Annotated in this window: 49 protein-coding genes and 1 tRNA gene (1 of these 50 cut by a window edge); 18 read left to right on the top strand and 32 right to left on the bottom strand. The window is 75.8% G+C overall.

The window, feature by feature from the left end; genetic code table 11:
* The first annotated feature begins 606 nt into the window (after positions 1-606).
* Positions 607-1,572 carry an MCE family protein gene (locus GQ466_RS28490; RefSeq protein WP_161106149.1) on the top strand — a complete coding sequence of 322 codons (966 nt, stop codon included), beginning with the start codon at positions 607-609 and terminating at the stop codon, positions 1,570-1,572.
* Positions 1,573-3,247: 1,675 nt separating this feature from the next.
* Here the strand turns inward: GQ466_RS28490 and GQ466_RS28485 are convergent.
* Complete coding sequence (locus tag GQ466_RS28485) at positions 3,248-3,901, bottom strand: hypothetical protein (RefSeq protein WP_161106148.1); 654 nt, start codon at positions 3,899-3,901, stop codon at positions 3,248-3,250.
* 435 nt (positions 3,902-4,336) lie between these two features.
* On the opposite strand from GQ466_RS28485, the gene GQ466_RS28480 reads away from it, so the two are divergent.
* A complete protein-coding gene (locus tag GQ466_RS28480; protein ID WP_161106147.1) occupies positions 4,337-5,833 on the top strand; it encodes a GAF domain-containing protein in 1,497 nt (498 codons plus the stop codon).
* Here the strand turns inward: GQ466_RS28480 and GQ466_RS28475 are convergent.
* Positions 5,830-6,528 carry a histidine phosphatase family protein gene (locus GQ466_RS28475; RefSeq protein WP_161106146.1) on the bottom strand — a complete coding sequence of 233 codons (699 nt, stop codon included), beginning with the start codon at positions 6,526-6,528 and terminating at the stop codon, positions 5,830-5,832. The two genes, GQ466_RS28480 and GQ466_RS28475, sit on opposite strands and share 4 nt — an antisense overlap.
* 57 nt (positions 6,529-6,585) lie before the next feature.
* Here GQ466_RS28475 and GQ466_RS28470 point away from each other — a divergent pair, with 57 nt between their 5' ends.
* Positions 6,586-6,951 (top strand): hypothetical protein, encoded by a 366-nt coding sequence (locus tag GQ466_RS28470; RefSeq protein WP_161106145.1) that lies wholly within the window; start codon positions 6,586-6,588, stop codon positions 6,949-6,951.
* Positions 6,944-7,375, top strand: coding sequence for a hypothetical protein (locus GQ466_RS28465; RefSeq protein ID WP_161106144.1), 432 nt, complete (start codon positions 6,944-6,946; stop codon positions 7,373-7,375). The genes GQ466_RS28470 and GQ466_RS28465 overlap by 8 nt, the downstream gene beginning before the upstream one ends.
* A 73-nt stretch (positions 7,376-7,448) precedes the next feature.
* Here GQ466_RS28465 and GQ466_RS28460 read toward each other — a convergent pair whose 3' ends face one another.
* A complete protein-coding gene (locus GQ466_RS28460) occupies positions 7,449-8,210 on the bottom strand; it encodes a nuclease-related domain-containing protein (protein ID WP_237418450.1) in 762 nt (253 codons plus the stop codon).
* Positions 8,211-8,504: 294 nt separating this feature from the next.
* Between GQ466_RS28460 and hrpB the strand changes: the two genes are divergently transcribed.
* Positions 8,505-10,988 (top strand): ATP-dependent helicase HrpB, encoded by a 2,484-nt coding sequence (gene hrpB, locus GQ466_RS28455; protein ID WP_161106143.1) that lies wholly within the window; start codon positions 8,505-8,507, stop codon positions 10,986-10,988.
* Position 10,989: 1 nt separating this feature from the next.
* On the opposite strand, the gene GQ466_RS28450 is transcribed toward hrpB, so the two are convergent.
* Positions 10,990-11,733: a TetR/AcrR family transcriptional regulator C-terminal domain-containing protein gene (locus GQ466_RS28450; protein ID WP_161106142.1), complete on the bottom strand. Its 744-nt coding sequence runs from the start codon at positions 11,731-11,733 to the stop codon at positions 10,990-10,992.
* Positions 11,734-11,740: 7 nt separating this feature from the next.
* The gene (locus GQ466_RS28445; protein WP_161106141.1) at positions 11,741-12,439 is read right to left on the bottom strand and encodes a hypothetical protein; all 699 of its coding nucleotides are present in this window, start codon (positions 12,437-12,439) and stop codon (positions 11,741-11,743) included.
* 294 nt (positions 12,440-12,733) lie between these two features.
* On the opposite strand from GQ466_RS28445, the gene GQ466_RS28440 reads away from it, so the two are divergent.
* Positions 12,734-13,411, top strand: coding sequence for a nucleotidyl cyclase domain-containing protein (locus GQ466_RS28440; protein ID WP_161106140.1), 678 nt, complete (start codon positions 12,734-12,736; stop codon positions 13,409-13,411).
* A gap of 131 nt (positions 13,412-13,542) precedes the next feature.
* Here the strand turns inward: GQ466_RS28440 and GQ466_RS28435 are convergent, their stop codons facing one another.
* The 7 genes from GQ466_RS28435 to GQ466_RS28405 form a co-directional block, all read right to left on the bottom strand.
* Positions 13,543-15,963 (bottom strand): GMC oxidoreductase, encoded by a 2,421-nt coding sequence (locus GQ466_RS28435; RefSeq protein WP_161106139.1) that lies wholly within the window; start codon positions 15,961-15,963, stop codon positions 13,543-13,545.
* On the bottom strand, positions 15,963-17,075 hold the full coding sequence (locus GQ466_RS28430) for an alpha/beta fold hydrolase (RefSeq protein ID WP_161106138.1): 1,113 nt from the start codon (positions 17,073-17,075) through the stop codon (positions 15,963-15,965). The genes GQ466_RS28435 and GQ466_RS28430 overlap by 1 nt, the downstream gene beginning before the upstream one ends.
* Positions 17,076-17,251: 176 nt before the next feature.
* Complete coding sequence (locus GQ466_RS28425; RefSeq protein ID WP_202421263.1) at positions 17,252-20,161, bottom strand: helix-turn-helix transcriptional regulator; 2,910 nt, start codon at positions 20,159-20,161, stop codon at positions 17,252-17,254.
* A gap of 168 nt (positions 20,162-20,329) precedes the next feature.
* A complete protein-coding gene (locus GQ466_RS28420) occupies positions 20,330-20,929 on the bottom strand; it encodes a histidine phosphatase family protein (protein WP_161106136.1) in 600 nt (199 codons plus the stop codon).
* Between the two features lie 99 nt (positions 20,930-21,028).
* Positions 21,029-21,442, bottom strand: coding sequence for a hypothetical protein (locus GQ466_RS28415; RefSeq protein ID WP_161106135.1), 414 nt, complete (start codon positions 21,440-21,442; stop codon positions 21,029-21,031).
* Between the two features lie 42 nt (positions 21,443-21,484).
* The gene (locus GQ466_RS28410) at positions 21,485-22,252 is read right to left on the bottom strand and encodes an SDR family NAD(P)-dependent oxidoreductase (protein WP_161106134.1); all 768 of its coding nucleotides are present in this window, start codon (positions 22,250-22,252) and stop codon (positions 21,485-21,487) included.
* 150 nt (positions 22,253-22,402) lie between these two features.
* The gene (locus GQ466_RS28405; protein ID WP_161106133.1) at positions 22,403-23,206 is read right to left on the bottom strand and encodes an oxygenase MpaB family protein; all 804 of its coding nucleotides are present in this window, start codon (positions 23,204-23,206) and stop codon (positions 22,403-22,405) included.
* 75 nt (positions 23,207-23,281) lie between these two features.
* On the opposite strand from GQ466_RS28405, the gene GQ466_RS28400 reads away from it, so the two are divergent.
* Genes GQ466_RS28400 through GQ466_RS28390 form a run of 3 tightly spaced genes read left to right on the top strand, consistent with a single transcriptional unit; the run spans position 23,282 to position 25,033 of the window.
* On the top strand, positions 23,282-23,884 hold the full coding sequence (locus GQ466_RS28400; protein ID WP_161106132.1) for a TetR family transcriptional regulator: 603 nt from the start codon (positions 23,282-23,284) through the stop codon (positions 23,882-23,884).
* A gap of 35 nt (positions 23,885-23,919) precedes the next feature.
* Positions 23,920-24,156, top strand: a complete 237-nt coding sequence (locus GQ466_RS28395) for a hypothetical protein (RefSeq protein WP_161106131.1) — start codon at positions 23,920-23,922, stop codon at positions 24,154-24,156.
* Positions 24,149-25,033, top strand: coding sequence for a PfkB family carbohydrate kinase (locus GQ466_RS28390; protein ID WP_161106130.1), 885 nt, complete (start codon positions 24,149-24,151; stop codon positions 25,031-25,033). Before GQ466_RS28395 ends, GQ466_RS28390 begins: the two co-directional genes overlap by 8 nt.
* On the opposite strand, the gene GQ466_RS28385 is transcribed toward GQ466_RS28390, so the two are convergent.
* Positions 25,000-25,449 carry a PH domain-containing protein gene (locus tag GQ466_RS28385; RefSeq protein ID WP_337193660.1) on the bottom strand — a complete coding sequence of 150 codons (450 nt, stop codon included), beginning with the start codon at positions 25,447-25,449 and terminating at the stop codon, positions 25,000-25,002. The genes GQ466_RS28390 and GQ466_RS28385 overlap by 34 nt on opposite strands.
* A 117-nt stretch (positions 25,450-25,566) precedes the next feature.
* On the opposite strand from GQ466_RS28385, the gene GQ466_RS28380 reads away from it, so the two are divergent.
* Both GQ466_RS28380 and GQ466_RS28375 read left to right on the top strand, forming a co-directional pair.
* On the top strand, positions 25,567-26,730 hold the full coding sequence (locus GQ466_RS28380) for a thiolase family protein (protein ID WP_161106129.1): 1,164 nt from the start codon (positions 25,567-25,569) through the stop codon (positions 26,728-26,730).
* Positions 26,731-26,788: 58 nt separating this feature from the next.
* On the top strand, positions 26,789-27,232 hold the full coding sequence (locus tag GQ466_RS28375; protein ID WP_161106128.1) for a winged helix-turn-helix transcriptional regulator: 444 nt from the start codon (positions 26,789-26,791) through the stop codon (positions 27,230-27,232).
* On the opposite strand, the gene GQ466_RS28370 is transcribed toward GQ466_RS28375, so the two are convergent.
* Genes GQ466_RS28370 through GQ466_RS28355 form a run of 4 tightly spaced genes read right to left on the bottom strand, consistent with a single transcriptional unit; the run spans position 27,229 to position 30,656 of the window.
* Entirely contained in the window at positions 27,229-28,020 is a 792-nt protein-coding gene (locus GQ466_RS28370; RefSeq protein WP_337193659.1) for an ABC transporter permease, read from the bottom strand. The two genes, GQ466_RS28375 and GQ466_RS28370, sit on opposite strands and share 4 nt — an antisense overlap.
* Positions 28,017-28,802, bottom strand: a complete 786-nt coding sequence (locus GQ466_RS28365) for an ABC transporter permease subunit (RefSeq protein WP_161106126.1) — start codon at positions 28,800-28,802, stop codon at positions 28,017-28,019. Before GQ466_RS28365 ends, GQ466_RS28370 begins: the two co-directional genes overlap by 4 nt.
* Positions 28,799-29,617, bottom strand: coding sequence for an ABC transporter ATP-binding protein (locus GQ466_RS28360; protein WP_161106125.1), 819 nt, complete (start codon positions 29,615-29,617; stop codon positions 28,799-28,801). Before GQ466_RS28360 ends, GQ466_RS28365 begins: the two co-directional genes overlap by 4 nt.
* On the bottom strand, positions 29,610-30,656 hold the full coding sequence (locus tag GQ466_RS28355; RefSeq protein ID WP_161106124.1) for an ABC transporter substrate-binding protein: 1,047 nt from the start codon (positions 30,654-30,656) through the stop codon (positions 29,610-29,612). The genes GQ466_RS28360 and GQ466_RS28355 overlap by 8 nt, the downstream gene beginning before the upstream one ends.
* 339 nt (positions 30,657-30,995) lie before the next feature.
* Between GQ466_RS28355 and GQ466_RS28350 the strand changes: the two genes are divergently transcribed.
* On the top strand, positions 30,996-31,934 hold the full coding sequence (locus GQ466_RS28350; RefSeq protein ID WP_161106123.1) for a Ppx/GppA family phosphatase: 939 nt from the start codon (positions 30,996-30,998) through the stop codon (positions 31,932-31,934).
* Between the two features lie 3 nt (positions 31,935-31,937).
* Here GQ466_RS28350 and GQ466_RS28345 read toward each other — a convergent pair whose 3' ends face one another.
* From GQ466_RS28345 to GQ466_RS28335, 3 genes are all read right to left on the bottom strand, one after another.
* Positions 31,938-34,046, bottom strand: a complete 2,109-nt coding sequence (locus tag GQ466_RS28345) for a protein kinase domain-containing protein (RefSeq protein WP_161106122.1) — start codon at positions 34,044-34,046, stop codon at positions 31,938-31,940.
* Positions 34,047-34,127: 81 nt separating this feature from the next.
* On the bottom strand, positions 34,128-37,391 hold the full coding sequence (locus GQ466_RS28340) for an error-prone DNA polymerase (protein ID WP_161106121.1): 3,264 nt from the start codon (positions 37,389-37,391) through the stop codon (positions 34,128-34,130).
* Positions 37,392-37,422: 31 nt separating this feature from the next.
* Positions 37,423-38,409, bottom strand: coding sequence for a GlxA family transcriptional regulator (locus GQ466_RS28335; protein WP_161106120.1), 987 nt, complete (start codon positions 38,407-38,409; stop codon positions 37,423-37,425).
* Between the two features lie 71 nt (positions 38,410-38,480).
* Between GQ466_RS28335 and GQ466_RS28330 the strand changes: the two genes are divergently transcribed.
* Positions 38,481-39,848, top strand: coding sequence for an MFS transporter (locus GQ466_RS28330; RefSeq protein ID WP_161106119.1), 1,368 nt, complete (start codon positions 38,481-38,483; stop codon positions 39,846-39,848).
* Here the strand turns inward: GQ466_RS28330 and GQ466_RS28325 are convergent.
* The 3 genes from GQ466_RS28325 to GQ466_RS28315 all read right to left on the bottom strand — a co-directional run bounded on the left by GQ466_RS28325 (position 39,839) and on the right by GQ466_RS28315 (position 42,865).
* Positions 39,839-41,365, bottom strand: coding sequence for a Y-family DNA polymerase (locus tag GQ466_RS28325; protein ID WP_161106118.1), 1,527 nt, complete (start codon positions 41,363-41,365; stop codon positions 39,839-39,841). The two genes, GQ466_RS28330 and GQ466_RS28325, sit on opposite strands and share 10 nt — an antisense overlap.
* 115 nt (positions 41,366-41,480) lie before the next feature.
* A complete protein-coding gene (locus GQ466_RS28320) occupies positions 41,481-42,134 on the bottom strand; it encodes a hypothetical protein (RefSeq protein WP_161106117.1) in 654 nt (217 codons plus the stop codon).
* A gap of 95 nt (positions 42,135-42,229) precedes the next feature.
* A complete protein-coding gene (locus tag GQ466_RS28315; protein WP_161106116.1) occupies positions 42,230-42,865 on the bottom strand; it encodes a hypothetical protein in 636 nt (211 codons plus the stop codon).
* A gap of 243 nt (positions 42,866-43,108) precedes the next feature.
* Between GQ466_RS28315 and GQ466_RS28310 the strand changes: the two genes are divergently transcribed.
* Both GQ466_RS28310 and GQ466_RS28305 read left to right on the top strand, forming a co-directional pair.
* Entirely contained in the window at positions 43,109-43,963 is an 855-nt protein-coding gene (locus tag GQ466_RS28310) for a helix-turn-helix domain-containing protein (protein ID WP_161106115.1), read from the top strand.
* A 20-nt stretch (positions 43,964-43,983) separates the two neighbouring features.
* A complete protein-coding gene (locus GQ466_RS28305) occupies positions 43,984-44,166 on the top strand; it encodes a DUF397 domain-containing protein (RefSeq protein WP_161106114.1) in 183 nt (60 codons plus the stop codon).
* A 51-nt stretch (positions 44,167-44,217) separates the two neighbouring features.
* On the opposite strand, the gene GQ466_RS28300 is transcribed toward GQ466_RS28305, so the two are convergent.
* The 9 genes from GQ466_RS28300 to GQ466_RS28260 form a co-directional block, all read right to left on the bottom strand.
* Positions 44,218-45,543 (bottom strand): FUSC family protein, encoded by a 1,326-nt coding sequence (locus GQ466_RS28300; RefSeq protein WP_161106113.1) that lies wholly within the window; start codon positions 45,541-45,543, stop codon positions 44,218-44,220.
* Positions 45,544-45,652: 109 nt separating this feature from the next.
* Positions 45,653-46,222 carry a CGNR zinc finger domain-containing protein gene (locus tag GQ466_RS28295; protein WP_337193658.1) on the bottom strand — a complete coding sequence of 190 codons (570 nt, stop codon included), beginning with the start codon at positions 46,220-46,222 and terminating at the stop codon, positions 45,653-45,655.
* Between the two features lie 41 nt (positions 46,223-46,263).
* A complete protein-coding gene (locus GQ466_RS28290) occupies positions 46,264-46,689 on the bottom strand; it encodes a pyridoxamine 5'-phosphate oxidase family protein (RefSeq protein WP_161106112.1) in 426 nt (141 codons plus the stop codon).
* A 10-nt stretch (positions 46,690-46,699) separates the two neighbouring features.
* Positions 46,700-47,872 carry a vWA domain-containing protein gene (locus GQ466_RS28285; protein WP_161106111.1) on the bottom strand — a complete coding sequence of 391 codons (1,173 nt, stop codon included), beginning with the start codon at positions 47,870-47,872 and terminating at the stop codon, positions 46,700-46,702.
* Entirely contained in the window at positions 47,872-49,041 is a 1,170-nt protein-coding gene (locus GQ466_RS28280; protein ID WP_161106110.1) for an AAA family ATPase, read from the bottom strand. Before GQ466_RS28280 ends, GQ466_RS28285 begins: the two co-directional genes overlap by 1 nt.
* On the bottom strand, positions 49,034-50,656 hold the full coding sequence (locus GQ466_RS28275) for an ankyrin repeat domain-containing protein (protein WP_161106109.1): 1,623 nt from the start codon (positions 50,654-50,656) through the stop codon (positions 49,034-49,036). Before GQ466_RS28275 ends, GQ466_RS28280 begins: the two co-directional genes overlap by 8 nt.
* Positions 50,653-51,774: a leucine-rich repeat domain-containing protein gene (locus GQ466_RS28270; protein ID WP_161106108.1), complete on the bottom strand. Its 1,122-nt coding sequence runs from the start codon at positions 51,772-51,774 to the stop codon at positions 50,653-50,655. Before GQ466_RS28270 ends, GQ466_RS28275 begins: the two co-directional genes overlap by 4 nt.
* A gap of 13 nt (positions 51,775-51,787) precedes the next feature.
* Complete coding sequence (locus GQ466_RS28265) at positions 51,788-53,128, bottom strand: SDR family NAD(P)-dependent oxidoreductase (protein WP_337193657.1); 1,341 nt, start codon at positions 53,126-53,128, stop codon at positions 51,788-51,790.
* Between the two features lie 26 nt (positions 53,129-53,154).
* A tRNA-Arg gene (locus GQ466_RS28260) sits at positions 53,155-53,230 on the bottom strand.
* Between the two features lie 197 nt (positions 53,231-53,427).
* Here GQ466_RS28260 and hpnC point away from each other — a divergent pair.
* From hpnC to hpnE, 3 genes are all read left to right on the top strand, one after another.
* A complete protein-coding gene (hpnC, locus tag GQ466_RS28255) occupies positions 53,428-54,282 on the top strand; it encodes a squalene synthase HpnC (RefSeq protein ID WP_161106107.1) in 855 nt (284 codons plus the stop codon).
* 4 nt (positions 54,283-54,286) lie between these two features.
* A complete protein-coding gene (gene hpnD, locus GQ466_RS28250; RefSeq protein ID WP_161106106.1) occupies positions 54,287-55,174 on the top strand; it encodes a presqualene diphosphate synthase HpnD in 888 nt (295 codons plus the stop codon).
* Positions 55,175-55,340: 166 nt separating this feature from the next.
* Positions 55,341-56,279, top strand: partial view of a hydroxysqualene dehydroxylase HpnE gene (gene hpnE, locus GQ466_RS28245; protein ID WP_337193656.1) — the 5' portion only. The gene runs 378 nt beyond the window's last position; the window shows 939 of its 1,317 coding nt (coding positions 1-939); the start codon lies at positions 55,341-55,343; the stop codon falls past the right edge of the window.

Raw genomic sequence — 56,279 nt, 5'->3', positions numbered from 1 at the left:
GCCAGCGGCTCCACCCAGCACGCCCCAGCCTGGTGCTCCAGCCCAGCGGGCCAGTCCTGCATTGGCCGGTCCGGCGCGGGGCGGTTCAGCGCAGGCCGGTTCAGCGCAGGCCGGTCTAGCGCAGGCCGGTCTAGCGCAGGGCGGTCTAGCGCAGGGCGGTCTAGCGCGGGGCGGTCGGGCGCGGGCTGGTCGAGCGCGGCCCGGGCTGACGCTCCAGTCCGGCGCTCCACAGTCGGGCGTACCTAGGTCCGGGGCTAGCTCCGCGTCTAGGCATCGTCGGGTGCCGTGGGTGCCGTGGGTGCCGTGGGTGCCGTGGGTGTTGTGGCGTGGGTGGCGTCGTGGCGCGGCCGGGGTGGCGCGCCAGCCTGCGTCGCGGGGCCGCCTCGCGGAGTCGGGCCGGAGGTGGAGGGCCGGAACGCGGAGGATGCTTGATGATCTACAATGTAAAGGCGGCAGGCTGGGCAGTCGCTGAGGCCGAGAGCTGGGTCACATCATGACTTGTCACTCACGCAAAGGTGACCGGCATCACATTCCGTTGGTGGCTTTGTAGCCCGTCGGGTGGGGCCTCGGGTGCAATGGCGACACGCCCCACCCCGCGGAGAGCCCATGCACGCGTCGCGCACCCCCGGAGTCATCGGAGTCGTGGTCCTGGCACTGACGGCGACACTGCTCGTCTGGTTAGCGTGGCCGTCGGCGGGAGGGCGCCGGTACACGGCCGTATTCGATCGAGCGGGGGCCGGACTGGACGCGGGACGGTCCGAGGTCAAGGTGCGCGGCATCACGGTCGGGAAGGTTGAGCGGGTCGCCCTGCGGCCAGACGGCTCGGTGCTGGTCCGGTTGCGCTCCACCGTCCCGATCCCCGCGTCCACGCACGCGACGATCGAGCCGGTCTCGTTCTTCGGCCCGAAAGACGTCGCCCTCGACCTCGGCACAGGCCCGGCGCTGCCGGAGGGCGGCAGGATCACCGCGACCGCACCGGTCACGGACGCCACCGACCTAGCCGGCCCGGCCTACGCGCTCACCCGGGCGATCGACCCCGACGAGGTCGCGTCACTCCTGCACACGTTCGGCGCTGGCCTGCGCGGTGAAGAGAACGCCCTGCGCCGAACGCTGATCAACGGCGCGACCGTCGTGGACGCCACCCACCGCCGGAGCACCGACCTCAAAGCCATCGTGGACGACCTGGCCGGAATCGGCGCCGTGCTCGCCGATCGCGGCAACGCCATCACCGGCGCGGTGGACGACCTCAACGGCCTGGCGCCCGTCATTTACGACCGCCCCGACCGAGTGGCGAAGCTTCTGGACGAAGCCTCACACTTCGCCGCGACAACAGGCGGCGTCCTGGACCGCCAGGGCGCCCACCTCGGAAAGATCATCGACGGCACGGCCCCGGCCGTCGGCGTCCTGGCCGCGCAGTCACCCCGCATCGGCCAGCTCATCGACGTCCTCGACGGCTTCTTCCACGGCCTGGCCAGCCTGATGAACACACCCGGCCCCCAGGGCACCCTGCTCGGCCAGGGCCTGAACACCCTGTCCCTCGACTTCTGCAAGATCTTCATAGACGTCTGCTGACCACCCCGCCCCGGACCACCGTCCCAATGACCGGATCCCCGGTCCAACCCGCCCGCCACCGCCCACCCCGCCCCGCCTGCGCTCAACGCGCAGCACACTGCGGCGTCCACCGCAGCTCCGAACACCAACACGCCCGCGTCGTCGCACCGCAGAGGACCGTAGGCCGTGACACTGACGCTACCCAAGCCTGCCCGGCGTAGCTCGCGTCAGCGCCCCACGCGCTCGGCCCCCGCGGGCGACGATCGCCAACACCACGGCTGCCCGCGCCGTCCCGCCGACGTCGCTCGAGTCGGCTCCCCTACGCGCACGGCTGCCTGGGCCACGGCCGCCAACGCCGCCCACCGTTCAAAGCGCCTACGGGGAGCTGCGCCGTCCCGCCTGCCCGGCGGTGCTCGCGTTGGTGCCCCTACGCGCACGGCCACCAGCGTCACGGCTGCTCGTGCCGCCCAACGCGCTGAGCGCGTACGGGCATCTATGCCGATCCGCGCGCTGGCGCTCGCACGCGAAGGGCCCACTCGCGCTACGGCCCGCTGACGCCGCTCGGTGCGCGGAGCGCGTACGGCTGCCCGCCCCGTCCCGCCGGCCTTGCGCCGCTCGTACCGGCCCCACGCGCACGGCCGCTCGCTCCGCCCAACGCGCGCGACCGCGTGCGCCGATCCACCTGCCGACACTCGCACGCGCACGGCCGCTAGGCCAGAGCCGTCGGCGCCGTCCAGTGCGGGGAGCGCGTACGCCTGCCCGTCCTGTCCCGCCTGTCTGCCCCAATCGCCCGCCGCAGTTCGCGTCGACTCCTCGGCGCCTACAGCCCCCACGCCATGGCTGCTCTCGTCGCCCAGCGCGTACGGCTGCCTGCGCCGATCCGCGCGCTGGCACTCGCACGCACGGTCCGCTCGCGCGGCGGCCTGCCGACGCCGCGCTGTGCGCGGAGAGCATTCGTCCGCCCGTGTCGTCCCGCCTGCCGGGGATGGCTCGCGTCGGCGCACCTACGCGCATAGCCGTCTTGACGACGGCCGCAGAGATTACGGCTGCTCGCGCCCCGCAGCGCGTAACGGGTATCTGTGCTGTCCTGCCCGGCGCGGCTGGCCGGTTCCCCCACGCGTACGGCCACCAGCGTCGCGGCTTCTCGTGCCGGGCGCGTACGGGCAGTTACGCCGATCCGCGCACGGCCCGCTTGCGCCACGGGCCGCTGACGCCGCTCGGTGCGCGGATGCCTGCGGCTGCCCGCGTTGTCCCGCCTGCCTGGCGGTGTTCGCCCCGGCGTCCCCACTCGCATGGCCATTTGGGCGACGTCCGGTTGGCGCCGCCCGGCGCTCCGAGCGCCTGCGGCTGGCCCGCCTGCCCGGCGCGGCTGGCCGGTGCCCCATGCGCATGGCCACCAGCGTCGCGGCTGCTCGTGCCGGGCGCGTGCGGGCAGTTACGCCGATCCGCGCGCTGGGGATCGGGCGCGCGGCCCGCTTGCGCTGCGGGTCGCTGACGCTGCTCGGTGCGCGGAGTGCTTGCGGCTGCCCGCGTCGTCCCGCCTGCCTGGCGGTTTTCGCCCCGGCGTCCCCACTCGCATGGCCGCTTGGGCTACGTCCCTCGGCGCTGCTCGGCGCTGCTCGGCGCTCCGAGCGCCTACTGCTGGCCCGCCCTGCGCTGGTCGTCCCGGTGGGGTGGGGTTCCGCGGGTGGGTGGGTTAGTTGCCTGCGGGTTCTCGTTCGCTTCGGCGTTGGGCGGGCGGGGCGGCGGTGGTGGTGTGGTGGGGGTCGGACGGGGGGCGTTGGGGGGTTGTGGTGGGGGAGGCGGCGGACGTGGGTGGGGCTGTTGCCGCGCCTGCGCTTCCTGGGTCGGTGGGGGCGTCGAGACGGCCGCGCAGGCGGTCTACGTCGTCGCCCAGGCGGGCCAGGGTTGCTTGGAGTTCGCGCCAGAGGCCTGCGCGTTGTTCTAGCTGGACGACCTTGGTTCGGACGTCGGTTAGGCGGCGGTCCAGGTTCTCCAGGCGGGAGCGCTGGCCGGCGTCGTCCTTGCCCGCGCGGATCAGGCCGGTGGCGAGGGCGGCGAGGTCGCGTTCGGTGTCGTCCATGCGCTCGTCGATGCGGGGGAGGAGGCGGCGGTTGAGGTCGGTCACGAGGGCGTCGAGGTCGGTGCGCAGGGCGCGCAGGGTTTCGTCCTGGCGGCCCAGGGCCTCTTCCACGCGGTTCAGGCGGGCGTCCAGGGCGGGGAGCGCCTGCAGTGCTTCGGCGTCGGGGGCGTGTTCTCGGGTCAGCCGGGTGAGGAGGTCGAGGCCGCCGCGCATCTGGCGTTCGGCTTCGACGACGACCCTGCGGACCAGTCCCGAGAACACTGGCATGATGCTCCTTTACGGACGTGAGTGGGTCTCCTCCAACTTTAGGCGAACGGTGCGGAAACGGGTCATGAACGACGCGTGTCGCGGGGTCGTTGTGGTGGCTTGCACACGCACAGCCCGTGTTGCGTGATGAGGCGCGCGCGTTCGGACGTGTAGTCGTCGCGGTTCTGCGCCGGACGGACCCGGCCGCAGGTCGGGCACAACATGATCGTCCTCCCGTCGGGGCGCAGCCGCTTCGTACGTTTTCCCCTCCCGAGACGTGCGAAGCGGCTGCACTCGCACGATAGGCACGCCGAGGTTGCATGCACGTTGCGGTTGATTGCTCACCGAATGTGGCAAAGGCCAGGTAGATCTGATGCGCTGAACCGGTTGCGCGGACGGGTGCGGCGCTCGATGCTCGGACCCGACGACGATGTCCGGCGCGTCCCGGGGGGAACGATGCGGCGAACGAGGAATCCGGGTGCGCCCCTGCCGCACGCGTGCGCGCGGCCGGAGGACCTTCTCGCGCATCTCGACAGCGCGCACGCGCGCGGGCAGGACGGTGGGCGGGCGGCGGTGCGGCCCGCGATCGCCGAGTCGTGGCGCCGGTCGCGGTGCAGCGGGGTCGACGCGGCGGCGTCGGCGGCCCCGGCGGCGCTGGACGACGCGCAGGTCGCGGGCGTGCGGGCCGGGCATCCGCTGGCGGCGCACATCCCGATGCTGCGCGAGCTGCTGAGCGGCGCGCCGGGCGACAGCGGCCAGCTCATGGTCGTCACCGACGGCGAGGGAACGGTCCTGTGGGCGGAAGGTCCGCGCAGGCTGCGGCGGGCGGCGGACGCGATCGGGCTGGCCGAGGGGTTCCGCTGGTCGGAACCGGCGATCGGGACGAACGGGATCGGCACCGCGCTCGCAGCCGGCGGCCCGCAGTACGTGTTCGCGGCCGAGCACGCCGTCCACGTCCTGCACCGCTGGTCGTGTGCGGGCGCGCCCGTCACCGATCCCGACACCGGCGAACTCGTCGGCTGCCTGGACCTCAGCGACACCGTGGAGCGGCTGCATCCGGCGTCGGTGCGGCTGGTGGACGCGGTCGCGCGGCTGGCCGAGACGGCGCTGGCGGCCGAGATGCGGGTGCGCGACGAACGGCTCCGCGACGCCTACGGGCGGCATCTGCGGGCGCTGCGCGGCGAGCCGGGGCTGCTGGTGACGGCGACGGGCCGCGTGCTGGCGGACGGGCAGGGCCGGTGGCGCGGAAGACGGCTGGCGGCCCCGGCACCGGGCGCGTGGATCGTCCTGCCGGACGGACGGCGCGCGCAGGCCGAGCCGGTCGGGGAGGTGTTCCTGCTGCGTCCGGATGCGCCGGGCGCGCCCCCGCCGGACCGGACGCTGCTGACCCTGGCCTTGCTCGGCACGGAGCGCCCGGCGGCATGGCTGGACGGGCGGCGCGTCGCCCTGTCGGCCCGGCACGCCGAGATCCTGGCGCTGCTGGCGCTGCATCCGCGCGGGATGAGCGGCGAGCGGCTGGCGCTGTGCCTGTACGGGGAGGACGGCAGCCCGGTGACGGTCCGCGCCGAAATGCACCGGCTGCGGGCGCGGCTCGGCGACGTCGTCGAGGCCCGTCCGTACCGGCTGGAGTGCGCGGTCGACGCCGACGTGCTCGCGGTGCGGCGGTGCCTGGACGCGGGCGACGCGGCGGGCGCCGCGCGGCACTACGCCGGCGCGCTGCTGCCCGCGTCGGACGCGCCGGCGATCCGGGAGGAGCGCGACGAACTGGCCGTCCGGGTGCGGGGCCTGCTGCTGCGCCGCGGGACGCCCGACGCGCTCTGGACGTACGCGCACACGGCCGAGGGCGCGCAGGACGCCGAGGTCGTGGAGCGTCTGGCGGCGGTCCTGCCGCCGGGGGATCCGCGCGGCCCGGCGGTCGCGGCGCGCGGCGCGCGGCTGCGCGAGGACGTCTAGGACACGCCGGTCAGATGGTCGCAGTCGTTGTAGCAGACGGGCCGCAGCCGTCCGCCCTCGTTGCGCCAGCGGCTGATGGACGCGTTCTCGACGGGCGTGCGCTCGACGTCCAGGACCTCGGCCTCGGTGAGGTCCTCGGCGATGTACCGGGACGTGACGATCACCGCGTCGTGCGCGACGACGAGGACGCGCCGTCCGGGGGCGTCCAGCGACAGGTCCCGGTAGAAGCTGCGGAGCCGCAGCACGAGGTCGGCCCAGCACTCGCCGCCCGGCGGACGGTAGTAGAACTTGCCGAGCTTGCGCAGCCGCGCCGCCTCCTCGGGGAACCGCCGTTCGACGCCGTGCACGGTCAGCCCCTCGAAGATGCCCTGGTCGCGGTCGCGGAGCCGTTCGTCCACGCGGGTGTCGAGGGCGATCCCGGCGCGGTCGAGCGCGATGGCGAGCGTGTCGCGGGCGCGCAGGAACGGGGAGACGCGGGCGAGGTCGGGCCGCTCGTCGGCGGGCAGGGCGGCGAGCCGGTCGCCGAGCCGGGCGGCCTGGGCGCGGCCCGCGGGCGACAGCGGGATGTCCGCGTCGCGCTCGCCGATGCCGCTCTCGTCGGCGCCGGCGGCGTTCGCGGCGCGGTAGGCGACGTTCCCGGTGCTCTCGCCGTGCCGGGCGAGGATCAGCCACTCCAGCGCGTTCACGCCCCACATGCTGCCATGCCGGGCGGGTCGGCCGTCCTCTACAGCCGGTAGTAGTCTGGCCGTCCTATGTCGAACGCCCTTTCCACCGTGGTCATCGTGGTGGCGCTGCTGGCCGTCGCGTTCAGCGCGGTCACCGCGCTGCGGAACCGGCCGATGGGCTGGGGCGACCTCGCCGCGCTCGGCGTGCTGGAGGTCGCGCTGATCGCGCAGGCGGTCGTGGGGTTCGTGAAGCTGTCGGGCGGCGGCGGGCCGTCCGAGACCGCCACGTTCGTCGGGTATCTGCTGGCCGCGCTGGTCATCCCGCCCGCGGGCGCGGGCTGGGGCGTGCTGGAGCGCAGCCGGTGGGGCCCGGGGGTGATCGTGGTCGCGGGCCTCGCGATCGCGGTGATGGTGGTGCGGATGCGGCAGATCTGGGACGGGACGGGTGGCTGAGCGGGAGACCGGCGGCGGTCCGGGACGGCTGCTGGTCGCCGTCTACGGGATCTTCGCGCTGGCGGCGGGCGCGCGGGCGGCCGTGCAGATCGCGACGAAGTTCGACGAGGCGCCGCTGGCGTATGTGCTGTCGGCGTTCGCGGCCGTCGTGTACGTGCTGGCGACGGCGGCGCTGGCGATCGGCGGGCGCGCGTCCCGGCGCGTCGCCGTCGCGGCCTGCTCGGTGGAGCTGGCCGGCGTGCTGGCCGTCGGGACGCTGAGCCTGGCCGACCCCGCCGCCTTCCCCGACGCGACCGTGTGGTCGGGCTACGGTCGCGGATACGGGTTCGTGCCGCTGGTGCTGCCGGTCGCCGGCCTGGTGTGGCTGTGGCGCACCGCCCGGACGGACAGGGGCCGGGTAGTCCGGCCGGACGGGGACGGCTGACGGCGGCGGGGCCGGACCTTCCGGGGGCGCCCGCTCGGGACGGCCGGGAACCTCCGGAGATCGCGGGGAGCGCTCAGGTCGAGGTCATCGTGCGTCCTCCGATCGGGAGCACGTGGACGGCCGCGCGGACGATCGTCTCGACGTCCTCGGGCGACAGCTCGGCGGTCGGGTGGGACCGGATCCAGCGCAGCATCTTCAGCGGCGGCGCGAACGTGATGCCGTCGGCGACGAGCGGCGGGCGCTTGACCCGTCCGCCGTGGACGGCCAGCACCGGCGTGACCGTGACCTCGGTGCCGGTGCGCTCCGACAGCAGCCGCGCGGTCTGCTCGGCCGCGCCGTGCAGGCCGCCGACGAGCTTGGACGGCGTCCGCCCGTCGATGAACAGCTTCCCGCCGTACGCGGTGATCTCGGTGCCGGGGTGCCAGGCGTCGTTCTGGACGAGCCAGACCCCGCCCGGCCCGACGACGATCTGGTCGGCGGTGCCGTGCCCGGGGACGACCCGGCCGTGCAGCACCCGGTGGCCGCGCCGCTCCAGCGTGTACTTCAGGATCGTGTTCATCCGCTGGTCGCCGCGCAGCCCGCGCCGCCACACGCTGGACGTCTGGTAGCCGTACCAGGCGAACCCGAAGTCGACGGCCGCAACCAGGACGCCCGCCGCGACGCCGATAAAGGGGTTCAGGAGGACCCAGCACAAAGCGAGCGCCAGAACGCTGTAAATTACACGGCTGCGGATGCGGCGTTTCCGCCCCCGGTGCCAGAGCTCCGCGTACACCGCCTGCGGGGTGCCGCCGGCGAAGGCGGTCCTGTCCCTGAGATAGATGGAGCTTCCGAACATCGTCCGACCTCTCGTGTACCTGCTCCGACGGCGACGATTATGGCAATGCCCGCGGCTTTGCGGCCCTCTCTCGGATGGTGGGCCACGACGCGCGGAAAAGCAACAGCCATGGCCGGTATATCCCTCCTGCGGGACTTCTCATGCCTGGTCCGGCATGGTAGACAGGCTCGCTTCGCGCCGGTCGCCGGTGAATTTGAAAGGCACGGTGCAATTATCACCGCGCCTTTCGCGAGTGGTCTTTATCACACCGGGCGGCGGCCGGGCGGGGGAGCGGACCGGCGCCAGACTGGGACGATGCGCCCCGAGACCCTGCCGGTGGAGGCGGCCGTCCCCGCGCTGCGCGCCGCCCTGGCCGGGCCGGGCGCGGCCGTGCTCGCCGCGCCGCCCGGCACCGGCAAGACCACCCACGTCCCGCTCGCGCTCGCCGGGCTGGCCGGGGGCGCGCCCGCCGTGGACGGTGCGGTCGTCGTCGCCGAGCCCCGCCGTCTCGCGGCCCGCGCCGCCGCGCGCCGGATGGCGTGGCTGCTCGGCGAGCGCGTCGGCGGACGGATCGGCGTGACCGTCCGGGGCGAGTACAAACCGGGCACGCACGTGCAGGTCGTCACGACGGGCGTCCTGCTGCGGCGGCTCCAGGACGAACCGGACCTTCCCGGCGTCGGCGCGGTGATCCTGGACGAGTGCCACGAACGGCATCTGGACGCCGACACCGCGCTGGCGTTCCTGCTGGACGTCCGCGCGACGCTGCGTCCCGGGCTGCGGCTCGTCGCGGCCTCGGCGACCGCCGACACCGGCCCGTGGGCGCGGCTGCTCGGCGCGGACGGCGAACCGGCGCCGGTGGTGGAGACGCGGGCGGCGGCGCATCCGGTGGAGACGGTGTGGGCGCCGCCGGACCGTCCCGTCGCGCCGCCGCACGGCACCCGCACCGACCCCGCGCTGCTCGCGCACGTCGCCGCGACCGTGCGCCGCGCGCTCGCCGAACGCGACGGCGACGTGCTGTGCTTCCTGCCCGGCGCGGGCGAGATCGCGCGCGTCGCCGGGCTGCTGGACGGGCCGTTCGACGTCCTGCGCGTGCACGGCCGGGCGCCCGCCGCCGTGCAGGACGCGGTGCTCGCGCCGGGGGAGCGGCGCCGGGTCGTCCTCGCCACGTCGGTCGCCGAGTCGAGCCTGACCGTGCCGGGCGTCCGGATCGTCGTGGACGCGGGCCTGGCCCGCGAGCCGCGCACCGACCACGCGCGGGGGCTCGGCGCGCTGACGACCGTCCGGGCGTCGCGTGCGGCGGCCGACCAGCGCGCCGGACGCGCCGGACGCGAGGCGCCCGGCACCGTCTACCGGTGCTGGAGCGAGGCCGAGCACGCGCGGCTGCCCGCCCGGCCGCGCCCCGAGATCGCGCTCGCCGACCTGGCCGGGTTCGCGCTGGAGGCGGCGTGCTGGGGCGATCCGGACGCGTCCGGGCTCGCGCTGCCCGACCCGCCGCCGCCCGCCGCGCTCACCGCCGCCCGCGCCGTCCTCGCCGCGCTCGGCGCGACCGGCCCGGACGGCCGCGTCACCCCGCGCGGCCGGGAGCTGGCCCGCCTCGGCGTCCCGCCCCGGCTGGCGCGCGCCGCGCTGGACGGCGCCGCGCTCGTCGGCGCCCGCACCGCCGCCGAGATCGTCGCGCTGCTCGCCGAGCCCCCGCACGACGCGGGCGACGACCTGACCGCCGCATGGCGGCGCCTGCGCCGCGCCCCGACGGCCCACTGGACCGACGAAGCGCGCCGCCTGGAGCGCTCCCTCCCGAGGGCCGCGCGGCGGCCTTTGCCGAGGTCGGCGGCGCCCGTGTCCGATGACGCTGCGGCGGGGGTTGTCGTCGCGTTGGCGTTTCCGGAGCGGGTCGCTCGGCTGCGGGGGCGCGACTATCTGATGGCGTCCGGGACCGGTGCGGCGTTCGCGCCCGGGTCGGCGCTCGCCGCCGCGCGGCCCGAGTGGCTGGCCGTCGCGGTCGCCGACCGGCCCGCCGGGTCGGCGGCGGCGCGGATCCGGCTGGCCGTCGCCATCGACGCCGACACGGCCGAGCGCGCCGCCGCGCCGCTGCGCGCCACCGAGGACGAGGTCGTGTGGCGGGACGGCGACGTCGTGGCCCGCCGCGTCGAACGGCTCGGCGCGATCGAACGCGCCGCGCGTCCGCTGCCCGATCCGCCCGCCGAGCGGGTCGCCGCCGCCCTGGCCGCCGGGCTCGCGGCCGAAGGGCTCGGCCTGCTGGACTGGACGCCCGCCGCCACCGCGCTGCGCGAACGCCTCGCCTTCCTGCACGCCGCGCTCGGCGACCCGTGGCCCGCCGTGGACGACGCCGCGCTGCTCGCCCGCGCGCCCGGCTGGATCGCGGGAGCCCGCAGTCGAGCGGATCTGCGGCGCGTCGACGTCACGGCGGCGCTGCGGGGACTTCTGCCGTGGGAGTGCGCGGCGCGGCTGGACGAGTTCGCGCCCGAACGCGTCCAGGTGCCGTCCGGGTCCCGGATCCGCGTGGACTACTCCGGCGACCGGCCCGTCCTCGCCGTCCGGCTCCAGGAGCTGTTCGGCTGGGACGCCGCGCCCGCGCTCGCCGGGGGCCGCGTCCCGCTCGTCGTGCACCTGTTGTCCCCGGCGGGCCGGCCGGCCGCCGTCACCGCCGACCTCGGGAACTTCTGGCGGGAGGGCTACCGGGCCGTCCGCGCCGACCTGCGCGGACGCTACCCGCGCCACCCCTGGCCGGAGGACCCGGCGGCCGAGCCCCCGACGCGCCGCGCCAAACCGCGCCGCTGAATCAGGACCGGGCGGCGACGAGCGCGGCGATCCCGTCCAGCACCCGCGCGAGCCCGAACGCGAACGCGTACTCCGGGTCGGACGCGGCCTGGTGCGCCTGCCCGGCGGCCGTCCCGACCCGCGTCGCCAGCGGGTACCGGTCCGGCTCGACCAGCTCGGCGAGGACCGGCGCCGTCGCCTCCCACCACTCCAGGTCGGTGCGCCCGGTGCGGCGCTCGGCCGCCCGCGCCTCCACCGACGCGCGGGCCGCGCTCGCCGCGAACCCCTCGACCAGCGCGACGACCGCGTCCATCTCGACGTCGGTGAGGCCGAGGCCGTCCACCGCCGCGAGCGCGGTCTCGTACCGGTCCAGCGTGTGCGGCCCGAGGCGCGGACGCGACGTCGCCGCCGCCAGCAGCCACGGGTGCCGGTGGTAGAGCCGCCAGTGCTCGCGCGCGAGGTGCTCCAGCGCGTCCCGCCACCCGACCGGACCCGGCGGGACGAGCCCCGCCCACGCCCGGTCCCACATGAGGTCCAGCAGCTCGGCCTTGCCAGGGACGTAGGTGTAGAGCGTCATGGGGGAGACGCCGAGGTCGTCGGCGACGCGCCGCATCGACAGCGCGTCCAGCCCGGCGGCGTCGGCGACCGCGACGGCCGCCGCGACGATCCGCTCCACGCTCAGCCGGGGCTTCGGGCCGCGCCGGGGCGGGACGGGACGGCCCCACAGCAGGGCGAGCGAGCGCCGCGGATCGCCGGACTCGGTCACGCGCGCATCAGCGCTCCGGGAGGGCGGCGGCGCGCTGCCGGGCGACGGCGAGCGCGCCGTAGGCCTCGTCGGGGAACGTCCCGTCCGGGTCCAGCGCGGCCCGCAGCCGACGGCCCACCTCGGCGGCCGGGTACGGCTGCACGACGCACAGCTCGGCCTGCATCGCCTGGCGTGCCGCGTTCATCAGCGCGGGCACGTCGCCGACGACCACGACCTCGGCCGGCTTGTCGCCGTAGCCGAGCCGGACGGCCAGCGCGTGCAGGTCGGCGCCGTCCGGATAGCGGAACTCGCAGACCAGGCGGTCGCCGTCCAGCGGCCCCTCCTGGATCAGCCACACGGTGCCCGGCGTGACCCGACCGAGGTCGGCGGCCCAGTCCGGGACGGCCACGCCGGGCAGCGACGCGGCGGCCTTGGCGGCGGCCGACCGTCCCTCCACCGGGCCGATCGCGGCCAGCGCGAGCAGGAACACGCGCGCCCCCGGCGTCCCGGCGGCCCGCAGGCTCGTGATCAGGTCGCCGAGCGCGGCGCGGCGACCGGCCTTGTGGGGCGCCGCGGCCTCCAGCGCGCCGAGCCGTTCCGACACCGCCACCTCGGCCTGCAGCGCGCCGGGCAGCGCGGGCAGGCGCTCGGCCTCGCGGGCGTACGCGGCGTAGACGTCGCGGAGCCCCGGCAGGAACAGAGATGGAGTCGATCGGGCAGCGCTCACGCCCGAAGTTTACGGTCTCGTCCCCGGCCCGGCGCACGGCGGGCACGGACCGTTCCAGCTCGGGCACGCGCAGAAAATCGGCTTACTTGTTTGCGATGTTCTGCTTACCTATGAGGCCGAACGCCCTCCCGCTGCGTCAGAGGATCATCAGTGCGCAGCATGATGACGGAGGGAACGCGCCGGACGTCCGGTGACGGCCTTCCATCACGGGCAACACTCGTTCCGACGGTGGGGCGAATGAGGGCAACAGGGCTCGTCTTGACCCCGAGATGGAGGCGATCGGGAGTGAACGGCATGCGACCGCAGACCGGTCATCCGCTGTCCTACCGTCTGCTGCTGGCAGTGGACATCCAGGCGTACAGCAGCCGGAGCACGAGCGAGCAGCTCCGCGCGCAGGGCGACCTGTGCGCGGCGCTGGACGCCGCCGCGGCCCGCACCGGCCTCGACCGCTCCCGCTGGGACGAGCAGGTCGGCGGCGACGGCGAGCTGGCGACGCTGCCCGAGGGCACCGACCCCGCGCCCGTCGCCGGGGACTTCGTCATCGCGTTCGCCCAGGCGCTCGCCGAGCTGAACGAGGGCCGGGGCGACCGGCGGGCGCTGCGCGTCCGGCTCGCGCTGCACCACGGCACGCTCACCGCCGGGCCGTTCGGTCCGGCGGGCGACGCGCCGATCGTCGTCCAGCGCCTGCTGGACTCCACGCCGCTGCGCCGCCTGCTGCGCGACGACGCCGCGCGCGACGTGGCGTACGCGGTGTCGGACTCGCTGTTCGAGGACGTCGTCCGCACCGGGTTCTGCGCCCTCCCGCCCCGCGACTTCGACCCGATCCGGGTCCGGGCGAAGGGGGCGGTGTTCCGCGGGCACGTCCTGACGGGCCCGCTGCGCGGTCCGGGCGGCGCGGACGCCCGGCCCGGCCCGCCCGTCCCGTCGGCCGTCCCGTCGATGCGGATCCCCGGCCTGCCCGTCCTCGCCTGACCCCGGAAAGCGACACCGCCGGGAGGGACCGAGAGTACCCCGCAGTTCTCTCGGTCCCGCCCGGCGGCGAGGGGCGTGGAGCGAGAGCACCCCGCAGTTCTCTCGCTCCACGCGTTCATGGGGCCCCGGTTTCAGCAGAGGTCGGGGCCGTACACCTCCCACAGCTCGCCCGCGAAGAAGCGGCCGAACTCCACGAGCGCCTTCACGCCGCCCGGGCCCACCGTCCGGAAGGTGGTGAGCTGGCGGGCGAAGTCGCCCGGCCTGATGGTCAGGACGCCCGCGGCGGCGCACGGCGCGTCGTCGCCGTCCTCGACGTGCCCGGACAGGATCCGGGTGTAGAGCGTCGAGGTGTCCGACCAGATCCGCGTCGGCGGCCCGGGCCGGACGTTCTTGCGGCCCACGAGCGTCAGCGGGCGCCCGTCGTCGCCGGTGAAGTGCAGCCGGTACCGCATCTCGCGGCGGTCCGGCGCGTCCCCGGGGACGAACAGGTTGAACACCCCCGACTCGACCGGCCGCCGCCCGCCCTCGCCGATCCGCACCCAGCCCTCGGCGCGCGCCGTGTGGCCGGGCTCGGCGACGAACCGGTCCACGTCCGCGGCCGTGATCGTGAGCCGGAACGCCGCCGGGACGCGGTCGGCGGCCTCGTCGCCGGCGGCCGGATCCGTCGCACCGAACGCGACATGCCCCGTCATGTCCTCGGTGAACGAGAGCGACGTACGGCCGGCCCCGCCGGACTCGGGCCGTCCGGTCCCCTGGGACGGCCCCGTGACCGGGCCGTACGTCGCGTCCCCTGGTGCCCCGCCGTTCGGGCCGGTCGTGTCGACCGGCCCGGCCCCCGTGGCCTTCGGCGTGGCGTCGTTCGCGGAAGTCGTGGAAAGGCCCTCCAGGAGCCGGGTGCTCATCCGGTCGGCGAACGCCGCGATGGTGAGCGACGGGTTCGCGCCGACCGGGCCGGGCATCGCCGACCCGTCCGCCACGAACAGCCCCGGATGGCCGAACACCTCGCCGAAGGAGTCGCACACGCCGTCGCCGGGGTGCGCGCCCATCGGGGCCCCGCCCAGCGGATGCGCGGTGATCACCCGCTTGCGGAACCACATCGGGTTGTCGGCGTACTCGGCGCCGAGCACGTCGGCCATCCGGCGCATCGTCCGGCGCACCCGCTCGAAGTGCGCCTCGCTCGACGCGGTGGTCCAGTCCGCGACGAGACGTCCGTGGTCCAGCCGCAGCCGCCCGTCGGCGGTGTCGCGGCCCATGCCGAGCAGCGGCAGCGAGCTGATCGACAGCGCGCCGTTGCCGATCAGCTCGGCCAGCTCGGCGGACAGGTTCGTGTCGGGCGCCTTGGCGAAGAAGTCGGTGAAGCGGTCCCACAGGTACCGCATGGCCCGCTCGATCTCGCCGGGCACGTCGAACGGCTGCACCATCCAGTCCACGAACGACGGGTAGCCGCCGTCCTGGATGTAGGCGCCGCGCGCGCCGGGCGGGCCGCTCGGGGCCTCGTCCAGCTCGTCGGGCAGCCGGATCGCGCTGGTGATCACCGGGCCGTGGCTGGCGTCCAGCGGACGGACCCGCTCGCGGTCCTTGGCGCGCAGCAGGAACGTCAGCAGGTCGCCGTTGCCGCAGAACCGCGTGCCGAGCGCGTCGGTGAGCCCGCGCAGCGCCGCCCGCGACCGCAGCAGCAGGAACGTCGTGCCGTAGGTCCCGGCGGCCAGCACCAGCCGGTCGCACGCGATCGTGCCGGACATCGGGCGCGCGGACGGGTCGTCGGGGTCGTGGCGGACGTAGTCCACCGCGTACCCGCCGACGTCCAGCGGCCGGATCCCCTTGACCTCGTGCAGCGTCCGCAGGTCGGCGCCGTGGTGCTGCGCCGCCGACAGGTAGGTGTGGTCCAGGCTGTTCTTGGCGCCCTCGTTGCAGCCGATGTCGCACTCGCCGCACAGCGTGCAGCTCCGCCGCGTCGCGCCGTGGACGTTCCCGTACGGCGCGTCCACCAGCGGCAGGCCGCGCGCCGGGGCCGCGCCCGGACGGTCGGCGAACCGCACCGCGAGCGGCGGCAGCGAGAAGTCCAGCCCGAGCGACGCCGCCGCGTCCTGCATCGCGTGCGTCTTCGGCGTGTCGGTGTAGCCCGGACGGTCGAACGGGTACGGCGACGGGGCGAGCATCTTCTCGACCTCGTCGTAGTGCGGGTCCAGGTCCGCGCGGCTCACCGGCCACGATTCGTAGCCGCCGCCGTCGGAAAGGGGCTGGTCGTGGACGAACCACCGCTCGTCCTTGCGCAGCAGGACGTTCGCGTAGATCAGCGACCCGCCGCCCAGCCCGCTCGACACGACCGAGTCGCAGCCCTTGAACCGCCACACGTCGTACATGCCGTACAGGTTGGCGTCGGGGTCCCAGAACGCCCGGCCCATGTCGGCGGGGGACCGGGGGAAGCTGCCCGGCGGGTACGGACGGCCCCGCTCCAGCAGCACCACCGACCGTCCGGCCTCGGCCAGCCGGTACGCGGCGACCGAGCCGCCGAACCCGGAGCCGATGACGACGGCGTCCACGCGCTCCATCAGACCGCCTGCCGTTCCCGGCCGTGCGCGCGCAGATGCTCCAGCATCACCGGGAAGACGTCGCGGTCGGCGTGCCGTCCGACGATCGGGTCCACGTGCGAGTACTTGGGGAGGATCTTGAGCGTGTGCCGTCCCGGCGTCCGCCGGTCGAGGACGCGGTGCGTGACGATGTTGGAGTCGGTGAAGACGCGGTTGTGGTCGCCGGTGAGGAACAGGCACGGCGGCAGCCGGTCGCCGGCGGCGGCCAGGTAGTCGTCCGGCAGCGCCCGGTACGCCGCGTCGCCGCGACGGTTCTTCACCGCGTGGCCCGCCTCGACCATCTTGCGGATGTGCCGGTAGTAGCTGAGGCCCGTCACCGGGAACAGGTCCGCCCAGCGCTCGTGCGTCTCGGGGGCGAGGCTGTCGTGGTCGTAGAACATCGCGGGCCGTCCGCTGCCCCACATGAAGCTGACCATGTGGCAGTCGCGGTTGCGGCACTCGTGGTGGAACAGCGACACCAGCCGCGAGATCGCCCAGTTGCGGTCCAGGAACCGCGCGGTGTTGGCGTAGGCGCTGAGGACGGACGTCCCGAACCCGTACTCCACCACCGGCGGGCCGAACCGGAGCTTGAGCCGCGACCAGGACGGCACCCGCGTCGCCAGCGACACGCTGTTGGACACGACGCTCGTCACGCCGTCCACCAGCCCGGCGGCCATGCTCATGAAGAACGACACCGAGCCGAGGCACTGGGCGATGACGTGGACCCGCCGGTCCCCGACGTGGCGGCGCAGCTCCGCGAGCGCGGCCGGGTGGTCGTAGAGGGCGATGTCGTCGAGGCTGAACGCGTGGGACTCGCCGTTGTAGGGCAGCCGGTTGCTCATCCGGAAGTCGAGCGCCCAGACGTCGGTGTGCCCGTTGTCCAGCAGGAAGTTTACGAGGTTGCCGTGCTCGGGCATGTAGAACATGTCGCTGGAGGCGGGCAGGCCGTGCAGGAGGAGCACGACGTCGTCGCAGTCGGCCCGGTGGAACCGGGTGAGGGTCAGGCCGAGGCCGTCGTCCGTGGCGAACGGATGCACCGCGATCTCGGCGTCCCGTACCCCTTCGTGGGTGTAACGCGCGATCCGACGTCTCATCTCTCACCTCCGCGATGGCGGGACCAACGATGCCGTCCGGGGCGGCCGGCGCACCATCGTGGGAAACCCTGACTTGTGGGTGCGGGCCGCTACGTAGTCGCCCTACGAGCGCGGTGCGGGTTTCTGCGGAGACGACCCGGAGAGTGAGACGCGCGCGGGAGCCGATGCGTTGCGCGTCATTCGGGTTGCGGAAGATCCGCGAGCGCCCGAACGAGCGTCACGCGGGACGTCACCCCGAGTTTGGTGAAGATGTTGGACAGGTGGGTCTCCACCGTCCGGATGCTGATGAACAGCTTGTCGGCGATCTGCTGGTTGGTGTGGCCGTCGGCGACGAGCGCCGCGACCTCCGACTCGCGCGGGGACAGCGGGCCCTTGCCGGCGCGCTCGCGCCGTCCGGCCGGGCCGCCGCGACGCCGCAGCTCCTGGTCGGCGAGCGCCTGCAGCGCCGGGACCGCGCACGCGCCGAACTCGTCGGCCGCCGCCCGCAGGTCGGCCCGGGCGGCGTCGGCGTCGCCCGCGCGGCCCGCCGCGATCCCGGCGGCGAGCCGCGCCCGGCCCGCCGCCAGCCGCGCGCCGCACCCGGTGAGCAGTTCCACGGCCCGCCGCGCCTGCGTCGCCGCGCCCGCCGGGTCGCGCGCCAGCAGCCCGTGCGACCGCGCGAGCGCGCGCAGCCCCTGGTGGTAGCCGAGGTCGGGATGGGCGAGGCCGTCGGCGCGGTCGGCCCAGGTCAGGGCCTCGTCGGCGCGCTCGCGCGCCGCCGCGACGCCCGCCAGCATCTCGCAGCAGCCGAGCATCGTGCTCGGGTCCAGCAGGGCGGGCGGCTCGAACCCGCCGCACGCCTCGACGGCCGCGCGCGTGCCCTCGTCGGTGCGGCCGAGGTCCAGCAGGGCCCGCGCCCGCGCGTAGCGGGCGTGCGCGCCCTGCCACTCGCCGCTGCGCGCCGAGATCGCCCCGGCCTCCTCGGCCAGCTCCAGCGCCTCGCGCGGCGACCCGGTCAGGCCCGCGATGAGCGACTGCTGGCTGAGCGCCATCGTGAGCTGCTGGCCCGCGCCGAGCAGCCGCGCGTTCTCGGCGGCCTCCTCGGCGGCGGCGCTCGCCTCGCGCAGCAGGCCGAGGACGGTGTAGGTCTGCGCCAGCCCCGACAGCAGGCTGCTGAGGATGTAGGTCTGCCCGGTGGAACGCGCCACGTTCACCGCTCGCTCGAAATGCCGGCGGGCCGTTTCGAACCGTCCCATCATCTGCTCCGCCCAGCACAGCCAGGCGATCGCGTCGAGCCATTCGGCGAGCAGCGCGTCGGACGCCTCGCCGACGAGCCGGTCCACGGTCTCCACCGCCGCCAGGGCCTCGGCGGTCTGGCCCGCGATGTGGGACGCCATCGGCCGCAGGACGCTGATCGCCAGCGTCGTGCCCGGGCTCCAGCCGTCGGCGGAGTTCTCCTCCATCGCCGACAGGACGGCGAGGCCCGCCTTGAAGTCGCCCCGGAACAGGCTCTCGGCGACGAGCCGCAGCCGCAGCGGGACCGCGACGGGCGAGCGCGGGTCGGGCAGGCGGCGCAGCTCGTCCAGCAGCAGCGCCCGCGCCTCGTCCGGACGGCCGAGCAGCCGCTCCATCAGCGCGCAGAACCGCGCCGCGCGCGCCCGCTGGTCGTGGGCGTCGGCGGGCAGCAGCCGCAGCAGCGTCCGGGCGGTCTCGCGGCCCGCCGTGAGGTGCCCGGCGACCGACTCGACCGTCGCCAGCTCCAGCAGCAGGTCCAGCCGGGACGGGACGTCGGGCCCGGCGGGATCGGCGGCCGGGTCCTCGGGCATCAGCCGCAGCGCCGCCCGCAGCCAGCGCGCCGCCGTCGCCGGGGCCTGCGCGGTGAACGCCCGGGACGCCGCGACGAGCGTCCGGACCGCGTCGGCGTCGCCCATCCGCCCGGCCCGCTCGACGTGCCGGGCGCGCTGCGCGGCGGGCGCGCCGATCCCGGCCAGGTGCGCGGCGATGCGGCGGTGCGCGGCCAGCCGCCAGCCCGCCGCCGCCGACGCGTACACCGCGTGCCGGACGAGCGGGTGCCGGAAGCGGAAGCCGCCCGTCCCGGCGCGGACCAGGTCGCGGCCGGTCAGCTCGTCCAGCGCGGCGAGCGCCGCCTCCTCGGGCACGTCGGCCGCCGCCGCGGCGAGCTGCGCGGAGAACTCGTCGGACGCGACCGCCGCGCCCTGGGCGACCCGCAGCGCCCGCTCGGGCAGGCCGCTCAGTTCCAGCCGCAGCGCGGCGCCGACGGCGGGCGGCAGGTCGCCCTCGCGGCCCCCGATCATCAGCGGCTCGCGGCTGCGCGCCAGCGCCTCCAGGTAGAACGGGTTGCCGCCGCTCAGCCGGTACAGCTCGGCGCAGCGCTGCGCGGGCACCCACGCGCCGAGCAGCCGCGTGACCTCCGCCTGGCTGAGCGGTCCGACGGTGATGGACCGTCCGGTCGCGCCGCCGACGGCCGCCTGCACGAGTCCCGCGAGGCGCGGCGACGCCTGCGCGGTCCGGTACGCCAGCGCGATGAGGACCCGGCCGCGCGGCGGGTGCCGGACGAGATGGTCGAGCAGTTCGATCGTGGCGTCGTCGGCCCAGTGGACGTCGTCGAGGATCAGCACGAGGCCGCGTCCGCCCGCGAGCTGTTCCAGCAGGTGCCGCACCGACCGGTACAGGTGGTAGCGGCCGACGGGCGTCGCGGGCGCGGCCTCGCCGAGGCCCGCGCCGGGGGCGGCGGCGAGCGCGGGGAACACGGTCGCGAGCAGGGCCGTCGCGGACGCGGGCAGCTCGGGGGCGTGGTCTTCGAGGTGGTCGTCCAGGGCGTCGACGACGGCGCCGAACGGCATCTCCTGCTCGAACTCGGCGGACCGTCCGGCGAGGACCGTCAGCCCGCGCGCCCGGCCCGCCTCCGACAGTTCGATCAGCAGCCGCGACTTGCCCGCGCCGGGCTCCCCGGCGAGCGCGACGAACCGGGGCGCGCCGCCGCCGAGCGCGTCGAGCGCCGCGTCGAGTTCCCGCAGGGCGGCCTCGCGCCCGACCAGCGGGAGGTGACCGGGCAGTTCTCCCGGTGAGGGGTCCGTCCGACCCATCACGTCCACACTCCCACGCTGACAGGCGATCGACGCGCCGGGACCGGCCGTGCGACCGGTCCGCCCGAATCGCCGATCACCTTACCGATCCCGCGCCCGGCGGGACAGGGCCATGATGCTAACGCCCTGGTTCGGTCTTCAGATCGTCAGGGGATGGTCAGTGAGAGGTCAAGAGGCCGGGAGGTTGTAGGAGAGCAGGCCGGTCGCGTCGCCGTCCACGCGGATCTCGGTGAGCGCGCAGTTGCGCAGCGCGGGGAAGACCGTCCGGTACCGTCCGGGCGCGATGCCGAGCAGTTCGCACAGGGCGAGCCGCAGCAGCGTGTTGTGCGCGACGACGAGCACGCGGCCCTCGTCGTGCTCGGCGGCGATCCGGCGCAGCGCCCGCGCGCCGCGCGCCGCCGCGTCCAGGGGGTTCTCGGCGCCCTCGAACGCGCCGGTCACGGGGTCGGCGCGGAACGCCGCGACCGCCGCGGGCGGGAGTTCGGCGAGCGTGCGGCCCTCGGCGACGCCGAAGTCGACCTCGGCCAGCTCCCCGTCCACGCGCGGGACGCAGCCGGCCGCGCGGGCGGCGGGCTCGGCGGTGACGCGCGTGCGGCCGAGCGGGGAGCACCAGACGGCGTCGAGCTTGGCCCCGGCCGCCCACCCCCCGAGCCGTTCGGCCTGCTCGCGGCCGGTGTCGGTCAGTGCGACATCGCTCACTCCGGCGTAGCGGTTCTCGGCGTGCCAGATCGTCTGGCCGTGCCGGACCAGAAACAGTGCGGTGCTCATGGGCTCTCCCCGTCCCCGTTCCCGTCGGGCGGAGCGTTCCACGTCCGCCCGTCACCGAGCATCTTTCCAGGGGACGGCCCGGCACGGCCGCCGGTTCCGTCAATCCAGGCGGAGTCGGGCACGGTACGCGCCGGGGGCGATCCGGCCCCCGGACGGCTTGCCCGGAGCGAGGCCGGTCAACCGCACGCGGTGGCCGCCGACCGTCTCCGCCGCCGGCTCGGCGGTCGTGTGCAGCTCGAACGTCCGCGCGGCGCGCCCGCGTTCGGTCGCGGTGAGGACGACGGTCGCGTCGCCCGCCCAGACGCACTGGACTCCCTCGGGGCACCGGCTGTCGGCGCCGACCCGGTCGAACCGCAGCGTGGCGGCGCCGTCCTCGAACCGCACGGACCGTCCGGGCGCGAGCTGGAACTCCGCGCCGGCCCGGACCGTCCCGTCGCCGCGCGCCGGGGAGGTTCCGCAGGACAGCGGGACGAGGAACAGGGCCGCGACCGCCGCGCGCCGCATGATCATCATGGCGTCCACCCTAACCGTCCGGTCACGCAGCGTGCGGGAGGTTCACGCTTCCTCCGGGTCGCGGCCGAGCGCGGCCCGTCCGCCGTCCACCGGGATCACCGCTCCGGTGACGAAGCTCGCCTCGGCCGAGAGCAGGTGGGCGACGACGGCGGCGACCTCGTCCGGGCGCCCGACGCGGCCGAGCGGGTGCAGCCGCCGCATCTCGTCCTCGACGCGCCCCGCTTCCGCCGGGTCCTGCCCGGCGAGGAAGGTCTCGTAGCGCTCGGTGGTGATCGAGCCGAGCGCGACGGCGTTGACCCGCACGCCCCGCGGCCCGTGGTCCACGGCGAGCGCGCGGGTGAGGCCCTCGATCGCGGCCTTGGCCGTCGCGTACGGGAGCGAGCCCCGCACCGGACGCGCCGCCTGGTGCGACGACACGTTGACGATCGCGCCGCCGCGTCCCGCGCGCAGGAACCGGCGGACGGCCGTGACGCAGCCGACGACGGCCGGGTCGACGTTGCGGGCGATGAGGCCGATGAGGTCGCGCGCCGGATCCTCGGGGGCGTGGACGCCCCCGAACACGGCGGCGTTGTTGACCCATCCGGCGAGCGGCGCGACGGCCTCGGCGCGGTCGGCGGCCCGCTCGGCGACCGTTTCGTCGGCCGCGTCGCCCGTCACCGCGACGATCCGGGCCGGGTGGTCGCGGATCCAGCCGAGCGCGTCGGCGTCGCGTTCCAGGACGACGACCGCCGCCGCGTCCCGGGCCAGACGTTCGGTGATCGCACGGCCGACGCCGCGCGCGCCGCCCGTCACCACATAGGAGGCGGTCATGGCGTCCCTTCGTCTCGCGGGTGGTGCAGGTTACAGGGGTCGGGCGCATAGGGGCCCCGAACGCGGGCACGCCGCTCGGAGCGGGAGGTGCGGCGATGGTTCCGCCGTCCCCCGAGCCGCGTCGAACCCGTCGCGCCTCCCCCCAGACGTTCAGACGATCGGACGGCCCCGGCGGATGCGTCGGCGCGCGTCCCGCAGGTAGAGGTTCCAGGGGAAGCGGCGGGCCGCGCGGGGCAGCGCGCGGTCGGCGACGGCGGCGGCGCGGGTGAGGGCGTCGAAGCGCCGCTGGTCGGACGCGGTCCAGGGCAGGTCCAGCTCGGCGCGGAACGCCGGCGGGAGGAAGCCGGTGGTGACGAAGCGGTGGAACGGGCCCGCCGCGCGGCGGACGGGCCGGGGGAGCCCGCGCAGCGCGATCAGGTCGCGCAGGTAGGCGCGGGTGACGGCGTCGGTCGCGATCTCGCCCACGGCGCCGTCCCAGTAGGCGGCGAACGCGGCGCGGTCGGCGGGCCACCGGTCGGCGGGCACCTGGAGGGTGGTGGCCAGGCGGGACGCGTGGGCGTAGACGGCGTCCAGATCGGTGTCGCGGCGCAGGGCCGTGAGGACGTCGACCGTCCCCTGGTACAGGCACGCCGCGACCCAGAGCTGGAGGTCGCGGTCGAAGGCGTTGTAGCGGACGGGGTCGCCGGGCAGCGAGTGGACGTGCCGGTGCGAGCGGTCGACCTCGCGGCGCATCGTGTCCCGTTCGCCGGCGTCGCCCCACCAGGCGATCGCCATGTAGCTGAGCGTGGTGCGCAGCCGCTTGACCGGGTGCAGGTCGGCGCGTCCGCTCGGGACGCGGCTCGCGGCGACGCCGTGCCCGACGGGCAGCCGGGCGAGCTGCATGACGACGTTCGCCGTCGCGGCGTTCAGCGCGAACCAGGTCAGCGCGTCGTCGACGGCGCGGGACTCGCCCATGCTGACCCCCTCGGTCTGGCAACGGTCGTTATCAGAAGTAAACGATCAGGAAACACCTGTGTCAAGATGGTCGCCATGCGCACCTACGGCGGAGTCGGGGCCGCCGACCGCCGCGCCGAGCGGCGCGCCCGGCTCCTCGCGGCGGGGCTGGACCTGCTCGGCACCGGCGGCCTCCAGGCCGCGACCGTGCGCAAGGTGTGCGAGGCCGCCCGGCTGACGCCCCGCTACTTCTATGAGAGCTTCCCCGACATCGACGCGCTGACCGGGGCCGTGTTCGACGCCGTCGTGGACGAGATGGTCGCGCGCGGCCACGCGGCCCTGGCCGCCGCGCCCGGCGACGCGCGCGGCCGGGTGCGCGCCGCGCTCGGCAGCGTCATCGGCCTGCTCGGCGACGACCCGCGCAAGGGCCGCGTCGTGCTCGCCCTCGCGCTCGCGAGCCCGCCGCTCGCCGCGCGCCGGCTGGCGGCCGGCCGCCGCATCGCCGGGCTCGTCGGCGAACGGCTCGGCGCGGGCGCGACGGCGCGGCAGCGCGAGTTCGCCGCCCGCTTCCTCGTCGGCGCGTTCGCCGAGACGCTCACCGCCTGGCTCGACGATCCCGCGCGGGACGACACGCTGCTGGACGACTGCACGGAACTGTTCCTGGCCGTCGCGGCGGCGGCGCGCGGCCTGACCCCGTGAGCCCGGCGCCGGTCACCGGGCGTAGTGTGATGATCATGGAGGCGGCACGGTGGTCCGGACCGCACGGGATCCGGGTGGCGGCCGTGCGGCTGACCGGCGCGCACCGCGTCTGGGCGGCGCACGCGGGCGTCCCGCCGGACGTCCGGGACGCGTTCCTCGTCACGGCGCGCGGCGCGCTCGTCGGCCGCGGGTACCACGCCACCGTGGACGATCTGGCGGCGGCCGTCGACCTCGCCGAACTGGTGCCGGACGAAGGAGGCGCGGGTGGCTGACGGGCACGAGGTCGTCGTGGTCGGTTCCGCGAACGCCGACCTGGTCGTCCGGGTGGAGCGGCGGCCGGGCCCCGGGGAGACCGTGCTCGGCTCGGACTTCGACACCCACCCCGGCGGCAAGGGCGCGAACCAGGCGGTCGCGGCGGCGCTGCTCGGCGGGCGCGTCGCGCTGCTCGGCCGCGTCGGCGACGACGGTCACGGCGAGCTGCTGCGCGACGCCCTCGCGATCGTGGGCGTCGACACCCGCGCGCTGCTGACGACCCCGGCGCCCACCGGCGTCGCGTTCATCGCCGTCGGGCCGGACGGGGAGAACAGCATCATCGTCGCGCCCGGCGCCAACGCGCGGCTCACGCCCGCCGACGTGGACCCGGCGTTCCTGGCCGGGGCGCGCGTCGTGTCGCTCCAGGCGGAGATCCCGGTCGAGACCGTGCTCGCCGCCGCCCGCGCGGCGTCCGACGCGGGCGCCCGGACGGTCCTGAACCTGTCCCCGGTCCCGGCCGCGAGCACGGCGCTGCTCGGGCTGTGCGACGTGCTGGTCGTCAACGAGCACGAGGCCGGGCTGCTGCTGCCCGGCGCCGCCCGCGCGCCCGCCGCGCTGCTCGCCCTTGGCCCGCGCGCGGTGGTCGTCACGCTCGGCGCGGACGGCGCGTGCGTCGCGGACGGCACCGGCGAGGCGTTCGTCCCGGCGCCGCGCGTGGAGGCCGTCGACACGACCGGCGCGGGCGACGCGTTCACCGCCGCCCTGTGCCTGCGGCTCGCGCGCGGGGACGGCGTCGCGGACGCGGCGCGGTACGCGGTGCGGGTGGGCGCGGCGGCGGTCCGGTCGCCGGGCGCGCAGGCGTCCTACCCGTCGGCCGAGGACGACCTTCCCGGCTGAGCCGCCGCGCGCCGCCGGTCCAGTTCTTCGGCGACGTCGGCGACGTCCGCGCCGAGGTCGTAGGCGCTGAGCAGGTACAGGTCGTCCTCGGTGCGGATCTCCAGCAGGCGGCTGCGGACGAGGGCGCGGCGCCGCTCGTCCACCGCGATCTCGGTGATCTCCGGCCAGGCGAGGTCGCGCCGTCCGGCGTAGCCCGCGACGACCGTCACGCCGCCGGCGTCGGCGCTCAGCCGTTCGGGCGCGAGGACGTCGCGCAGCGCGAGGCCGGCGAGCCCCACCGCCGCCACCCCGGCCAGCAGCGTCCCCGCCGCGTCGCGGGCGAGCAGGGCGACGGCGGCGACGACCACCGCTCCGGCGAACTTCAGCACGGTGTGCGCGGGCGGCACGCGCCAGGCCGCCGCGTCGTCTTCGGTCACGTCCGCCACGGTAGCCGGGCGCGTGTGACGACCCGCACGTTACCGGTGAGTTGTGTTATCCAACTCGGCGCGGCACAGTGGACGTAGTCAGTTGGATTATCCAACCTAGGAGGAGTCATGCGGGACGCGGTGATCGTCGAGGCCGTGCGGACCCCCGTCGCCAAGGGCAAGCCGTCCGGGGCCCTGCACGAGGAGCTTCCGGTGGACCTGCTCGCGCGCACTCTCAACGCCCTGATCGAGCGGGCGGGCATCGACCCGGCGCTCGTGGACGACGTCATCGGCGGCTGCGTCACCCAGGCCGGGGACCAGTCGCTCAACATCACCCGCAACGCCGTCCTCGCGGCGGGCTGGCCGGAGAGCGTGCCCGGCACGACCGTGGACCGGCAGTGCGGCTCGTCCCAGCAGGCCGCGCACTTCGCCGCGCAGGGCGTGCTCTCCGGGGCCTACGACGTCGTGGTCGCGTGCGGCGTCGAGTCGATGTCGCGGGTGCCGATGGGCTCGGCCGTCCTGCCCGGCAGCGACCCGTTCGGCCCCGCGCTGAACGCCCGCTACCCCGGCGGCCTCATCGGGCAGGGCATCAGCGCCGAGCTGATCGCCGCGCGCTGGAAGCTGGAGCGCGAGGAACTGGACGCGTTCGCCGTCGCGTCCCACCGCAAGGCCGCCGCCGCGTGGGACGCCGGGGAGTTCGACCGCGAGGTCGCCTGGGCGGGGCAGCGCGACGAGACGATCCGCCCCGGCACCACCGCCGAGGTCTTGGCCGGGCTCAAGCCCGCGTACTACGACCCGGCGATGGAGGAGCGCTTCCCGCAGATCGGCTGGAACATCACGGCGGGCAACGCGTCCCCGGTCAACGACGGCGCCGCCGCCCTGCTCATCATGGAGGCGGAGACGGCGCGGCGGCTCGGGCTGCGGCCCCGCGCGCGGTTCCACTCGTTCGCCGTCGCCGGGGACGACCCGCTCTACATGCTCACCGCGATCATCCCCGCGACCCGCAAGGTGCTCGACCGGGCCGGGCTCGGCGTCGACGACGTCGACCTCTTCGAGGTGAACGAGGCGTTCTCGCCCGTCGTGCTGGCCTGGCAGCGCGAGACCGGCGTCCCGGACGCGAAGCTGAACGCGCGCGGCGGCGCCATCGCCATCGGCCACCCGCTCGGCGGCAGCGGCGCGCGGATCATGACCACGCTCGTCCACCTGCTGGAGGACCGGGGCGCCCGCTACGGCCTCCAGACGATGTGCGAGGCGGGCGGCCTCGCCAACGCGACGATCCTCGAACGGCTCTGACCCGGCACTGACACCGGGCGGGCGGGCGACCCCCGCCCGCCCGCCTAGGATGGACGGCATGGCGGAACGGTTTCCCCGGGAGTGCTCGGTCGCCGACGCGCTGGAGATCGTCGGCGAGCGCTGGTCGCTGCTCGCCGTCCGGGAGATCAGTCACGGGTTCCACCGGTTCGACCAGATCGTCCGCAACACCGGCGCGTCCCGCGACATCCTCACCGCGCGACTGCGCAAGCTGGAGGACGCGGGCGTCCTGCGCCGCCGCCGCTACAGCGAGCACCCGCCGCGCTACGAGTACCACCTCACCGAGCCGGGGCACGAGCTGAACGACGTCCTGATCGCGCTGATGAAGTGGGGCGACAAGTACCTCAACCCCGACGATCCGCCCGTCCGGTTCGTCCACTCCTGCGGGGAGACGCTGACGGCCGAGGTCGTCTGCGCCCACTGCGGGCGCCCCGCCCGCGAGGGCCTGCACGCCCCCACCGGACGCGGCGCCCTCAGCCGCTAGCGGTCGCGCGGCGCGTAGCGGGCCAGCACCGCCGCCTCCGCGACCCCGACCAGGCCGTAGGCGGCCAGCGACGCCAGCGTCACCGCGACGACGCTCGCCCACAGCTCGTCGTAGCGGAACGAGCTGCCCGCCGTCAGCATCGCGTAGCCGAGGCCCTTGCCGGTCGCCAGCCACTCGGCCAGCAGCGCCCCGATCAGCGAGCCCGGCACCGAGATCCGCGCGGACGCGAAGAACGCCGGCAGCGCGCTCGGGACGAGCACCTTGCGCATCGTCGTCCACGACGAGCCCCCGTAGGCGCGCACCAGGTCGGCGGCCTGCGCGGACGCCGACCGCAGCCCGAAGACCACGTTCACGAGCGCCGGGAAGAACACGACGATCCCGCTGATCACCGTGGTCGCGAGCAGGTCGCGGCCGAAGATCAGCGTGATCACCGGGGTCATCGCGACCAGCGGCACCGACCGGACGACCATCGCGATCGGCATGAACGACCGCTCGGCCGTCCGCCACAGCACGAACGCCACCGCGACCGCCGCCGCGGCGACCAGACCCGCGACCAGGCCCGCGCCCGCGTCGCGTAGCGTCACCCACAGGCCCGACCAGACCGTGGAACGGTGCGCGCCCGCCTCCGAGCCGGCGGCCAGGTACGTCCAGACGTCCGCCGGGCTCTTGGCGACGAGCGGGTTGACGTTCAGGATCTTCAGGAACAGCGTCCAGCCCGCCGCGACCAGGCCGAGCGACAGCACCAGCGACAGCAGCGTCGTCCCGAGCCGCCGGGCCGCCGCGCTCACGGGTTCTCCCCGCGCGGCGCCCACGGCGTGACGAGCCGTCCGACCAGCGCGATGCCCGCGTACGCCAGGCCCGCGAGCGCGCCGGACACGATCGCGACGCCCCACGTCCGCTCCACGTCGAGCTGCTGCTGCGCCACGATCATCGCCAGGCCCAGCCCGGCCGGGACGCGGCCCATGAACTCGCCGATGATCGCGCCGAGCACCGCCGCCGGGGCGGAGATCTTCAGCGCGGTGAACGCCGCCGGCAGCGCGGCGGCGAACCGGACGCGGCGCAGCATCGCCCACCGTCCGCCCCCGTAGGCGCGGACGAGGTCGAGCCCCGCCGGGTCGGCGGCGCGCAGCCCGGCCAGCATCCCGATCAGCGTCGTGAACACCACCGACAGCGCCGACAGCGCCACCATCGGGGTGTCGCCGTCGAACACGACCGTGAGGATCGGCCCGACCGCGATGATCGGCAGGCAGTAGCTGGCGACGGCGAGCTGCGTCACGACCCGCTCCAGCGGCGGGACGAGCACGACCAGCAGCGCCATCGCCGTCGCGATCGCGTTGCCCCACAGGAAGCCGCGCAGCGCCTCGCCGCCCGTCCCGCGCAGGTGCGGCCCGTAGAACGACCAGCCGTCGTCGGCGAGCGTCCGCAGCACGCCCTGCGGGGTCGGGACGGCGTGGCCGCCCGCGAACACCGTCACGGCGAGGACTTCCCAGCAGAGCAGGACGGCGACGATCCCGGCGACCGGACCCGCCCAGCCCGGCACCGCGACGCGGCGGAAGGAGAGCGCGGTCACCGGCCGCCCTCCTCGCCGAACAGCATCTCCGACAGCCGGTCCTGGATCGCGTGGAACTCCGGCGTCCGGAGCATCTCGGGCGTGCGCGGACGCGGCAGCCCGACCTCCACCAGCGCGAGCACGCGGCCGGGCCGGGCGCTCATCACCGCGACGACGTCCGACAGGAACACCGCCTCGGCGATGCCGTGCGTCACCATCAGCGTCGTGGTGGCGCGCTCGGTCCAGATCCGCTGGAGCTCCAGGTTGAGGCGCTGGCGGGTGAGGTCGTCCAGCGCGCCGAACGGCTCGTCCAGCAGCAGCACGCGCGGCTCGACGACCAGCGACCGGGCGATGGCGACGCGCTGGCGCATCCCGCCCGACAGCTGCGCGGGCCGCGCCTTCTCGAACCCCTCCAGCCCGACGAGCCGGATCAGGTCCTGGATCTGGCCGGGGGACGGCTTGATCCCCGCGACCTCCAGCGGCAGCCGGATGTTCGCGGCGACCGTCCGCCACGGCAGCAGCGCCGCGTCCTGGAACGCGATGCCGAGATGGTGGGCGCGGCGCGCGACCTCGGGCGACTCGCCGTGCAGCAGCGCCTCGCCGCCGGACGGGGACTCCAGCCCGGCGAGGATCCGCAGCACGGTCGACTTGCCGCAGCCCGACGGGCCGAGCACCGACAGGAACGAGCCGCGCGGGGTGCGCAGGTCCACCCCGTCAACGGCGGTGACCGTCCGGCGGCCCAGCCGGAACTCCTTGCGGAGGCCGGTGAGCCGGATGCCGTCGCCGGCGTCCGCCCCCGCCGCGGCCGGGGCGGGGGCGGAGGTGACGTCAGACAAGGGAGGGGTCCTCCTTGTAGATCTCCTGGATGATCGAGAGGTCGAACAGCTTGTCGGCCGTGATGTCCACCCCGGCGAACTTCAGCGTCGCGATGTTGGCGGCGACGAGCTGCGGCGACATCGTGAAGATGCCGTTCTTCTTCGTCTCGTCGGTGAGGATCAGGCCGTTCTGGGTCGTGGACTCGAGCGTCTGCTCCTTGACCTCCAGCCCGAGGCCCTTGCCGTAGGTCTCGACGGCGAGCTTCGCCCCGGCCGCCGGGTCCTTGAGGCTGTCCTTCCAGCCCTTGATCTCGGCCCGCAGCAGCGCCTTGAGCTTGGCGCGCTCCTTCTTGATCGCCTCGGTCGTCGCGATGTAGGACTCGCCGACCAGGGGGTAGGCGTGGTCGGCGAACATCATGACCTCGGTCTTGAAGCCCTTGAGCTTGAGGACGTTCGGCTCGTTGGTCACGTAGCTCATCCAGCCGTCCACGGTGCCGGTGGTGAGCGGCAGCGGGTCGAACTGGACGGGGACCTTCGTGACCTGCTTCGGGTCGATCTTCGCGGCCTTGAGGAAGGCGGTCCAGACGGCCTCGTTGGTGGCCTGGACGCCGATCTTCTTGCCGATGAGGTCCTGCGGCGTCCGGATCGGGTTCTTCGCCATCGACGTGATCGCGAACGGGTTCTTCTGGTACTGGGTGGCGATGATCTTCAGGGGGGCGCCCTGGGCGATGGCCGCGCCGACGCGGTCGGGCGAGCTGAGCCCCACGAACGCCTTGCCGGTCACGACGTCGGTCTCGGCCGGGGTCGCGTTCGGGCCGCCGGTGATGAGGTCGACCTTCGAGAAGCCTTCGGCCTTGTAGTAGCCGTTGGCGTCGGCGAGGTACTCCCCGGCGAACTCCACGTTCTTGATCCACGCCAGGCGGATCCCGGCCGTCCCGTGGCCCGAGCCGCCCTTGGACGGCTCGTCGTCGCCGCACGCGGCGAGCAGCGGGCCGGCCAGCGCCAGCCCACCGGCCTGGAGGCCGCGGACGAGGACGGTACGGCGGTCGAGGTGGCTCATGGGTCTCCGATCTTCGTTCCGCTGCCGGTCGTGGACGCGTTTCCGCCCGTGACGAAGCGACCGGCCTGCGGCCGAAGGTAGGAACGGGACGTTGCTGCGTGATGCCAACTCTTTTGCAGGCTTGTTACCAACGCCACGCCGTTGGTTCGTCCGGACAAAACCGCGTGTGCGCTGGTCGGACCTTCGTGCGTTCCTCCAACGCAGGACACCGGTGGGCTGTGGGTCATGTCACCGGATGTTCCGACAGTGTTATCCCAAGCGTTGCTTTTCGGAGGGTCGCGACAGGGTAAAGACCGTGCGTGGAACCGTCACAGTGTGTGATTCGGTAGCGTCCTCTTCATGCGACTCGGTGTGCTGGACGTGGGCTCGAACACGGTGCATCTCCTGGTGGTGGACGCCCACCGGGGTGCCCGCCCCCTCCCGGCCTTCTCCCACAAGGCGGAACTCAGCCTCACCGCCCATCTCGACGACGGCGACCGGCTCACCGCCGAGGGCGAGGAGCTGCTGTGCGCCTTCGTCGGCGAGGCGCTCCAGATCGCCGAGGACAAGGGCGTCGAGAACGTCGTCGCCTTCGCCACCTCCGCCGTCCGCGAGGCCGTGAACGGCGAGGAGGTGCTGGAACGCATCCGGAACACCGCCGGGGTCGACATCCGCGTCCTGTCCGGGCCGGACGAGGCGCGGATGACGTTCCTCGCCGTCCGCCGCTGGTTCGGCTGGTCGTCGGGACGGCTGCTCGTCGTGGACATCGGCGGCGGCTCGCTGGAGATCGCCACCGGGCTGGACGAGGAGCCCGACGTCGCGATCTCGCTGCCGCTCGGCGCGGGCCGCCTCACCCGCGACCGGCTGTCGGACGACCCGCCGCCGCCCGAGGAGGTCCGCGCGCTGCGCAAGCACGTCCGCGCCGAGATCGCCCGGCACGTCGGGGAGATCGCCAGGTTCGGCCGGCCCGACCACGCGGTCGCCACGTCGAAGACGTTCAAGCAGCTCGCGCGGATCGCGGGGGCGGCGCCGTCGTCGGAGGGGCCGTTCGTCCGCCGCGTCCTGCGTCACGCCGACCTCACCGACTGGGCCGCCAAGCTCGCCGAGCTGGCGCCCGAGGAGCGGGCCGCGCTGCCGGGCGTCTCCGAGCGGCGCGCGGCGCAGCTCCCCGCCGGGGCGATCGTCGCCGACGCCGCGATGGACCTGCTGGAGCTGCCGGAGCTGGAGATCTGCCCGTGGGCGCTGCGCGAGGGCGTCATCCTGCAGCGGCTGGACACCCTGGAGACGCCCCGCCCGTGACGCTCACCAGCTCGGGTGCGCGATCAGCGAGCCCTGCGGGGTGAGCACGCGGTCGCCGGTGCCGTCCGCGCGGATCGCGTGGACGACCGAGTCGGTGAACGGCCCCCGGACGTAGGCGATCCACCGGCCGTCGGGGGACCAGGACGGGTCGGACTCGTTCTCCGCGCCCGTCGTGACGCGGTGCCCGCCCGTCCCGTCGGCGTTCATCACCCAGATCTCGCCGGGGTCCTTGCCGCGCGTGTAGGCGATGCGGCGCCCGTCCGGCGACCAGGCCGGGTCGCCCGCCGGGACGTCGCCCGTGGTGAGCTGCTTCCACGGCTGCGTCGGACGGTCGGGGTCGAGCGTGTAGAGCTGCGCGGTGCCCTCCCGCTTGCTCCAGAACACGAGCCCGGCGCGCGACCACATCGGGTCGTCCTTGTCGGCGGGGTCGGTGGTGATCGTCGTGGCCGTGCCGGCGCCGTCCACCGGGCGCACCGCGAACTGCCGCACGCGGCCGACCAGCACCGGGTAGGCGAGGCGGGCGCCGTCCGGGGACCACGCGACGCGGCTGCGTCCCGACAGGTCGGAGGCGAGCCAGCGGACGCCGGTCCCGTTCGCGTTCCCGACGTAGACGCTCGCGCCGGGGTCGGCCCAGCGGGTGAACGCGAAGCGCTTCCGGTCCGGCGACCACTGCGGGAGCATGTCGCACGACGGGCCGGTGACGAGCGGGACGGGCGCCGCCGCGCCGGGCGTGTAGCGCCCGATGTCGCCGTGGCAGGTGTCGGGCCAGCCGCGCTCGGTGTCGATGCGCACCAGCAGCGCGTCGCGCGGGAACCCGTTCGCCGAACCGGCGGACTTGTCGCCCGAGTCCGGCCACACCAGGTACAGCACCCCGGCGGTGACGGCGGCGGCCGTCACGGCGGCCCCGGCCGCGAGCAGCGCCCGCGACCGCCGCCGCGGGCGAGGCGGCGGCTCCGCCGGACGCGTGGGCTCCCCGTACGGGCGCGGCCCCGGCGGCTGCCCGGCGCCGTGTGGCGCGGGCTCGCCGTACGGGCGCGGAACCTGCTGCTGCGCCGGTCCGCCCTGCTGGACGTTCTGCTGGACGTTCTGGCGCGCGGGTTCGGTGGCAGGCTCGGGCCACGGCTGCGGGCGTCCCTGCGCGGGCTCGGTCGGCGCGTGGGCCGGGCCGCCGGACGGGTGCGTCGCGGCGTCCGGCGGGGCCGTGTCGGGGGGGCCCGCCAGGCGGGTGTGCTGGGCGGCGGGGTGGCCGGGGTCGGTGGCGACGACCGTGGCCGCGGGCGGCGCGGCGTCCGCGCCGACGAGGCTGAGCAGCAGGTCGCGGGCCGACGGACGGCGCGCCGGGTCCTTGTCCAGCGCGGCGCGGACGAGTCCCGCGAGCGGTTCGGTCAGCGCGCCGAGGTCCGGGTCGGCGTGCAGCGCCCGCGCGGCCATGACGTGGACCTGTCCCGTCCCGAACGGGTTGCGGCCGTTCGCCGCCGACGCCACCAGGCAGCCCCAGGCGAAGATGTCGGTGGCCGGGGTGATGTCGCCGCCGGAGACCTGCTCGGGCGCGAGGAAGCCGGGCGTCCCGATGAGCTGGCCGGTGCGGGTGAGCGCGGCGGCCTCGTCCAGCGCCCGCGCGATCCCGAAGTCGATGACGCGCGGCCCCGACCGCGACAGCAGCACGTTCCCCGGCTTCAGGTCGCGGTGGACGAGCCCGACCGAGTGGATCGCGACCAGCGCCGTCGCGACCCCGACCGCGACGCCGTGCAGCGTCCCGCCGGTGAGCGGCCCGGACGTGTCGAGCTGCTGCTGCAGCGACGGCCCCTCGATGAACTCGGTCGCGAGGTAGGCGCGCCCGCCGTCCTCGCCGTGGTCCAGGACGCGGGCGGTGCAGAACGACGCGACGCGCAGCGCGTTGCGCGCCTCCTCGTGGAAGCGCGCGCGGAACGCCGGGTGCCCGGCCAGGTCGGGCCGGACGACCTTCACCGCGACCTGCGTCCCGTCGGCGGCGCGGGCGAGGTAGACCGCGCCCATCCCGCCCTCGCCGAGACGCGCCTCGACGACGAACGGCCCGACCCGCTCGGGGTCCGCCGCCGAAGGACCGGCGGGCCACTCCTGCGAGCCGTCCATTGCACCACCTTCCGCCCGGTCAGGGGCGTCTGTACAGGAAGGTCCAAGTCTGCCCGTCGGGACGGGTCCGGCGCACCTCGCTCACTGGAAGTCGCGCGACCTGTTCCGGCCCGGCACCGGCAGCCGCCGCAGCCGGTGCGCGACGAGGTTGGTCGCGCCGTCGACCCGTTCCAGCCGGCCGCTGACCAGCAGCGCCTGGGAGTCGACGGCGAGCGCGCGGAACCGCGCGAACACCGGCGGCGGGCACACGACGTTGACGAGCCCGGTCTCGTCCTCCAGGTTGAGGAACACGACGCCGCCCGCCGTCGGCGGTCGCTGCCGGTGCGTGACCAGGCCGCCGACCAGCACGTTCCGCGCGCCGGGCACGCCGGCGAGGGCGCGGACGGGCAGGGCGCCGAGGTCGTCCAGCGCGTCCCGGACGTGCGCGACCGGGTGCGTCGCGGACACGCCCGTCGCCCACAGGTCGGCCAGCGTCTCCTCGACGGGCGTCAGCGCGGGCAGCGGCGGGGCGTCCGCGCCGGGCGCGACGCCGTCGATGCGGTCCGGGCCCGTCCCGGCGAGCGCGCCCGCCGCCCACAGCGCCGCGCGGCGGTCCAGCCCGAAGCAGCCGAACGCCCCGGCCGTCGCCAGCGCCTCCAGCGCGGCGGCCGACATCGGCACGCGGCGCGCCAGGTCCTCCATGCTCGCGTACGGACGGCCCGCCGCGATCGCCTCGGCCAGGTCGTCGCCTACGGTGCGGACGCCGCGCAGCCCGGCGCGGATCGCGGGCTGCGGCTCGTCCGGCCCGTGCGGGTGCCGGGCCAGGAGCGGCACAGGCTCCTCCAGCGTCGGGTGCGCGGCGCTGGCGTTGACGTCCACGCCCCGGACCTCGATGCCGTGCCGCCGCGCGTCGCCGAGCAGCGTCTGCGGGCTGTAGAACCCCATCGGCTGGTTGCGCACCAGCGCGGCCGTGAACGCCGCCGGGTAGTGCCGCTTGACGTAGGCGCTGGCGTAGACGAGGTGGGCGAAGCTCTGCGCGTGCGACTCGGGGAAGCCGTAGCCGGTGAAGCCGAGGATCTTCTGGTAGACGTCCTCGGCGACGTCCGCCGGGATCCCGCGCTCGGCCATCCCCGCCAGCAGCCGCGCGCGCATCCGCTCGACGCGCTCGGGCGCGCGCTTGGCGCCCATCGCCTGCCGCAGCTCGTCGGACTCGGCGGGGGTGAACCCGGCGCAGTCGATGGCCAGCTCCATCATCTGCTCCTGGAACAGCGGCACGCCGAGCGTCCGGGACAGCGCCCGCTTCATCAGCGGATGCGGGCACGTCGGCGGCTCCAGGCCCTTGCGCCGCCGCAGGTAGGGGTGGACGGACCCGCCTTGGATCGGTCCAGGACGGATCAGCGACACCTGCACCACGAGGTCGTAGAACTCGCGGGGCCGCAGCCGGGGCAGCGTCGCCATCTGCGCCCGCGACTCGACCTGGAACACCCCGATCGTGTCGGCGTCGGCCAGCATCTCGTACACGCGCGGGTCGTCGGGCGGGACGGACTGCAGGTCGAGCCGGACGCCGTGGTGCGCCGCGACGAGGTCGAACGCGTCGTGCAGCGCGGCGAGCATCCCGAGGCCGAGCAGGTCGAACTTCACGAGCCCGGCGGCGGCGCAGTCGTCCTTGTCCCACTGCAGGACGCTGCGGCCCTCCATCCGCGCCCACTCGATCGGGCACACCTCGCCGACCGGGCGGTCCGCGATGACCATCCCGCCGGAGTGGATGCCGAGGTGGCGGGGCAGCCGCAGCATCCGCCGGGCGAGGCCGAGGACGTTCGCGGGCACGTCCGCGTGCGCGCCGGTCGGATCGCGGGAGTCGATGCCGCGCGACCAGGCGTCCTGCTGGCCGGGGGAGTGGCCGAGGGCGCGCGCCGCGTCCCGCACCGCCATCTTCGGCCGGTAGCTGATGACGTTCGCGACCTGCGCGGTGCACTCGCGGCCGTACTTGTCGTAGACGTACTGGATGACCTTCTCGCGGCGGCGGTGCTCGATGTCCAGGTCGATGTCGGGCGGCCCGTCGCGGCCGGGCGACAGGAACCGCTCGAACAGCAGCCCGTGGTAGACGGCGTCCACGCCGGTGATGCCGAGCGCGTAGCAGACGGCCGAGTTCGCCGCCGACCCGCGCCCCTGGCACAGGATCTCGTTCTCCTCGCAGAACCGGACGATGTCGTGGACGATCAGGAAGTAGCCCGGGAAGCCGAGCTGCTCGATGACGTCGAGTTCCCGGGCGATCTGCGCGTACGCGCCCGGAACGCGCTCGTTCTCCGGCGGGCCGTAGCGGCGCCGCGCGCCCTCGGCGACCAGGTGCCGCAGCCAGGACGCCTCGGTGTGCCCGGCCGGGACGGGCCAGTCCGGCAGGCGCGGTGCGACGACCGCGAAGTCGAACGCGCAGGACCGTCCGAGGTCGGCCGTCCGCTCCCGCACGCCGGGGAACCGCGCCAGCCGCGCCGCCATCTCCGCGCCGCTCCGCACGTGCGCGGTGCCGCTGGCGGGCAGCCAGCCGACCATGTCGTCCAGCGCGCGGCGGGCCCGGACGGCGGCGAGCGTCTCGGCGAGCCGCGCGTCCGGGCCGGGCGCGGCGAAGTGGACGTTGTTGGACGCGACCACGCCGGTGCCCGCCCGTCCGGCCAGCGCGAACAGGGCGTCGTTGCGCGGGTCGTCGCCGGGCAGGCCGAGGTCGGTCAGCTCCACGAACACGTTGTCGCGGCCGAACCGCTCGATCATCGCGTCCAGCTCGCGGGCCGCGCCGCCGGACGCCAGCGCCGCCGGGACCGGCCCCTTGCGGCAGCCGGTCAGCACCGCCCAGTGCCCGTCGTGCGCGTCGGCGAGCGCGTCGAGGTCGTAGACCGGACGGCCCTTCTCCCCGCCCGCGAGCTGCGCCTTGGTGATCGCCGCGCAGAGCCGCCGGTAGCCGTCCGGGTCGCGGGCGAGGACGAGCAGGTGCCGGCCGTTCGGGTCGGGCGCGCCGGTGCGCGGGCCGGGGGCGCCGAGCGTCAGCTCCGCGCCGAACAGCGTGCGCAGCGGCGTCCCGCGCGCGGCCTCGGCGAACCGGACGGCCCCGTACATCCCGTCGTGGTCGGTGATCGCCATCGCCTCGACGCCGAGCCGCACCGCCTCGGCGACGAGCGCGGCGGGGTCGCTGGCGCCGTCCAGGAAGCTGAACGAGGAGTGGCAGTGCAGCTCCGCCCACGGCACCGCGTCGGCGGGCGGGCGGGGGAGCGGCGGCGGTCCGGGCGGCGGCTCCTCGCGGACGGGCGGGTTCCCGCCCCACCGCAGCCGCCGTTCCAGCTCGCTCCAGGGGACGGACGGGTTGAACCACCCCATGCCCTCTCCCCTCGACCGGCGTTCCGCGTGGTCAGGGTACTGCGGGGCGATGGTTTCGGCGGTACTCGCTCGGCGGGACGCCGAGTTCGCGGGCGAAGTGCGCCCGCAGATTGGCGGCGGAGCCGAGCCCGCAGCGTTCGGCGACCTGGTCCACCGGCAGGTCGGTGCGCTCCAGCAGCTCCCGCGCGCGGATCAGCCGCTGCGCGAGCAGCCAGCGCAGCGGCGTCGTGCCCGTCTCGGCGTGGAAGCGGCGGATCAGCGTGCGTCCGGCGAGGCCCGCGCGGGCGGCGAGGTCGGCGATGGTCAGCGGCTCGTCCAGCCGCTCCACCGCCCACTGGAGCAGCGGGCCGAGGCCGTCGTCGCGGCCGGTCGCGGGCAGCGGCGACTCCACGTACTGCGCCTGGCCGCCGGTGCGGTGCGGCGGGACGACCAGGTGCCGCGCGACGGCGTTCGCGGTCTCCGTCCCGAGGTCCTGGCGGATCAGGTGCAGGCACAGGTCGATGCCCGCCGTGTTGCCCGCGCCGGTGACGACGTCGCCGTGGTCGATGTAGAGGACGGCCGGGTCCACGTCCACCGCCGGGTACCGCGCGGCGAGGATCGGGGCGTGCTTCCAGTGGGAGGCCGAGCGGCGGCCGTCCAGCAGCCCGGCGGCGGCCAGCAGGAACGCGCCCGAGCACAGCGACACGATCCGCGCGCCGCGCGCGTGGGCGGCGCGGACGGCGGCGACGGCGGCGGGCGCGGCGTCGGCGCGGACGTCCGAGCACGCCGGGACGATCACCGTGTCCGCGTGCTCCAGCGCGTCCAGCCCGTGCGCCGCCGACATCTGGAACAGACCGGGCAGGTCAGTGTGCCCGGACGACCCGCGCAGCGGCACCGGCCCCGGCCCGCCGTCCGCGCACAGCAGCAGCTTGTACCAGGGGTCCTCGTGGCCGGGCGGCGGCGTGCCGAACACCTGGCAGGGGATCGCGACCTCGAAGACCGGGGCGCCGGGGAGGATCAGGACGGCCAGCGTGCGCATGGCAGAAATCTAGCGGACTGCGGCAATCGTGCCACTCGTGCGGCGTCCGGCGGCGCCCGAGACTGGCGATCATGACGACGATCACCCCGGTGCGGGTGCCGGCCCGCTCCCTCCGCTGGCGCGTCCTCGCCGTCGCCTCGACGGCGCAGTTCCTCGCGATCCTCGACCTGTTCGCGGTCAGCGCGGCGTTCCCCGCGCTGCGCGACGCGTTCGGGCACGCCCCGCTCGCCGACGTGTCCTGGGTGCTGAACGCCTACACGATCGTGCTCGCCGCGCTGCTCGTCCCCGCCGGGCGGCTCGCCGACGACACCAGCCGCCGCGCCGCGTTCCTGCTCGGGATGGCGCTGTTCGGGCTCGCGTCCGCCGCCTGCGCCGCCGCGCCCACGCTCGGCGTGCTCGTCGCCGCCCGCGTGCTGCAGGCGGCGGCGGGCGCGGTGCTCGTCCCGACGTCGCTCGGGCTCGCGCTGCCCGCCTTCCCGGCGCGCGAGCACCCGACCGTCATGGGCATCTGGACGGCCGTCGCCGCGTTCGGCGCGGGCTGTGGGCCCGTCGTCGGCGGGCTGCTGCTCGCGGCGGGCTGGCGCTGGATCTTCCTCATCAACCTGCCCGTCACCCTCGGGGCGATCCTCGCGGGCCGGCGGCTGCTGCCCGCCGCCCCGCGCCGCGCCCGGCAGCGGCTCGACCCGCTCGGCGCGGCGCTCGTCCTCGGCGCGACCGCCGCGCTGACCGCCGTGTTCGTCGAGGGGCCCGAGCTGGGGTACGCCTCGCCGATCGTCGTCGCGTGCGCGGTCGGGGCCGTCCTGCTCGGCGCGGCGGGCGCGGTCCACATGCGCCGCCACCCGAACCCGGTCATCGGGTTCGACCTGTTCCGGCACCGGACGTTCGCCGTCTCGGTGTCCGGCGTGTTCCTCTACTACCTGGTGTTCGCGGCGCTGCTGCTGTCGGCCACCCTGCACCTCACCGGGACGTGGCACTACCCGGTCGTGCGGGCCGCGCTCGGCATCGCGCCCATCCCGGTCGCCTGCCTGCTGCTGTCGCCGCTGTCCGGATGGATCGTCGGACGCGTCGGCGCGCGGGCGTCGGCCGTTCTCGGCGGGCTCACGCTCGCCGCCGGCTCCGGCTGGTGGGCGCTCGCGGCCGGTCCGCACCCGCACTATCTGACGGTGTTCGTTCCCGGGGCCGTCCTCGCGGGCGCCAGCACGGCCCTGCTCCAGCCCCCGCTGTTCGGGTCGGCCGCGACGCTGCCCGCCGACCGGCTGTCGCTCGGGTCGGCCGTCCTCATGATGGCGCGGCAGATCAGCTCGGCGCTCGGCATCGCCGTCCTCACCGCCGTGCTCGGCGCCGCGCCGGGCCTCGCCGGGTTCCGGCTCGCCTGGACGCTCATGACGGCCGTCGCGCTGCTCGCCGCCTTGGTGTGCCTGCGCCGGCCTCAGTCGTAGACGGCCTCGATCCGCCACCGTCCGCCCTCGACCGCCGCCAGGTACGCGCGGCCCCCCGCCGTCACGACCTGGAAGCGGGCGCGGCGGCGGGCGCGCGCCGGATCCCACCAGCGCTCGGCGACCGGCCACGGGCCCGTCCACGCCGCGACCTCCTCGGCCGGGCCGCCGCCCACCGCGATCCACGCGGGCGGCGCGGACACCGCGCACCGCGCCGACACCGTCACCCGCGCCCCCGCCGCGTCGGTGACCTCGGCGGGCAGCGGCTCGGGCGGGACGGCGGCGGGCGCCGGACCCGGGACGCCGCCCGGCCACGGACCGTCCGGGCGCCCGTCCGGCGGCAGGTCGCCGACCGGCACCCGCACGACCCGCTCGCCCGGATCGCGGCCCGCCACCAGCAGCGGCCGGACGACCCCGGCGTGCCCGAGCAGCGCCTGCACCCGGTCGGCGGCGCGGGCGACGCGCTCGGTCACCGCGCTCTGCCCCCACAGCGCCTGCTGCCGTCCGGTGTCGGGGACGAGCTGGTCGGGCGCCAGCTCCACCCACGCCACGCCGCCCCACACCGCGTCGTCCGTCCCCGGCTCGGGCCGCCACGCGGCGAGCTGCCAGCGGACGCGCTCGGCCACCGCCGCCGACGACAGCGTGCCGTCGTGCCGCCACAGCCGCTCCAGGACGCGTCCGTCGGCGAACCCGATCGTCACCGCGAGCCGCACGCAGGTCGTCCCGCCCGCCGCGAGCGCCGCGTGCAGCTCGCCCGCCAGCCGCTTCGCGGTGAACACCACCTGCTCGGCGCGCTCGGCGGGCGGGTCGAACGCCGCCCGGACGGTCCGCTCCGCCGTCGCGGCGGCCGGCGCCAGCGGACGCGGCTCCTCGCCCCGCGCCAGCCGGTGCGCCGCCGCGCCGTCCGCGCCGAACCGGTCGGCGACGCTCGCGGCGGGCAGCGCGGCGAAGTCCCCGAGCGTCCGGACGCCGAGCCGGTCCAGCAGCCCCGCCAGCTCCGGCCGGTCCAGCACCCACAGCGGCAGCGGCGCGAGGAACGCCGCCGTCCCGCCCTCCGGCACGACGACCCCGCCGCCGCGCCGGGCCGCCAGCTCCGCCGCGAACAGCCCGTCCGCGATCCCGGCGCCGCAGTCGTACCCGGCCTCCACGACCGCGTCCTGCAGATGGACGCGCAACGCCTCCTCGCCCCCGTAGAACCGGGCGGCCCCCCGCGCCGGAACCGCGCACAGCCCCGGCCGCACCACCTCCACCTTCGGAACCAGCTCCGCGACGGCCTCGGCCACGGTCTCGAACAACCGCCCCTCCGCCCCCGCGTCCCGCTCCCGCACGACGAGATCCGGACAGCGGCGCTGCGCGTCCCGGACCCGCTGCCCCCGCCGCACGCCCACCGCCCGCGCCGCCGCCGTGCACGCCGCGAGCCGCCCCCCTTCGACCACGGCCCCCGGCGTCGCCGCGTCGATCCCGACCGCCGTGGCGGGCCAGTCCGGACACCACACCGCGAGCACCCGATCCGCCGTCACGCGCGCCCCCCGTCCGCCCACGGAGCGCCCGCCCGTCGAACAACCGCCGTCGTCCGTGCCGCCGGGCGCCCGGCGGCACCGTCGCCGCGCGCCTGCGGGGTGCTCGCCGGGGTGGTCATGCCACGATCTCCAGGCGCGTCCGGGTGCGTTCGGCCGGGGCGACCTCGCCGGACGGGCCCGGCAGCCAGAGCCACGCCCCGCCGCGTCCCTCGGCCGACACGCGGGCGCGGCGGGCGCGCAGGACGCCGTGCCCGGCGCCGACGCCCTCCCAGCGCGACTCGTCCACGCGCAGCCGCAGCCGGACGCCCGGCCACGCGTCCGCGAACGCCGCCAGCGCCAGCACGCAGCCGTGCCGCCGGGCGAGCGCCGACAGCCGCCGCGCCGCCGCCGCGCCCGGCCGCTCCGGCGGGCGCAGCAGCACCAGGTCGACGGCCTCCACCAGCGCGGCGACGACGTCGGGCCAGCGGTCGCCGGGATCGTCCACGAGGAGCAGCCGCTGCGGCGCGGCCCCCATGCCCGCCGCGGCGGCCACCCCGGCGTCGGGCATCCCGACGACCGCGCACCAGCCGCCCGCGCCGTCGGCGCCGCCGTGCCGGGACGCGCCCGCGACGAGCGCCAGCCCGAGCGTCCCCGCGCCGTGGCCGCCGACGCCGACCACCGACCCCGGCCGCAGCCCCCCGCCGGGGACCACCGGCCGCAGCGCGGACAGCACCGGGACCGGCTCCCGCCCCGCGCCGTCCGGCGCGAACGCCCGAACCGCCTGCGCCACGGCGCCTCCTCCGCCTCCGGACCGTAATCGAACAGAAGTTCGATTACGGTCACATTAGCGCAGGTCACCGCCCCGCCGACAGCCCACCCCGCCCGTCATTCCCGGAGCGTCCGCCGCCGGAAGAGTCCGCCGCCCCGCGGCGGCGCGGGAAGGCGCCGCGCCACGTACCCCGTCAGCGGCCCGTTCTTCGTCGCGGCGACGACCCGCTCGAACGCGTCCGGGTCCAGGCCCCCGAAGCCGGTCTGCACGACGTCGGCGAACACGCGCTCGGACACCATGAACGCCAGATCGCCGGGCCCGGTCCGCAGCCGCGCGCGCAGCGCGTCGGAGTCCAGCAGCCGGGCCGCCAGGATCGGGGCGCTCCCCACCGGGCCGAACGCGCCCGGCGCGCGCGTGCCGTGGTGGACGACCATCCGCACCCGGAGCGGCGGACGGCCCCGGCGCGCCCGGTTCACCCGGGCGAGCGCGCCCGCCAGCTCCGCCGGATAGCGTCCGACGAGCAGGACCCCGTCGGTCCGGACGGGCGGGAACGCCAGCTCGCCGTCGCCGCCGACCTGCCGGTGCCACCGGTCGCGGTCCAGTCCGGTCCGGTGCGCCGCCTCGTCCAGGGCCGCGCCGAGCGCGCTCTGCGCCGCCCGCTGGCCTTCGGCGTTGAGCAGTGAGAAGCGTTCGATGTCGACTCCGACGACGAAGCCGTACGCCAGTTCCGGCACCTCGGCGAGGGCCGTCATGGCGCGAGCAATTCTGTCCCGATGATGCGCGGTGGCCCGTTGGTCATGGTCTCTCGCCGTTCTCTCGCTCCGGGCGGCCCGCTCCCCACTTCCGAGGATCAGCGATCGAGGACTAGATTGCAAGCTTGCATGTAAACTTAATCGTCTGCTTGCTGGCAAGCGGGAATATCGCAGAACGGGACCTGGCCGTCCGCCGGACGGCGACCCGCCGGGTGCCGCCTCGACGACGAGGGGAACGTGGTCATGACGGGAGCGCGTCCGCCGACGGTCCGCGCGGTGCAGCTCGGCCGCGAACTGCGCTTCCTGCGCGAGGAGAAGCGGCTGACGATGGACGAGGTCGGCGCGGTCACCGGCTGGTCCGCCGCCAAGCTGTCCCGCATCGAGAACGCCCGCACCCGCGCCACGATCAAGGACGTGACCGCGCTGCTCGACGTCTACGACGCCGCCGCCGACCGGCGCGACCGGCTCGTCCGGCTCGCCCGGACGGCGCGCGAGCGCGGCTGGTGGGAGGCGTTCGACGGCAGCATCTCCGAGAGCCTGACCACCTACATCGGCCTGGAGGACGACGCCGTGCGGGTGGACGCGTTCACCAGCGGCGTCTTCAACGGCCTGCTCCAGACCGAGGACTACGCGCGGGCCATCATGGCGACCGCCCCCCGTCCGCTGCCGCCGGGCGTCGTCGCGCGCCGGGTCGAGGTGCGGATGCGGCGCCAGGCCCGGCTGACGGAACCCGAACCGCTCCGGCTGAACACCGTGCTGGAGGAGGCGGCCGTCCGCCGGCGCATCGCCGGCCCGGACGTCATGCGGGCGCAGTTCCGCCACATGGCCGCGATGGGGGAGCGGGACAACGTGAGCGTGCGGATCCTCCCGTTCGACCGGGGCCCCTATCCGCTGAGCGCGCTCTCCTTCAGCCTCATGCGCTTCCCCGGCGAACTGCGTTCCGACGTCGTCCATCTGGAGGGGCTGTCGGGGGGCGTCGTCATCGAGCGGGACGAGGAGGTCTTCCTCTACGCGCTGACGTGGGACAGGCTCCGCGAACTCGCGCTCCCGGAAGAGGAGAGCCGCGACCTCCTGCTCGACCTGGCCGACCGTTTCTGACCACCATCTGAGGAGAACCGATGAACTGGCGCAAGAGCACGCACAGTCTGGACAACGACTGCGTGGAGGCGGCCCCGGCCCCGGCCGCCGTGGTCGTGCGCGACTCGGCCGACCCGGACGGCCCCCGGCTGCGGGTGGGCGCGCGCGGGTGGCGCACGCTGCTGGAACGTGCCAGGACGGGCGCGCTCGACCCGCGCCGCTAGGGCGTCCCGGCGGCGATCCGGCCGGCGAGGCGGACGCGACGGCCCTCCGGACTACCGCTCCGGGGGGTGGTGCGAATGGCCCGTCTCGCGCGGCCGGTTCGGGGTCGCGCCGACGTCCGCCGCCGCCGCGTTGCGCTCGGCCGAGTCGGCCGCCGCGCGCGCCGCGTTCCGCAGCATCCCGCCCGCCCGCGTCACCGCCCGCGCCGGCCGCTCGGGCAGGTACTTCGCCGGCCCCTGCCGCCGCCGCCACATCTCGCGGGCCTCCGCGCGGTGCTCGACCCGGACGTCGTCGATCAGCCGGTCCAGGTGCATGAGGATCTCCCCGTACAGCGGCCAGCGCAGGTCGGTGGCCAGTCGGCCGAGCAGCCGGTCCACGAACAGGTCGCGCTGCTCCTGCGCGGTCGCGATGGCCTCGGCGAGCTGCTCCTCGATGTCGGACGGCACCGCGTCGCGCTCCAGGTCCGACCGGGCCAGCCGCGCGTAGGTGACGACGGCCTCGCGGATCGCCTCCATCGTCTCGGCGAGCGGTTCGCGCAGCGACGGCTCGTCCAGGATGCGGTTGCGCTCGTCCAGATGGGCGACGTCGGTGACGGCGCGGGCGAGGCCGCGCAGCGACACCGCGAACCGCTCCAGCGTCTCGACGCCGTTGCGCAGCGCCGCCCCCGCGTCCACGACGCGCAGCGCCCGCGGGTTGAGCTGGACGCTCCGCTCGGCGGCCTCCAGCGCGTGGTCGGTGTGGGCGATGTCGTCGAACAGCCGCTCGGCCTTGGTGCGCCAGTGCTGGGCGTCCTCGGGCCGCACCCCGCGCCACAGCGCCTCGGCGAGGTCGTCGATGAGGCCGCCCATGCGCGTCCCGAGGCTCTCCAGGGCGTCCTGCGCGGGCGCGACCCGCACCGCGGGGACGAGCGTCGCCGCCGCGAGCCCGGTCGCCGCCCCGATCAGCGTCTCCAGGATCCGGTCCGCCGCCCCGGCCGTGTTGGACGCGCCCAGCACGAAGATCAGCATCGCGCTGATCGGGACCTCCAGGAGGTCGTCGGTGAGCCGCAGCGCGAACCCGATGAGCAGCGCTGCGAGGATCGTCAGGCCGAGGCTCCACCAGGAGAACCCGACCGTGTGCCCGAACAGCACGGCGAGCAGCACCCCGGACGTCACGGCGGCGACGCGGCCGATGCTCGACTTGATCGTCTCGTAGATCGAGTGCTGGACGACGAGCAGCGCGGTCAGCGGCGCGAGCAGCGGCTGCGGGTTCGGGACGAGCCGGTCGGCGATCACGTACGCCGCCATCGACGTCAGCGTGAGCCGGGCGATGCGGCTGGCGAGGAACCGGGCCTCGCCGCCGAAGTGGACCGGCAGCCGGCCGAGGAGCGAGGAGAACATCACGGGTCTGCGGCTCCGGCGGGTCGTCGGACGGTTCGTCCCCCCACTCTCGCCGACCCCCGCCCCGCAGTCGTCCGGCGTCCGGCAAACGGCGGACAAAAACCCGCGGTCAGCCCGCCGGGCCCCGGCGCCGGGCGCGGAACGCCGCGACGTTCGTGCGGTTCGCGCACGCCTCGGAGCAGAAGCGGCGGCGCCCGGCCCGGGACGCGTCGGCGTAGACGCGGTCGCAGCCGTCGGCGGCGCACACGCCGGTGCGGCTCAGCCCGTGCTCGCACAGCAGCTCCGAGAGCTGCATCAGCGTGGTGGCGCGGAACCGCTCGACCAGCGACGCCGACGGCGGCGCGTAGTGCAGGTGCAGCCCGAACCCGCCGTGCGCCGCGAGGTGCGGGTGCATCGGCGTGGCGAGCATCAGCCCGTTGAGCAGCGCGACGGCCGCCTCGGGGTCGGGGGCGGTGAAGAACGCGCGCAGCGTGCGGCCCCACGCCCGGTACTCGGCGGCGTCGGCGGGGTCGAAGTCCTGCCAGAAGAAGTCGTGGTCGCGCAGCAGCTCGCGCAGCGCGTCCGGGCCGTCCGTCCCGTCGGCGACCGCGTTGACCAGCGCCACCGCCGCCCCGACGGCCCTGCTCCGGTATCCCGTGATCCGGACGGCCCGGGACCCGTTCCCCGGATCGGCTCGCACGCGCACCTCCCAGCTCCCGCGTACGCCGAGCGTACGGGACGTCAGGCGGGGCCGAGGTCGGCCGAGAGCCAGTGCTCGGGGCGCATCGCGATGACGACGTGCTCGTCGAGCTGCGTCCGTTCGTACTCCACGAACGCGGCGGCCTGTTCGGGCGGCAGGTACCGGGACGCCATCTCCAGCGCGCGCTCCGGGGTGTCCGGGGACGTTCCGGTCACCGGCCCTTCCACCGACACGTACCGGACGCTCGGGTCCGTCCGCTGCGCGAGCAGGCTGAACCGGCCCGCCGCCGCGATCGCGCGCGCCTTCCGTGAGCCCGGCGGCGTCCGCACCCACAGCTCGCCGCCCGGCGCGTACTGGTACCAGATGGGGACGGTCAGCGGCGCCCGGTCCGGCCGTTCGACCACCGACAGCGCTCCGACGTGCGGTTCCGCCAGGAATCCTTCGCGTTCCTCCACTGAGAGAGCCATGCGCCGGACGTTACCCGCCGGGTCTGACAACCGGGACGCGGACCGTCTCGATCCAGGCGGGCGGCGCGGGGGCGTCGCCGAGGACGGCGGCGATGAGCCGGGCGGCGGGCGGTTCGGCGGGCCAGGGCGTGAGGCCGTCCGTCAGGACGATCACGACCTGCGGTCGCTCCGGGACGGCCAGCGCCGCCGCGACGCCGACGCGCATGTCCGTCCCGCCGCCGCCCGCGAGCGTCACGTCCGCCGCCGACGTCGCCCGCGACACCGCCCGGACGTCGGCGTCGCACGCCAGCACGCTCACCCGGTTGCCGCGCACGCCGACCTCGCGCAGCACGCCGGTGACCTCGGCGAGCGCGGCGGCCAGTTCGTCGTCGCCCATCGAGCCCGAGGTGTCCACGACGATCGCGACGCGCGGCAGCGGACGCCGCAGGCTCGGCAGCACGACGCCGCGCAGCGCCGCCGTCCGCCGCGACGGACGCCGGTAGGTGTAGTCCACCGCGCCCGCCGCCCACGCCACGGCCTCGCGCACCGCGCCCGCGAGCACCCGGCGCCAGTCCACGACGGGTTCCAGGACCGTCGCGGCCCACCGGCTCCAGCCGCCCGGGACGGTCCCGCGCGCCCGCTGGTGCGCGCGGATCGCCTCGGCGGTGGCGCGGCGCAGCGCGGCGGCCTCGACGTCGCCGACGCCCGGCGTGCCCGCGTCCGGCCGCTCCCACGGACGGGCCACGCCGTGCGCGCCCGACCCGCAGTCGTGCGCGTGCGGTTGCGGCGGTATGCCCGCGATGTACTCCTCGAACAGGCGGCCCCGCGGGAGGCCGTAGTCGCCGGGGACGACGCGTCCGGCGGGCAGCGCGAGCCCGTCGGCGAGCAGGTCGTCGTTGATCTCGCAGTCCTCGGCGAGGTTGATCCGCGCCGGGTCGCCCTGCGCGGACGCCGGCAGCCGCGCCGCGCGGCCGTGGTGGTCGCGCAGCAGGTGCGCGACCTCGTGGATCCACACGCCCGCCAGCTCCGGCACGGGCGTCGCGGCAACGAACGCGGGCGATACGTAGCAGCGCCAGTGCCGGTCCACGCCCATCGTCGGGACGTCGGACGTCGGGACGATCGTCAGCGAGTACAGCGCCGACGCCAGGTACGGACGATCGGTCGCCGCGCGGTAGCGGGCGGCGAGCAGCTTCGTCCGGTCCATCAACCGAACGCGCCGGACAGTTGCAGCAGGTCCACGAACCCGTCGATGCCGTCCGGCACGGGCCAGGACGTGTCCCGCAGGGCCGCGAGGTCGGCCGCCGCGCGCGCCGCGACGTCCGGGACGCCCGCGTCCACCGCCTTGGCCAGCACGGCCCAGCCCGCCTCCCACCGCTCCCGCGTCGGCTCGCCCTGCACGGCCGCGACGACGGCGGTGAGGAACGCGAGCTGGCGGTCGCCGCGCTCGGGCAGCGCGAACGCCTCCGGACGGGCCAGGACGCGCTCGGGATCGGGCAGGTCCAGTTCCTCCAGATACGCCAGGATCTCCAGGCCCGCGCCGTCGCCGACCGCGCCGACCACCGCCGCCGACACCGCCTCGGGCCGCGCGCCCGTCGCGTACCCGGCGGCCAGCAGCCGCAGCGCCATCTCCCAGCTCCGCGGCGACGGCCACGCTCCGCCGCGCGCCTCGGCGTCCGCCGGAAGGTGGTGCGCCAGACCCGGACGAGCCGTGAGGAACCCGGACACCACGCCGCGCGCCCGCGCCACCGCGCCCGAGATCGCCGCCGGGTCCACCACCGGAACGGGCGGCGCGGGCCACGTCCCGGCGAGGCCCCGCGCGACCGTGCGCGGCTCGTGCGTCCAGCGCAGATGGACGAACCGGTTCGCGAGCGGCGGGCTCAGATGCCAGCCGTCGGCGGCGCTCGCGGGCGGGTTCGCGGCGGCGACGATCCGGACCGCCGGCGGCAGCGCCAGGCTCCCCACCCGCCGCTCCAGCACGACCCGCAGCAGCGCGGCCTGCACGGCGGGCGGCGCGGACGACAGCTCGTCGAAGAACACGAGCCCGCGGCCGTCCCGCGCGACCCGGACGGCCCAGTCCGGCGGCGCCATCGGTACGCCGTCCGCCGCCGGGTCCGCGCCGATGATCGGCAGCCCCGCGAAGTCGGACGGCTCGTGCACGCTCGCGATGACCGTCTCCAGCGGCACGCCGAGCGTCCCGGCCAGCAGTTCGAGCCCCGCCGACTTCCCGATCCCCGGCTCGCCCCACAGCAGCACCGGCAGGTTCGCGATCACCGCCAGCGACAGTGCCTCCAACTGCACCGACCGCCCCGGCTCCGTCCGCGCCGCCACCACCCGCCGGTTCAACTCATCAGCAGCATCCAGCGCGTCAGTCACGTTCACTCCAGTAGCCGGCGATCACGTCGGGGTGCTCGGCGGCGACGCGGGCGCGCAGGTCGAGCAGGTCGGTGCGGTGCCAGCGGTCGATGAGGTCGGCGAGGGAGCCCTCCTCGTCGTCCACCGGGTCGATGCGCGCGCCCGCCGCCAGCAGCGCGGCGACCAGGTCCGTCGAGCCGAGTTCGGCGACGGCGACGGCCAGCGGCGTCCGCCCGACGTGGTCGCGCGCCTCCAGGTCCGCGCCCAGGTCGAGCAGGCGGGGCAGCAGCCGCGCGTGGTCCAGGCAGGGGAGCAGGTGCAGCAGGGTGCGGCGGCGCGCGTCGCGGACGTGCGGGTCGACGCCGTGGTCGAGCAGGTCCAGGACGCCGTCGGCGTCGCCGTGCTGCGCGCGCAGGAACAGGTCCGCGCGCTGCGCCCGCAGGCCCTTCGGGAGGCGGCCCCGGCCCGTCCGCCACCGCTCGTGGATCTCGAAGCAGCCCGTCACCGCGCCGCCGAACGCGCGCATCGCCCGTTCCCTGCGCTGCTCGTCGGCGGTGTGGGGCATCGCGAACCCGCCGTCCGCCGGGCGCATCTCGTGCCACGCGCTCCCGCACCGCACCCGCACCGGGACCGGACGCGGCGGATCGGGCGGCCCGACCGGGCCGTCCGCCGGGCCGCGCGCCGGGAAGCAGGCCGAACGCACCAGCGGGTGCAGCTCGTCGGGCGTGAGCAGGCCCGCGCGCAGCAGCATCAGGTCGGGCGGGAGCGTCCACAGCGGGCCGGGCAGGGGCGGCGGGGTCTTGTCGCCGAGGTAGTCGTCGCTCCGGACGATCGAGGGCGTCCCGTCGTCGCCCGTCTCCGCGAGGACGGGCCGCCAGTCGTCCAGCAGCATCGCGCGGCCCCGCCGCCGGATGGCCGCCGCCAGCAGCGGGACGTGCGGGAACCGCCGCGCGACCTGCTCCAGCGACACGTCGCGCACCTTGATCCCGGCCGCGTCCAGCGCGGCGGCGAGCCCGCCCGGCGCGGCGGCCCACTCGGCGAACCGGACGGCGTCCGTCGGCGACGGCGCCGACGACGGCAGCTCCGCCGGGGTCAGGGGCGTCCCGTCCGGGTGGAAGAACGGCATCCGCGTGCCGTCGCCGTAGAAGGCGAGCGCGTCGCCCGCCCGGCGGGCGTCCCAGAGGAACCGCAGCTCCGACCAGTCCTCGTGCAGGCCGTCGTCGGGCGGCGCGGCGTGCGCGCGCGCCACGACGAGCCGGAGCCCCTGCGGCCCGTCCGGGATGCGCGGCCCGACGACCCGCAGGACGGGCCCGCCGGCGGTGAGGTCCACCGTCCGGCCCGTGGCCATGGTGCTGCGGCCGTGCAGGATGCGCGGGAAGTGCCAGCGCAGCAGGTCCGGCGCCAGGTTCAGGAGGTCGTCCTCCAGCGCCTCGGCGAACGCCCGGCCGTGCCCGCGGGCGATCCCGTCCAGCGTGAAATCGACGGCGACGTCCGCCGCCGCGCACGCGCCGCGCCAGTCGCCCGCCAGCCGACGTTCCGTCGCGCGCTCGATGACCCGGCGCGGCACCGCGTACCGCCGGACGCGCTCCCACGACCGCAGCTCCACCGGCGCGACGTCGTACACCGCCCGGTTCACCGGTAGACGCTCCCGATCGCGCGCAGGTCCGCGTGGGCGCGCTCGGCCGGACGCAGCCGCGTCGCGACCTCCCGCTTCACCCGGCGCGGCACGCCGGGACCGAACCCGACGTACTCCAGCCGCGTCGCGTCCATCCGGGCCAGGACGGTCTTCGCGCCGCGTCCGGTGACGCCCGTGTGCCGCAGCTCCAGCCGCCGCAGCGGGCTCCCCGGCAACGCCTCGGCCAGAGCGGCGGCGCCCCGGTCGCCGGTCGTGTTCGGCGGCGCGCCGAGCGCCCGCTCCGACGCGGGACGGCCGAGGTCCAGCGTTTCCAGCCCGTCCAGGACCCCGGCGAGCGCCACGGCGCCGGACGGCCCGATCCCGTTGCCGCCGAGCCCGAGCCGCACCGGACGGTCCGCCGCGACGGCCCCGGCCAGCACCGCCGCGCCCGCGTCGCCGAGATGGTTGGCGGGGACGTACAGCTCGCGGACGCCCGCGTCCCGCACGAGCGCCGCCAGCAGCGGGGCCGCGTCCGCGGCGAGGCCGTTGCCGCCGAGGAACAGCCGCTCCAGCGGGGCTTCCCGGACGGTCAGCGCGTCCAGCAGCGCCCGCAGCCCGTCCAGGCCGAGCCCGGTGTTGACCAGGTCGAGCGTGCGCAGCGCGGTGTTGCGGCGCAGCATCGCCCCGAGCGACCGGGCGCCCGCGTCCCCGACCGGGTTGCGCTTCAGCCACAGCGCCCGGACGGTCCCGTCCGGGCCGAGCCGGTCCGCGAGCGCCGCGACGCCGTCCGGGCCGATCCGGTTGCAGCCGAGGTAGAGCGTCCGCAGCCCGTGCGCGTCGGCCAGCGCATCACCGACCGCGCGGGCGCCCGCGTCGCCGATCGCGTTCGTCCCGAGCAGCAGGTGCGCGGCGTGCGGCGACCGCGCCGCGACCGGCAGCAGCCGCGCCGCGCCCGCCGCGCCGAGGCCCTGCTTGCACAGGTCCACCCGGCCGTCGCCGCGCAGCGTCCCGACCGGGAACGCCTCGTCGGCGGCGACCGGCGCCCCCTCGGCCAGCCGGTCCAGCAGCGGCGCGAGCGCGGCCGGATCGGCGGGGGGCACGTCCGGATGCTCGATCGCCGGGCAGCGTACAGGCGTCATGTTCGTCCCCTTCTCACCACGCGACGGGCCGGTAGTCCTTGAGGAACACGCCCGACAGCCGCTCCCCGCGCACGCCGCGCACGATCGGGTCGTAGACGCGCGCGGCGCCGTCCACGACGTCCAGCGGCGGCCGGAACCCCGCCGCCCGCTGCGCGGCCTTCCCCGGATGGGGCCGCTCGTCGGTCACCCAGCCGGTGTCGACGCTCGTCATGTGGATCCCGTCGGCCGCGTAGTCGGCGGCGGCCGTGCGGACCAGCATGTTCAGCGACGCCTTGGCCATGTTCGTGTGCGCGTGCCGGACGGTCTTGCCGGCCCGCGCGAAGCTGCCCTCTATCGCCGACACCTGCACGACGTACCGGTCGGGGAAGGGCGACGCGGCCAGCAGCCCGCGCAGCCGCGACGTCAGCAGGAACGGCGCGAACGCGTTGACGAGCTGGGTCTCCATCCACTCGGCCGGGTCGATCTCGTGGAGGCGGAGCGTCCAGCTGTTGGCCGGGCGCAGGTCGAGGGGCTGGCCGGTCTCGTCCGTGCGGCCCGCCGGGAAGAACGCGTCGGCGGCCGGGACGGGCAGCGCGCGCGGCGCGGCGACGTCCACGTCGGCGGCCGTCCCCAGCAGCGGCTGCGCCTCGCGCTCGCGGACCTCGCGGTGGTAGGCGGCCGGGCGCCGGATGGTCTGCGCGGCGTTGTTGACGAGGACGTCCAGATGGTCGAACCGCGCGTGGACGGCGTCCAGCAGTCCCGCGACCGACGCCAGGTCGAGCAGGTCCACGCCCCGGACGTGGAGCCGGTCCAGCCAGTCCGCCGCGTCCGGGACGGCCGCGAACCGCCGCGCCGCGTCGCGCGGGAACCGCGTCGTGACCAGGACCTCCGCGCCGTCGCGCAGTAGTTTCAGCGCCAGCTGGAAGCCGATCTTGATCCGGCCGCCGGTGACGAGCGCGACCCGTCCGGTCAGGTCGGCGCGGGCGTGCCGGCGGACGCGGTTCTCGGCGGCGCAGTCCGGGCAGAGCTGGTGGTAGTCGGCGTCGACCGTCCGGTACGGCTCTTTGCAGACGTAGCAGGAGCGGGCGGCGACGAGCGTGCCGACGGGCTCTCCCGCGACTTCCGGGACGGGCGCGGGATCCTGCTCGCGGAACCGCGTGGCGGCGGCGAGGACGTCCAGGTCGCGGGCGCGGCGCTCGGTGCGGCGCGCCGCCCGGCGGGCCTTCTTCTCCGCGCGGTACACGACCCCGACGGCCTGCCGGACGGCCGCGAACGCCGGATCGTCGGGACCGGCGTCGCGCGCCAGCTCCAGGACGCGCAGGCACGCGGCGAGATCGTCGGCCGAGGGCGGCCCGCCGGGGGAGCCGGAACCCACGGTGCTCCTTCGCGTGAACGGTCGGGTGGTGGGACCGGTCGGATTCGAACCGACGTCCTCCAGCTCGCAGCTTGGGCGCGACGACCTCTGCGCTACGGCCCCACCGCGCAGGAGCGTAGCGACATCCCGGACATTCCGCGCGCCGTTCGTGATCTTTCCCGGCACGACGGCCGCACGCGGGCGGGACGAGGAAGGTTTTCAAGATCCGCCATTTTAAGGGCCGCATACCTCGGCCGGTGTTTCTCCCATCCGGGACTCGGCGACGCTGAACAGTGCTGATCATCGGACGAAGGGACATCGTGGCGGCCCCGAGCTGGAGCTTCGACGAGCACGACCGCACGCTCGACGTGCTCGTCTCCCGCGAGAACTTCCCGGTCGCGGCCCGGGTGCTGCCCGCCCGGCACCGCGCCGACCTGCGCGCGGTGTACGGCTTCGCCCGCCTGGTCGACGACATCGGCGACGAGGCGCCCCCCGAGCGCCGGCCCGCCCTCCTCGATCTGATCGACGACGAACTCGACGCCGTCTACGCCGGGCGCGAGCCGCGCCTGCCGCAGATGCGGCGGCTCGCCCCCACCGTGAAGGCCCGTGGAATTCCGTCCGAGCCGTTCCGCGACCTCGTCCAGGCCAACCGCCAGGACCAGGTCGTGGACCGCTACGGGACGTTCGACGAACTCCTCAAGTACTGCACGCTGTCGGCCGAGCCGGTGGGACGGATCGTCCTGCACGTGTTCGGGCGGGCGACGCCGGAACTGGTGGACGCCTCCGACCGCGTGTGCTCCGCGCTCCAGGTGATCGAGCACTGCCAGGACGTCGGAGAGGACTACGCGCGCGGACGGATCTATCTCCCCGGCGAGGACCTGCGCCGGTTCGGCTGCGCCGAGGAGGACCTGGCGCTCCCGCACACCCCGGCGCGGCTGCGCGGCGTCGTGGCGCTGCAGGCGTCCCGCGCGCGCGACCTGCTGGAGGAGGGCGCGCCGGTGCTGCTGGCGGGCCTGACGGGGTGGGCGCGGCTCGCCGTCGCGGGCTACGTCGCGGGCGGCCGGGCGACGCTGGCCGCGCTCGACCGGGGCCGCCACGACGTGCTCGGCCGGCGGCTGCGGCCCGGCCGGGCCCGGACGCTGGCGGGCTGGGCGTCCGCTCTGGGAAGGGGCTGATCAGATGACGGTGGCCGACGCTTACCAGCACTGCGAGCGGGTCGTGCGGGAGGAGGCGCGCAACTTCGCCTACGGCATCCGGCTGATGCCCGCCCCCAAGCGCCGCGCGATGAGTGCGATCTACGCGTTCGCGCGCCGCGTCGACGACATCGGCGACGGCCCCGAGCCCGCCGAGGCGCGCCTCGACATGCTCGCCGACGCGCGGCGGCGCCTGGACACGCTGCAGGACGTCGTCGCGGGCCGCGCCGGGATCGGGGCGCTCGGCGCGGACCCGGTGCTGACGGCGCTGGCCGACGCGGCCATGCATCACCCGATCCCGCTGGACGCGTTCGGCGAGCTGATCGACGGCTGCGAGAGCGACGTGCGCGGCGCCCACTACGAGGCGTTCGAGGACCTGCTCGCCTACTGCCGCCAGGTCGCGGGCACGATCGGACGGCTGTCGCTCGGCGTGTTCGGCACCGAGCGGCACGCCGAGGCGGGCCGGCTGGCCGACGCGCTCGGCGTCGCGCTCCAGCTCACGAACATCCTGCGCGACGTCCGGGAGGACCGCCTCGCGGGCCGCATCTACCTGCCCGCCGAGACGCTCGACCGGTTCGGCTGCACCCTCGACCAGGACGCGGACGGGCGCTTCACCGACCCGCCCGAGAAGCTGCACGCGCTCGTCCGGTTCGAGGTGGACCGGGCGCGCGCCTGGTACCTGGACGGCCTGCGCCTGCTGCCCCTGCTGGACCGCCGCAGCGCGGCCTGCACCGCCGCGATGTCGGGCATCTACCGGCGGCTGCTGGACCGGATCTCCGAGCACCCGACGATCGCGCTGTCCTCGCGGATGTCCCTGCCGACCTGGCAGAAGGCCGTCGTCGCCGCCCGCGCGCTGAGCGGGGTGGAGCGATGACCGCCGGAGGCGAGCGGGCGACCTTGAGCGCGCCGAAGGCGCGCGCCGCGCGCTGGACTGAGGAGCGGCGGGAGCTTGCGACCAGAGCGACGAGGGAAGCGCGCGGCTCAAAGCGCGCCGTAGGCGAGCGGGCAACACAGCGCGCCGCAGGCTCGCGGGAGACACAGTGAGTGTCGTCATCGTCGGTGGGGGGCTAGCCGGGATCGCCACGGCGGTCGCGCTCGGCGAGGCGGGGGTGCCGGTCACGCTGATCGAGGCGCGGCCCCGGCTCGGCGGCGCGACGCACTCGTTCCGGCGCGGCGGCCTCACCGTCGACAACGGCCAGCACGTGTTCCTGCGCTGCTGCACCGCCTACCGGGGCCTGCTGGACCGGCTCGGCGTCGCGCACCTGACGAGCACGCAGGACCGGTTCGACGTGACCGTCCTGCGCCCGGACGGCCTGCCGCCCGCGCGCCTGCGCCGGTCCAGGCTGCCGAGCCCGCTGCACATGCTGCCCGCCCTCGCCCGCTACACGCCGCTGACGCCGGGGGAGCGGCTGCGGGCGGTGCGCGCGTCGATGGCGCTGCAACGGCTCGACCCGGACGACCCGTCGCTGGACGACGTCGCCGCCGGCCCGTGGTTGGCCGCGCGCGGGCAGAGCGCGAACGCCCGCGAGGCGCTGTGGGGCCTGTTCATCACCGCCTCGCTCAACGCCGAGGTGGACGAGGCCGCGCTCGGCCTGTCGGCGATGGTGTGCAACCGCGCGCTGTTCGGACGGCCGGACGCGGCGGACATCGGCGTCCCGTCCGTCCCGCTCGCCGAGCTGCACGCGGGCCCCGCACGACGGCGCATCGAGGAGCTGGGCGGCGAGGTGCGGCTGAAGGCGAAGGTCGAGGGCGTCAGCGCGGAGAAGGTCGTCGTGGACGGCGCGCCGATCGCCGCCGACGCCGTGGTCGTGGCCGTCCCGCATCCGGCGGCGGCGCGGCTGCTGCCCGCCGAGGCGCGGCCCGAGGCGGGCTGGCACGAGCTGTCGGCGAGCCCGATCGTCAACGTCCACGCCGTCTTCGACCGGACGGTGCTGGACCGGCCGTTCGCGGCGGCGGTCGGCTCCCCGGTCCAGTGGATG

This window comes from Actinomadura rayongensis, from assembly GCF_009831215.1.
Lineage (GTDB): Bacteria > Actinomycetota > Actinomycetes > Streptosporangiales > Streptosporangiaceae > Spirillospora > Spirillospora rayongensis.
Note: the sequence above shows the minus strand (reverse complement) of the source record. Positions and strands in the feature narration are given on the sequence as shown.

Bases quoted from the DNA above. Each gene is read 5' to 3' on its own strand.
- GQ466_RS28400 (WP_161106132.1), top strand. From the start codon at position 23,282: ATGCGCACCTACGGCGGAGTCGGGGCCGCCGACCGCCGCGCCGAGCGG.
- GQ466_RS28470 (WP_161106145.1), top strand. From the start codon at position 6,586: ATGTCGAACGCCCTTTCCACCGTGGTCATCGTGGTGGCGCTGCTGGCC.
- GQ466_RS28270 (WP_161106108.1), bottom strand. From the start codon at position 51,774: ATGACGCCTGTACGCTGCCCGGCGATCGAGCATCCGGACGTGCCCCCC.
- GQ466_RS28335 (WP_161106120.1), bottom strand. From the start codon at position 38,409: ATGCGCACGCTGGCCGTCCTGATCCTCCCCGGCGCCCCGGTCTTCGAG.
- GQ466_RS28490 (WP_161106149.1), top strand. From the start codon at position 607: ATGCACGCGTCGCGCACCCCCGGAGTCATCGGAGTCGTGGTCCTGGCA.
- GQ466_RS28285 (WP_161106111.1), bottom strand. From the start codon at position 47,872: ATGGACCGGACGAAGCTGCTCGCCGCCCGCTACCGCGCGGCGACCGAT.
- GQ466_RS28475 (WP_161106146.1), bottom strand. From the start codon at position 6,528: ATGTGGGGCGTGAACGCGCTGGAGTGGCTGATCCTCGCCCGGCACGGC.
- GQ466_RS28405 (WP_161106133.1), bottom strand. From the start codon at position 23,206: ATGGGCGAGTCCCGCGCCGTCGACGACGCGCTGACCTGGTTCGCGCTG.
- GQ466_RS28460 (WP_237418450.1), bottom strand. From the start codon at position 8,210: ATGTTCGGAAGCTCCATCTATCTCAGGGACAGGACCGCCTTCGCCGGC.
- GQ466_RS28315 (WP_161106116.1), bottom strand. From the start codon at position 42,865: ATGACGGCCCTCGCCGAGGTGCCGGAACTGGCGTACGGCTTCGTCGTC.
- GQ466_RS28345 (WP_161106122.1), bottom strand. From the start codon at position 34,046: ATGGACGGCTCGCAGGAGTGGCCCGCCGGTCCTTCGGCGGCGGACCCC.
- GQ466_RS28305 (WP_161106114.1), top strand. From the start codon at position 43,984: ATGAACTGGCGCAAGAGCACGCACAGTCTGGACAACGACTGCGTGGAG.
- hpnD (WP_161106106.1), top strand. From the start codon at position 54,287: ATGACGGTGGCCGACGCTTACCAGCACTGCGAGCGGGTCGTGCGGGAG.
- GQ466_RS28355 (WP_161106124.1), bottom strand. From the start codon at position 30,656: ATGAGCCACCTCGACCGCCGTACCGTCCTCGTCCGCGGCCTCCAGGCC.
- GQ466_RS28350 (WP_161106123.1), top strand. From the start codon at position 30,996: ATGCGACTCGGTGTGCTGGACGTGGGCTCGAACACGGTGCATCTCCTG.
- GQ466_RS28430 (WP_161106138.1), bottom strand. From the start codon at position 17,075: ATGAGACGTCGGATCGCGCGTTACACCCACGAAGGGGTACGGGACGCC.
- GQ466_RS28330 (WP_161106119.1), top strand. From the start codon at position 38,481: ATGACGACGATCACCCCGGTGCGGGTGCCGGCCCGCTCCCTCCGCTGG.
- GQ466_RS28420 (WP_161106136.1), bottom strand. From the start codon at position 20,929: ATGAGCACCGCACTGTTTCTGGTCCGGCACGGCCAGACGATCTGGCAC.
- GQ466_RS28300 (WP_161106113.1), bottom strand. From the start codon at position 45,543: ATGTTCTCCTCGCTCCTCGGCCGGCTGCCGGTCCACTTCGGCGGCGAG.
- GQ466_RS28415 (WP_161106135.1), bottom strand. From the start codon at position 21,442: ATGATGATCATGCGGCGCGCGGCGGTCGCGGCCCTGTTCCTCGTCCCG.
- GQ466_RS28290 (WP_161106112.1), bottom strand. From the start codon at position 46,689: ATGGCTCTCTCAGTGGAGGAACGCGAAGGATTCCTGGCGGAACCGCAC.
- GQ466_RS28310 (WP_161106115.1), top strand. From the start codon at position 43,109: ATGACGGGAGCGCGTCCGCCGACGGTCCGCGCGGTGCAGCTCGGCCGC.
- GQ466_RS28395 (WP_161106131.1), top strand. From the start codon at position 23,920: ATGGAGGCGGCACGGTGGTCCGGACCGCACGGGATCCGGGTGGCGGCC.
- hrpB (WP_161106143.1), top strand. From the start codon at position 8,505: ATGCGCCCCGAGACCCTGCCGGTGGAGGCGGCCGTCCCCGCGCTGCGC.
- GQ466_RS28380 (WP_161106129.1), top strand. From the start codon at position 25,567: ATGCGGGACGCGGTGATCGTCGAGGCCGTGCGGACCCCCGTCGCCAAG.
- GQ466_RS28480 (WP_161106147.1), top strand. From the start codon at position 4,337: ATGCGGCGAACGAGGAATCCGGGTGCGCCCCTGCCGCACGCGTGCGCG.
- GQ466_RS28485 (WP_161106148.1), bottom strand. From the start codon at position 3,901: ATGCCAGTGTTCTCGGGACTGGTCCGCAGGGTCGTCGTCGAAGCCGAA.
- GQ466_RS28410 (WP_161106134.1), bottom strand. From the start codon at position 22,252: ATGACCGCCTCCTATGTGGTGACGGGCGGCGCGCGCGGCGTCGGCCGT.
- GQ466_RS28425 (WP_202421263.1), bottom strand. From the start codon at position 20,161: ATGGGTCGGACGGACCCCTCACCGGGAGAACTGCCCGGTCACCTCCCG.
- GQ466_RS28440 (WP_161106140.1), top strand. From the start codon at position 12,734: ATGCGACCGCAGACCGGTCATCCGCTGTCCTACCGTCTGCTGCTGGCA.
- GQ466_RS28340 (WP_161106121.1), bottom strand. From the start codon at position 37,391: ATGGGGTGGTTCAACCCGTCCGTCCCCTGGAGCGAGCTGGAACGGCGG.
- GQ466_RS28435 (WP_161106139.1), bottom strand. From the start codon at position 15,963: ATGGAGCGCGTGGACGCCGTCGTCATCGGCTCCGGGTTCGGCGGCTCG.
- GQ466_RS28375 (WP_161106128.1), top strand. From the start codon at position 26,789: ATGGCGGAACGGTTTCCCCGGGAGTGCTCGGTCGCCGACGCGCTGGAG.